This window comes from Frigoribacterium sp. Leaf164 (assembly GCF_001423665.1).
Classification (GTDB): domain Bacteria; phylum Actinomycetota; class Actinomycetes; order Actinomycetales; family Microbacteriaceae; genus Frigoribacterium; species Frigoribacterium endophyticum.
Window position 1 is genome coordinate 1,616,462 of the sequence record NZ_LMOX01000001.1, and the last position, 54,724, is coordinate 1,671,185.

43 protein-coding genes and 1 tRNA gene are annotated in these 54,724 nt (G+C 71.1%); 30 read left to right on the plus strand and 14 right to left on the minus strand.

The features are described from left to right. The first annotated feature begins 252 nt into the window (after positions 1–252). Positions 253–648 carry a hypothetical protein gene (locus ASF82_RS07300; protein ID WP_056055277.1) on the plus strand — a complete coding sequence of 132 codons (396 nt, stop codon included), beginning with the start codon at positions 253–255 and terminating at the stop codon, positions 646–648. Positions 649–679: 31 nt separating this feature from the next. On the opposite strand, the gene ASF82_RS07305 is transcribed toward ASF82_RS07300, so the two are convergent. The 3 genes from ASF82_RS07305 to ASF82_RS07315 all read right to left on the minus strand — a co-directional run bounded on the left by ASF82_RS07305 (position 680) and on the right by ASF82_RS07315 (position 2,487). Further along, positions 680–1,024 carry a hypothetical protein gene (locus ASF82_RS07305; RefSeq protein WP_056055280.1) on the minus strand — a complete coding sequence of 115 codons (345 nt, stop codon included), beginning with the start codon at positions 1,022–1,024 and terminating at the stop codon, positions 680–682. Between the two features lie 151 nt (positions 1,025–1,175). Further along, positions 1,176–2,099: an SseB family protein gene (locus tag ASF82_RS07310; protein WP_056055283.1), complete on the minus strand. Its 924-nt coding sequence runs from the start codon at positions 2,097–2,099 to the stop codon at positions 1,176–1,178. A gap of 97 nt (positions 2,100–2,196) precedes the next feature. Next, positions 2,197–2,487 carry a hypothetical protein gene (locus tag ASF82_RS07315; protein WP_056055286.1) on the minus strand — a complete coding sequence of 97 codons (291 nt, stop codon included), beginning with the start codon at positions 2,485–2,487 and terminating at the stop codon, positions 2,197–2,199. On the opposite strand from ASF82_RS07315, the gene ASF82_RS07320 reads away from it, so the two are divergent. Beyond that, complete coding sequence (locus ASF82_RS07320; RefSeq protein WP_056055289.1) at positions 2,486–2,869, plus strand: very short patch repair endonuclease; 384 nt, start codon at positions 2,486–2,488, stop codon at positions 2,867–2,869. The two genes, ASF82_RS07315 and ASF82_RS07320, sit on opposite strands and share 2 nt — an antisense overlap. Before the next feature lie 344 nt (positions 2,870–3,213). Here the strand turns inward: ASF82_RS07320 and ASF82_RS07325 are convergent, their stop codons facing one another. The 4 genes from ASF82_RS07325 to ASF82_RS07340 form a co-directional block, all read right to left on the minus strand. Beyond that, the gene (locus tag ASF82_RS07325; protein WP_235491187.1) at positions 3,214–6,516 is read right to left on the minus strand and encodes a TM0106 family RecB-like putative nuclease; all 3,303 of its coding nucleotides are present in this window, start codon (positions 6,514–6,516) and stop codon (positions 3,214–3,216) included. A 307-nt stretch (positions 6,517–6,823) separates the two neighbouring features. Next, positions 6,824–7,846, minus strand: a complete 1,023-nt coding sequence (locus tag ASF82_RS07330) for a LacI family DNA-binding transcriptional regulator (RefSeq protein WP_056055292.1) — start codon at positions 7,844–7,846, stop codon at positions 6,824–6,826. Further along, a complete protein-coding gene (locus ASF82_RS07335) occupies positions 7,843–8,598 on the minus strand; it encodes a creatininase family protein (RefSeq protein WP_156369936.1) in 756 nt (251 codons plus the stop codon). The genes ASF82_RS07330 and ASF82_RS07335 overlap by 4 nt, the downstream gene beginning before the upstream one ends. Positions 8,599–8,600: 2 nt before the next feature. Continuing rightward, positions 8,601–10,025, minus strand: coding sequence for an amidohydrolase (locus ASF82_RS07340; RefSeq protein ID WP_082514385.1), 1,425 nt, complete (start codon positions 10,023–10,025; stop codon positions 8,601–8,603). Between the two features lie 182 nt (positions 10,026–10,207). On the opposite strand from ASF82_RS07340, the gene ASF82_RS07345 reads away from it, so the two are divergent. The 5 genes from ASF82_RS07345 (at position 10,208) to ASF82_RS07365 (ending at position 16,531) form a co-directional block, all read left to right on the plus strand. After that, entirely contained in the window at positions 10,208–11,251 is a 1,044-nt protein-coding gene (locus ASF82_RS07345) for a BMP family protein (RefSeq protein ID WP_056055299.1), read from the plus strand. A 4-nt stretch (positions 11,252–11,255) separates the two neighbouring features. Next, positions 11,256–12,791: an ABC transporter ATP-binding protein gene (locus ASF82_RS07350; RefSeq protein ID WP_056055302.1), complete on the plus strand. Its 1,536-nt coding sequence runs from the start codon at positions 11,256–11,258 to the stop codon at positions 12,789–12,791. Beyond that, positions 12,791–13,894 (plus strand): ABC transporter permease, encoded by a 1,104-nt coding sequence (locus tag ASF82_RS07355; RefSeq protein ID WP_056055305.1) that lies wholly within the window; start codon positions 12,791–12,793, stop codon positions 13,892–13,894. Before ASF82_RS07350 ends, ASF82_RS07355 begins: the two co-directional genes overlap by 1 nt. Further along, positions 13,894–15,213, plus strand: coding sequence for an ABC transporter permease (locus ASF82_RS07360; RefSeq protein WP_056055308.1), 1,320 nt, complete (start codon positions 13,894–13,896; stop codon positions 15,211–15,213). The genes ASF82_RS07355 and ASF82_RS07360 overlap by 1 nt, the downstream gene beginning before the upstream one ends. A gap of 70 nt (positions 15,214–15,283) precedes the next feature. Then, entirely contained in the window at positions 15,284–16,531 is a 1,248-nt protein-coding gene (locus tag ASF82_RS07365; RefSeq protein WP_056055311.1) for an amidohydrolase family protein, read from the plus strand. Between the two features lie 43 nt (positions 16,532–16,574). On the opposite strand, the gene ASF82_RS07370 is transcribed toward ASF82_RS07365, so the two are convergent. Next, on the minus strand, positions 16,575–17,441 hold the full coding sequence (locus ASF82_RS07370) for an AraC family transcriptional regulator (protein ID WP_056055314.1): 867 nt from the start codon (positions 17,439–17,441) through the stop codon (positions 16,575–16,577). 92 nt (positions 17,442–17,533) lie between these two features. On the opposite strand from ASF82_RS07370, the gene ASF82_RS07375 reads away from it, so the two are divergent. The 10 genes from ASF82_RS07375 to ASF82_RS07420 all read left to right on the plus strand — a co-directional run bounded on the left by ASF82_RS07375 (position 17,534) and on the right by ASF82_RS07420 (position 33,993). Continuing rightward, the gene (locus ASF82_RS07375; protein ID WP_082514387.1) at positions 17,534–20,947 is read left to right on the plus strand and encodes a DUF5107 domain-containing protein; all 3,414 of its coding nucleotides are present in this window, start codon (positions 17,534–17,536) and stop codon (positions 20,945–20,947) included. 9 nt (positions 20,948–20,956) lie between these two features. Next, the gene (locus ASF82_RS07380) at positions 20,957–21,979 is read left to right on the plus strand and encodes a substrate-binding domain-containing protein (protein ID WP_082514388.1); all 1,023 of its coding nucleotides are present in this window, start codon (positions 20,957–20,959) and stop codon (positions 21,977–21,979) included. Between the two features lie 79 nt (positions 21,980–22,058). Further along, positions 22,059–23,603 (plus strand): sugar ABC transporter ATP-binding protein, encoded by a 1,545-nt coding sequence (locus ASF82_RS07385; protein ID WP_082514389.1) that lies wholly within the window; start codon positions 22,059–22,061, stop codon positions 23,601–23,603. 14 nt (positions 23,604–23,617) lie between these two features. Beyond that, on the plus strand, positions 23,618–24,664 hold the full coding sequence (locus ASF82_RS07390) for an ABC transporter permease (RefSeq protein WP_056055320.1): 1,047 nt from the start codon (positions 23,618–23,620) through the stop codon (positions 24,662–24,664). A gap of 3 nt (positions 24,665–24,667) precedes the next feature. Further along, a complete protein-coding gene (locus tag ASF82_RS07395) occupies positions 24,668–25,840 on the plus strand; it encodes a zinc-binding dehydrogenase (protein WP_056055324.1) in 1,173 nt (390 codons plus the stop codon). A 59-nt stretch (positions 25,841–25,899) separates the two neighbouring features. Beyond that, complete coding sequence (locus tag ASF82_RS07400; protein ID WP_156369937.1) at positions 25,900–26,808, plus strand: DUF4380 domain-containing protein; 909 nt, start codon at positions 25,900–25,902, stop codon at positions 26,806–26,808. Between the two features lie 346 nt (positions 26,809–27,154). After that, positions 27,155–28,831 carry a DUF3375 family protein gene (locus ASF82_RS07405; protein WP_056055333.1) on the plus strand — a complete coding sequence of 559 codons (1,677 nt, stop codon included), beginning with the start codon at positions 27,155–27,157 and terminating at the stop codon, positions 28,829–28,831. Continuing rightward, positions 28,828–29,742 carry a DUF4194 domain-containing protein gene (locus ASF82_RS07410; protein WP_056055336.1) on the plus strand — a complete coding sequence of 305 codons (915 nt, stop codon included), beginning with the start codon at positions 28,828–28,830 and terminating at the stop codon, positions 29,740–29,742. The genes ASF82_RS07405 and ASF82_RS07410 overlap by 4 nt, the downstream gene beginning before the upstream one ends. Continuing rightward, complete coding sequence (locus ASF82_RS07415; RefSeq protein WP_056055338.1) at positions 29,739–33,338, plus strand: ATP-binding protein; 3,600 nt, start codon at positions 29,739–29,741, stop codon at positions 33,336–33,338. Before ASF82_RS07410 ends, ASF82_RS07415 begins: the two co-directional genes overlap by 4 nt. Before the next feature lie 409 nt (positions 33,339–33,747). Then, positions 33,748–33,993 (plus strand): hypothetical protein, encoded by a 246-nt coding sequence (locus ASF82_RS07420; protein ID WP_056055339.1) that lies wholly within the window; start codon positions 33,748–33,750, stop codon positions 33,991–33,993. A gap of 41 nt (positions 33,994–34,034) precedes the next feature. Here ASF82_RS07420 and ASF82_RS07425 read toward each other — a convergent pair whose 3' ends face one another. The 5 genes from ASF82_RS07425 to ASF82_RS07445 all read right to left on the minus strand — a co-directional run bounded on the left by ASF82_RS07425 (position 34,035) and on the right by ASF82_RS07445 (position 36,199). Beyond that, complete coding sequence (locus tag ASF82_RS07425) at positions 34,035–34,397, minus strand: SdpI family protein (RefSeq protein ID WP_056055344.1); 363 nt, start codon at positions 34,395–34,397, stop codon at positions 34,035–34,037. Between the two features lie 83 nt (positions 34,398–34,480). Continuing rightward, on the minus strand, positions 34,481–34,717 hold the full coding sequence (locus tag ASF82_RS07430) for a hypothetical protein (RefSeq protein ID WP_056055347.1): 237 nt from the start codon (positions 34,715–34,717) through the stop codon (positions 34,481–34,483). Positions 34,718–34,727: 10 nt separating this feature from the next. Beyond that, positions 34,728–35,207: a hypothetical protein gene (locus ASF82_RS07435; RefSeq protein WP_156369938.1), complete on the minus strand. Its 480-nt coding sequence runs from the start codon at positions 35,205–35,207 to the stop codon at positions 34,728–34,730. A gap of 113 nt (positions 35,208–35,320) precedes the next feature. Further along, positions 35,321–35,737, minus strand: a complete 417-nt coding sequence (locus tag ASF82_RS07440; protein WP_156369939.1) for a G5 domain-containing protein — start codon at positions 35,735–35,737, stop codon at positions 35,321–35,323. Between the two features lie 198 nt (positions 35,738–35,935). Continuing rightward, complete coding sequence (locus ASF82_RS07445; protein ID WP_056055356.1) at positions 35,936–36,199, minus strand: TetR family transcriptional regulator C-terminal domain-containing protein; 264 nt, start codon at positions 36,197–36,199, stop codon at positions 35,936–35,938. Here ASF82_RS07445 and ASF82_RS07450 point away from each other — a divergent pair. The 12 genes from ASF82_RS07450 (at position 36,190) to ASF82_RS15530 (ending at position 53,393) form a co-directional block, all read left to right on the plus strand. After that, the gene (locus tag ASF82_RS07450; RefSeq protein ID WP_056055359.1) at positions 36,190–36,450 is read left to right on the plus strand and encodes a hypothetical protein; all 261 of its coding nucleotides are present in this window, start codon (positions 36,190–36,192) and stop codon (positions 36,448–36,450) included. The genes ASF82_RS07445 and ASF82_RS07450 overlap by 10 nt on opposite strands. Positions 36,451–36,596: 146 nt before the next feature. Further along, a complete protein-coding gene (locus ASF82_RS07455; RefSeq protein WP_056055362.1) occupies positions 36,597–37,358 on the plus strand; it encodes an inositol monophosphatase family protein in 762 nt (253 codons plus the stop codon). A 235-nt stretch (positions 37,359–37,593) separates the two neighbouring features. Further along, positions 37,594–39,420, plus strand: a complete 1,827-nt coding sequence (locus ASF82_RS07460) for a hypothetical protein (RefSeq protein ID WP_056055365.1) — start codon at positions 37,594–37,596, stop codon at positions 39,418–39,420. A 108-nt stretch (positions 39,421–39,528) separates the two neighbouring features. Next, positions 39,529–41,913 (plus strand): AAA family ATPase, encoded by a 2,385-nt coding sequence (locus ASF82_RS07465; RefSeq protein WP_056055368.1) that lies wholly within the window; start codon positions 39,529–39,531, stop codon positions 41,911–41,913. A 119-nt stretch (positions 41,914–42,032) separates the two neighbouring features. After that, a complete protein-coding gene (locus tag ASF82_RS07470) occupies positions 42,033–43,172 on the plus strand; it encodes an McrC family protein (protein ID WP_255354159.1) in 1,140 nt (379 codons plus the stop codon). An 11-nt stretch (positions 43,173–43,183) separates the two neighbouring features. After that, a complete protein-coding gene (locus ASF82_RS07475; RefSeq protein WP_156369941.1) occupies positions 43,184–44,161 on the plus strand; it encodes a hypothetical protein in 978 nt (325 codons plus the stop codon). Further along, a complete protein-coding gene (locus ASF82_RS07480) occupies positions 44,154–45,614 on the plus strand; it encodes a hypothetical protein (protein ID WP_056055998.1) in 1,461 nt (486 codons plus the stop codon). Before ASF82_RS07475 ends, ASF82_RS07480 begins: the two co-directional genes overlap by 8 nt. Positions 45,615–46,015: 401 nt before the next feature. Beyond that, entirely contained in the window at positions 46,016–48,025 is a 2,010-nt protein-coding gene (locus ASF82_RS07485) for a nuclease-related domain-containing DEAD/DEAH box helicase (protein ID WP_200931973.1), read from the plus strand. Positions 48,026–48,225: 200 nt separating this feature from the next. Then, positions 48,226–49,590, plus strand: a complete 1,365-nt coding sequence (locus ASF82_RS15225) for an N-6 DNA methylase (RefSeq protein WP_156369942.1) — start codon at positions 48,226–48,228, stop codon at positions 49,588–49,590. Continuing rightward, on the plus strand, positions 49,583–50,998 hold the full coding sequence (locus ASF82_RS15230) for a restriction endonuclease subunit S (protein ID WP_255354160.1): 1,416 nt from the start codon (positions 49,583–49,585) through the stop codon (positions 50,996–50,998). The genes ASF82_RS15225 and ASF82_RS15230 overlap by 8 nt, the downstream gene beginning before the upstream one ends. After that, a complete protein-coding gene (locus ASF82_RS15235) occupies positions 50,995–52,539 on the plus strand; it encodes an AAA family ATPase (RefSeq protein ID WP_082514393.1) in 1,545 nt (514 codons plus the stop codon). Before ASF82_RS15230 ends, ASF82_RS15235 begins: the two co-directional genes overlap by 4 nt. A gap of 5 nt (positions 52,540–52,544) precedes the next feature. After that, on the plus strand, positions 52,545–53,393 hold the full coding sequence (locus ASF82_RS15530) for an HNH endonuclease signature motif containing protein (RefSeq protein ID WP_156369943.1): 849 nt from the start codon (positions 52,545–52,547) through the stop codon (positions 53,391–53,393). A 150-nt stretch (positions 53,394–53,543) separates the two neighbouring features. Here the strand turns inward: ASF82_RS15530 and ASF82_RS07490 are convergent. Next, positions 53,544–53,620, minus strand: a tRNA-Pro gene (locus tag ASF82_RS07490). Positions 53,621–53,771: 151 nt separating this feature from the next. On the opposite strand from ASF82_RS07490, the gene ASF82_RS07495 reads away from it, so the two are divergent. Further along, the gene (locus ASF82_RS07495) at positions 53,772–54,701 is read left to right on the plus strand and encodes an HNH endonuclease (RefSeq protein ID WP_056055382.1); all 930 of its coding nucleotides are present in this window, start codon (positions 53,772–53,774) and stop codon (positions 54,699–54,701) included. Positions 54,702–54,724 lie beyond the last annotated feature (23 nt).

Consider the following 54,724-nt stretch of genomic DNA (forward strand, 5'->3'; position numbering starts at 1 on the left):
TCGGACGTCAGCAAGGAGATGCTCGACCGTCTCGTCGACACCCGCATCAGCGGCGTGCTCATCGAGATCAAGCCCGACCGCCGTGGCGGCGGCTCCGGTGCGCCCCGTCGCGACGACCGCGACGAGCGCCCCCGCAAGCCGCGCCACTCGTAGGCTCGGCTCCGCCTCCCCGGACGGCGCCCGCTCGCAGGTGACTGCGACGGGCGCCGTCCGTCGNCCGGCCGTCCGCCCGTCCGTCGCCCTGGAGTACCCGTGGTCCCCCTCCTCACTGCTGCACCGTCCGGCCCCAGCGGCACCGGTGCCCTGTTCGGCCTCGTGCAGACGACGCTCATCATCGGCAGCGTCGTGCCGCTGCTGCTCGCGGTGGTGGCCCTCGTGCTGTGGGCCAGGATGCGGCTCCGTCGCCCCGACCTGGCCGGTGACGACGACGGCGGGCAGCGACGTCACGACCTGGGGCGGGTGAGCCTGCTCGGCGCAGCCTTCGCACTGGTGCTGCTCGCGATCGGCGAGGTCGTCGTCGGCTACGGCCGACCGGGCGGCGTCGTCGGGGCGTTCGGCGACGGCGTCTCGCCGCTCGTGCCGGTCGCGGCGGCCCTCACGGTCGTCGCGGCGGTCGTCTTCGCCATCTCCCCGGCGCCGCGGCGCTGACGAGCGCCGGCCTCCGGCGTCAGCGCCGCCGTCAGCCCTGTCGGCGCCCGGTCAGCCGTCGCACGCTCTGCACGACGCCGAGCACGCACATGGCGGGCGCCAGCCAGATGAGAACGCCGCCGAGCCCGCTCTCGGTCGACCCGAGGCCGGCCGGGTCCTGCGTGAGGAGGCGCGACACGACGAGCAGGACGACCCCGGCGATCGCGGTGAGCAGCGTGCCGACGGCGGCGAGCCCGAAGACGCGCAGCCCGCGACCGCGGATCATCGCGACGACGCCGTCGATGAGGAACGACGCGACGAGCGGCACGCCGACCGCGAGGGCGACCAGCCCGGCGATCATGAGGAGGACGGCGACGAAGCTCTCGGGGTCGAGCACGGCACACCTCCTTCGTCTGCGTCGACGTTAGCGAGGGCGTGCTGGGGGAACGCCCTCGGCGAGGCGACGGGTGTCGGCGGGGCGACCCGCGACTCCCCCCGTCCGGCCGCGCCGGGGCCCGCGATCGTCCCGGACGGCCCCGGGGGCGAGGTCAGCGGTCGGCGAGGGCGCGGAGCTCGTCGGGCGTGACGGCGACGGAGCGCTCCCCCGGCTCGACGACGACGCCAGCGTGCCCCTCGGCGAGCGCCACGCCGGCCAGGTCGGCGAACGAGACCGCCCGGGCCGTGGAGCCGGGCGCCCAGGCCCAGGCGGCCGCCGGGGTGGCGTGGACGACCGACCAGGTCTCGCCCTGCTCGCCGGTGGCCGTGGCGACGACGGTCGAGGTGGCTTCGCCCTCCGCGTCGCGCTGCTCGACCTCGGCGACGTACAGCGACGGCGAGGTGCGGAGCAGCTCGAGCATGTCGGGCCAGGCGATGGTGCGCTCGGCGAGCGCCCGGGCGACCGGGACGGAGGCGGTGACGTCGTCGCCGAGGCCGCGTCGGAGCTCGTCCGAGTACGCGATGAACTGCGTCTCGGGGGTGCCGGGGTCGAGGGCGAGCCCCTCGTACTCGCGCACGGCCTGGTCGACGACGACGGCCGCGGGCTGGGCGAACGACACGGGGGTCTCCCCGTCGCGGTAGCGGGCGAGGCGGTCGGCGCTGGTGAAGGCGAGCAGGAGGCGCTTGCCGGCGTTGTCGGTCTGGTGCGCGATGGCGACGACGTCGCCGTGCTGGGGCCCGGCGGCGGGGTCGGCGAGGGTCGAGCGGGTGAGGTCGACCAGCAGCTCACCGGCGGTCAGCTCGGCCATGACGGCGCCCAGCGTGACGGAGTTCTTCTCCCGCCCCCACCCGGTCAGGGCCCGCTGCAGGGCGGTGTGGACGACGGGCCCCGAGGAGTCGCGGGTCGGCTGCCCAGCCCCGGTCACCTCGGTCTCAGCGCGGCCGGCCTGCGCGGGGCCGACCTCGTCGGCCTGCGACTCCGTGCTCGGGGGCGCCTCCGCGGGTCGGACTGACGTGCGGCGCGAGAAGAGACCCATGGAGACGAGCCTACGACGGGTGGGCGCGGGGCCCGGCCAGTCCGTGCCGGACGGCGACTCGCGGTCCTCGCCGTCGTTCGACCGGCAGCAGCCAGCATCAGTAGGTGTCGTGGACCGATTCATCGTCGCGGAGCAGGAAGCAGCGGGACGCGGACGCGACGTAGAGTTCGTCCGCGTCGCTGACCCGGGCGGCGAACGCCAGACCCTCGGGCCCGGAGACGAGGATGCGCTCGCGTTCTCCGTTGTCGTCGACCGTCGACCGGAAGCCCTCCTGGGACGTGAAGCCGGTCGCGACGGCGTCGAGGACGTCGTGCTCGGAGCGGCTGCCGTCGAGCTGGAAGGTGATGCTGCCTGCCCACTGATGCGCGTCGCCACTCCGACGCCGCATGAGCCGGATCCGCCGTCGTGACACGCGCCCCGAGCTCGCTCTGCGACGCGGGCTGCACGCGAGGGGCTGGCGGTACTTCGTGGACCGCCCCGTGGCGGGGGTCTCACGGTGTCGCCCCGACCTGCTCTTCCCGCGCCTCCGCGTCGCCGTCTTCGTCGACGGCTGCTTCTGGCACTTCTGCGTCGAGCACACGCACCTGCCGATCGCGAACGCGGCCTACTGGCACGCCAAGCTGCTCGCCAACCGGCGGCGCGACGCCGCCCACGACCACGAGCTGAGCTCGGCGGGGTGGGCGGTCGTCCGGGTGTGGGAGCACACGCCCCCGGCCGAGGCGATCGACGCCGTGGAGGCGGTGCTGCGGCGCGCGGCGGCGGACGTGTGACGCCGGTGCTCCACGACGTCCGCACCGAGAAGTGAGGATCGCAGGACCGACGGCCCTCTCGGATCGGTCTCCATGAGCTGCGAGCTCGAGGCGACGACGATGAACCACTTCTTCGCAGGGGAACTACGCCGCGGCATGGTTCGGGTGTGAGAACGTGGTGCCGCTCGGGCCGAGAGGTCGGCCGCTCGCCGAGATGAACCCTGTTCTTGCAAGGGAACCCTGCCGCGGCGGGGTTCCCGTGCGAGAACGGGGTGTCCCGCGGGCCGGAGCGGCGCGCGCCGCCCGCGGGACACCCGCAGGCCAGCACGGCGCGCGCCGCCGGGCCCACTCGCCCCGCGCGCGCGTCAGCGCCGCTCGACCAGCTCGATGAACCGCGACAGCGTGCCGAGCCCCGCGATCGACGTCGGCATCGAGCTGGCCAGCGCGGGCGAGTGCACGAGGTACGCCGCCCACTGCGCGCGGCTGATGCCGACGTTGAGCCGGTTGGGCATGAGCAGGAAGTCCAGGCCTCGCGGGATGTCGGCGGCGCTCGACGCGGCCAGCGAGAGGATCGCGACCACCGCCTCCCGCCCCTGGAAGAGGTCGACGGTGCCGACCGTCGTGCCGGTCAGGCCGGCGGCGTCGAGCGCGTCGCGGATCACGGCGCCCTGCGCGTTGTACGGCGCGACGACGATCACGTCGTCGTCCGTCAGCCGACGCGTGCCGTGCTCGTCCGACCACTCCCGACCGACGACCGACCGGGCGAGGTCGACCACGCGCTCGGCCTCCTCGACCGACGACGTCGTGTTGCCCGCGTGCTCGACCGGCACGGCGTGCAGCCCGGGCTGCACGCCCTCGAGGTGCCGCTCCGGCGCCCTCGACTCGAGCGCGCCCTCGTACGAGAGCCGCGACACCGGCGCCGTCACGGCGGGGTGCATCCGGTACGTCCGCGACAGGAAGTAGCCGAGCTCCGGCGGCAGCACGTCGTGCCCGTCGGCGAGCCAGCCGAGCGACGACGTGTCGACGGGCTCGGGGTGGGAGCCCTGGCTGACCTGCGGCAGCTGCTGCGGGTCGCCGAGCAGCAGCAGGCGCTGCGCGGCGACGGCCGACGCGATCGTCGGCGCGAGCGAGAACTGACCGGCCTCGTCGACGACGAGCAGGTCGAGCGAGTGCCGCGCGACGTAGTCCGGGTTGGCGAAGGTCCAGGCGGTGCCCCCGACGACTCCGCCGGTCTCGCCCGGGCCGGTGAGGAACTCGGCCAGGCCGGCCCCGTTCTTCACGGGCGTCCACGCGGCGGCCTCGACCGCCTCCGCACTCGCTCCGCTCTTCGGCACCTTGACGACCAGCGCGGGGTCGACGCCCTTGCCGACCACCGCCTCCAGGAAGTTCTCCACCACCGCGTGCGACTGGCCGACGACGCCCACGCGCCAGCCGTGCTCCCGCACCAGCCGCGCCACGACGGTCGACCCGACGTACGTCTTGCCCGTGCCGGGTGGGCCCTGCACCGCCAGGTACGACCGGTCGAGGCCGAGCAGCGTCGCCGTGACGGCGCCGACGGTGTCGTCGCCGACGACGGGCACGACCCCGCCCCGCGGGGGGACGCGACGCAGCAGGTCGAGCACCGCGTCGTCGACGAAGGCGGGCAGGCCGTCGAGCACCGAGCGACCCCACTCGGAGATCGCCGCGGGCTGCGGGGCCGCGCGCGGCGGCGCCGCCGGCGTGATCGCGAGCGGGAACGCCTCGTGCGGGTCGGCGCCCCCGGGCAGCGACTCCTTCACGAGCATCACGACGCCGTCGTGGTCGGCGTCGACGTCGAGCACCGCGACCCGCGACGTCGCGCCGCGCAGGCCCGGCCCCGACGCCGTGATCGAGGGAGGCAGCGGGGCGTCGTAGACGAGGTGCGGTGCTCCCCCGGGCGTCAACCGGCTGCCGGGCGCGAGCGAGCCCCTCAGCCGCAGGTCGCGCGACAGGGTGCGGGCGCGCGGCAGCTTCTCCCAGTCGCGGACCACCTCGGCCTGCTCGACGACGAACACGTCCCGCGTGTCGGCCCACTCGTCGAGCGGGTCACGGAGCCGCCCGAAGTGCTCCTGCCAGAACGTCTTCGCCTCGCGCCGGTGGTAGTCGATCGCGGCCGCCGCGAGCGCGAGGGCCGTCTGGTCGGGCGTGCGGTCGAGCGGGTCGACGTCGGCGAGCAGGGCCGACAGCTCGACGAAGACCGGGTCGGGCTCGGCGCGCACGCGCTCGTCGTCGACCAGGGCGACCGCCTCGTCGGTCGTCGACCCGGGCGGCACGAACGACAGCAGCCAGTCGCGCAGCCGGAGCGTCGACCGGCAGTCGTACTCGTTGTAGTCGGCGACCTGGTCGAGCCGCGCCTGCCCGGCCGGGTCGCCGGCCCGCACCGCCGCGATCGCCTCGACGTAGGCGGTGATGCTGTCGGCACCGTTGAGGACCCCGTCGCCGTCGCGGAGGTCGCCGCCCATGTACAGCGGCTCCAGCTTCTTGATCGAGTAGCTGCGCGAGCCGACGACGAGCGCCTTCCGCACCACCGGGTAGAGGTCGACGAGCACGCCGTCGCGCAGCAGGTCGTCGACCTCCTCCTCTCCGACGCCGTGCCGGGCGGCGAGCGAGAGCAGGTGGGTGCGCTCGTAGGAGGCGTAGTGGTACACGTGCATGCCCGGGTGCGCCGCCCGTCGCTCCCGCACGAAGGTCAGGAAGTCGACGAGCGCCTGCCGCTCGGCCCGGAGGTCGTGCGCCCAGAAGGCGGTCGACCGCGCCTCGACGTCGACCAGCCCGAAGAGGTAGTCGAGGCCCCAGGTGCCGCCGTCGCCCTCCGTGTACAGCGGGTCGCCCTCGAAGTCGAAGAACACGTCGCCGTCGTCGGGGGCGGGGATCGCCGCGAGCGCCCCGGGGTCGACGAGGCGCACCTCGGGCACGCCGCCCTCGCTCGCGACCTGCAGCTGCGCCTGGGCGCGCAGCCGCGACAGGGCGGCCCCGCCCACGCCCGGCACGCCGCCCGTGCTCCGGGCGAGCGCGTCGATGCTGTCGACGCCCGACGCGATCAGCGCGGCACGCTGCCCGAGGCTCAGCCCGGCGACGAGCACGAGGTCGCGGTGCGCCTCGACCTGCGCCGCGCACTGGGAGCACCGGCCGCAGGCCGTCACCCCGGGTGCGCCCCAGGGCAGGGCCGAGGAGGCGCGCTGCCGTCGTTCGACCGCGTCGCGCAGCCGAGACCGCTGGGCCCGGTGCACGGGGGCGATGTCGGCGAGCTGGTGCGTCGACCGCGACCCGTCGCCGAGCACGAGGTGCACCTGCGCACCGACCGGCACACCGAGCGCCTCGATCTGCTCGGCGTAGGCCGCGAGCTGGAGGAGGGCGGGGATCTTCGCGTGCCGGGCGAGCTTGGTGTCGTAGACCTCGTACTCGCCGGCGTCGTTGCGCACGAGGAAGTCGGAGAAGCCGATGAAGGTCGGGTCGTGGAACGTGGCCTGGTAGAGCACCGGCACGCCGTCGCGCATCGCCTGCTCGGCGGCGGCAGCGGCTGCCGGGTAGCCCTCGCGCGACGGGCGCTCGAACTCGACCACCTCGTGGCTCGCGCGCAGCTGCTCGAGGAAGCGCACCTCGTGGTCGTCGCCCATCCGCGCCGTCCGGTCGAGCATGGCGTCCGACACGGCGTCGATCCGGTCGATGCGCCCCAGGGCGGCGTCGAGCCGCCGGAGGAACGCCCACTCGCACGCCGCCCAGGTGGTGAGGTCGGACGGGCTGGTGACGACGAGGTCGGTGTCGGGGTCGATGTAGATGGCGGCCTCCTCGGCGGGCGGTGCGGGCGGTGCGTGGCAATGCGGCGCGTGGCAGTGCCGTGCGGTGCGGCGCTGCGCTGACCGGCAGGTCGGGCCCGGGCAGCGACCCGGCCGTGCTCGAACGTTAGCGGGCGCGACCGACAGCGGGGGCGACTCCCCCGGGCTCCCGGAGCCGCGGTCAGCGGGTCGAGCGTCCGTGCAGCAGCCGGGGCGCGAGCGTGACGCGGCGGGCGCCGCCGGAGTCGTCGCGGTCGCCGCTCGCCAGGGCGTCGAGCAGCAGCCGCACGGCCTCCCGGCCCATGGCGGGCCACGGGTGGCGGAGGGTCGTGATCTCGCGCTCGTCGTCGCCCTCGACCGACGACACGTCGAGCAGGCTCGCGACCTGCACGGCCCCCGGCACGTCGACGCCGTTGAGGCGGAGCACCGTGACCAGGCCGTGCGCCACGTCGTCGTTGGCGCAGACGATCGCGTCGAGCCGCGCGAGGTCGCCGCTCGCGACGAGCTCGTTCGCGGCGGCGACACCCCCGGCGAGCTCGGCCCCGGCCGGTCGCGCGCCGTCGAACCGCACGCCGCGCAGCTCGCACGAGGCCCGCACGGCCGCGATGCGGCGGGCGTCGGCGGGGTCGGCCGGCGACAGGCCGACGGTCACGAGCTCCGTCGCCCCGCCGTCCGCGAGGGCGCCGACGAGCAGGTCGGTCGCCCGGTTGTCGTCGAGGCCCACCGAGTCGGTGCCGTCGCCGAAGATGTGGCGGCCCACCTGCACGACGGGCACGCGGTCGGCGGCCGCGACGGCGTCACGGCTGACCTCCTCCGTCGGGGGGCAGATGACGAGGCCGTCGACGCGGCGGCTGAGGAGCGACTCGACCGTGCGGGCGTCGTGGTCGTCGCCCTCCGCGGAGTACCGCAGCACCAGCGAGAGCCCGGCGTCGTCGAGGGCCTCGCTGACCGACTCGATCAGGGCGGAGAGGAAGCCCGTCGTGTACCGGGGCAGGATGAGCCCGACGGTCTCGGTGCGCTGGCTCCGCAGGGCGCTGGCGACGGCGTTGTGCCGGTAGCCGAGCTCGGTGATGGCCTTCCGCACCGCGCGGGCCCGGGCCTCCGAGACGTGCTGGGCCCCGGAGAGCACGCGTGAGGCGGTCGCGATCGACACCCCGGCCTCCCGGGCCACGTCGACCAGGGTGGGGACGGACGTCGGGCTCACCGCGCCTCCGCCCGGCCCGCGAGCACACCGGCGACGAAGTCGTCGAGCACGGCGAGGCACCCCTCCACGGTGGCCGCGAGCAGCCGCTCGCCCTTCTCGGCGGTCGCGAGGGCGGGGTCGCCGAACACGCCGCTGGGCGAGAACGGGTGCAGCGGCATCGGCGCGGTGCCGAAGTGCGACGGGAACACCGGGTAGCAGGCCTCGTACCGGTCGGGGTGGACGTCACCCGGCGCGAGGCGCAGCATGATCGAGGTCTCGACCTCCTCCGCGTGGGCCAGGCCGGGCGCCGCGGGGGCGCTCTCGCGCACCTCGTCGATCGCCTCGGCCATGCCGGGGTGGTCGAGCGTGACGACGGGCAGCACGCCCTCCTCCGTGAGCTGCTGGGCCGCGACGAGCAGCGGCGCCCGGTTGCCCCAGTCGCCGTTCACGACGACGAGGCCGCCCGCGCCCGACGCGGCGAGCGCCCGCCCCAGGTCGACGACGATCGCGGTGACCGTCGCGGCCGAGAGCGAGAGCGTGCCCGGCCAGCCCGAGGTGCCCCAGGTCGCGCCGTAGTGCACCGGGGGCAGCAGCACGGCGTCGAGGCGCTCGGCCAGGCGGCGGGCGACCTCGACGGCGGTGGCCGTGTCGGTGCCGAGGGGCAGGTGCGGCCCGTGCTGCTCGTGCGCGCCGACGGGCAGCACGGCGAGGCCGGCTCCGCGGCGGTGGGCGGCGGCCACGTCGGGCCAGGGCGTGTGGTCGGCGTCGATCATCACTAGGGAGCGTACGTCTGCACGGTGCGGCCGTGCGACCGGTCGGTGAGCCCGGGCAGGCGCTCGTTCATCTCGGTCATCAGCGGCCCGAGGTCGACGTCGACGAGGCGGCCGAGCTCGACGACGACCCGGCCGGCGACGATCACCGTCTCGACGTCGCTCGCCCGCACGCTGAGCACGAGGGCGGCGGCGAGGTCGTTCATCGGCTGGAGGTGCGGCTTCCAGGGGTCGATCAGCACTATGTCCGCGGCGAACCCGGGCGCGAGCGACCCGAGGTCGTGCTCGCGCCCGATGACGGCGGCGCCCTGGCGGGTCATGAGGTCGAGGGCGTGGGCGCTCGTCATCCAGGTGGCGTCGCCCGTGTGGGCCTTCTGCACGAGGGCCATGGTGCGGGTGCTCTCGAGCACGTCGAGGGTGTTGCCCGACGCGCAGCCGTCCGTGCCGATCCCCACCGGCACGCCCGCGTCGTGCAGCAGGCGGATCGGAGTGGGCCCGTGCGTGTGCTTCTGGTAGACCTTCGCGCAGCACGCGACGCCGACCCGGTCGGCGACGGGCGTCAGCCACTCCAGGTCGCTCTCGACGATGCCCGTCCCGTGCGCGATCAAGGCTCCCGCGTCGAGCACGCCGGTGTCGTGCAGCACCTGGATCGGCGTCGCCCCGCGCCGGGCGAGCGACGACTCCGTCTGGTGCATCGTCTCCGACGCGTGGATGTGCGTCCGCACCCCGATAGCCCGCGCGGCCTCGGCCGTGCGGGCCAGGTCGGCGTCGTCGACGGTGTAGACGGCGTGCGGCCCGAGCATCGTGGTGATGCGCCCGCCGGCCGCGCCGTCCCACTCGGCCGCGAAGGAGGCGCTCCGGTCGAGGCCCTCCGCGCCCTGCGACGAGAAGAAGGTGCGGGCGAGCACGGCCCGCATGCCGCCCTCGTCGACCGCCGTGGCGATCTGCTCGGTCGAGAAGTAGTGGTCGGCGACCGTGGTCACGCCCGCGAGCAGCATCTCGGCGACCGCGAGGCGCGCGCCGAGCAGCACGTCGCGGTCGGTGAGGTTGACCTCCATCGGCCAGATGTGGTCGTTGAACCAGGAGGCGGTGGGCACGTCCTCCGCGGAGCCCCGGAAGAAGGTCATCGACGAGTGGCTGTGGGCGTTGACCAGGCCGGGGATCGCGACGCGGCCCGGCGCGTCGACCACCCGGGCGCCGGCGAGGTCGGCCGGGCCGAGGTCGGCGTCGGGCACGATCCAGGCGATGACGCCGCCCGCGACGCCGATCGCCTGGTCGGCCACGAACACGGCCGGGGCCGGTCGCCCGGGGTCGCCGGGGTCGAGGTCGGGGTACCCGACCGGCGGCCGGACGGTCGGCGCGAGCACGGTCACGCGACGGACGACGAGGTCGACGGGCACCGGAGCGGCGCCGGGAGCTGCGGGGGTCATGTCGCCAGCGTGCCACGGACGCGGGAGTCGCTGAGAACGTTTACCCGACTCCTTACGTCCCCGAAACACGTCGGTAACACGAGCCGGTCTACGGTTGCAGCACCCCTGCACCCCCTCGGAGCCGATCCTGCGAGCGCCCGAGGCCACCTGCCGTGAAAACGTTCACAGAACCGGAGCACCCCATGCCCCTGCGTCGCCCCCGTCGCCTCCTGATCGTCTCGGGAGCCGCGCTCAGCGCCACGCTCCTCCTCGCCTCCTGCTCCGGCCAGACGGCCGCGACGGCCCCCTCGGCCGACCCCGACGCCGCGACGGTCGCGCTGCTCTACGGCACGACGGGCGACTACTCCATCATGGACGGCGGCTACGCCGGCTTCACCGCGGCGCAGGAGGACCTGGGCTTCAACCCCCTCGAGCTGTCGAGCCCGAACACCGACGACTACCAGGACCGCCTCGACCTCGCCGTCTCGCAGGGCGCCGACCTCGCCGTCGGCATCGGCTTCCAGTTCGCCCAGCCGATGGGCGACACCGAGCACCCCGACACGGCGTTCGTCGACGTCGACACCGACATCGGCACCGAGATCGACGGCGTGACGACCATCTCGTTCGCCGCGAACGAGTCGTCGTACCTCGTCGGGGTGGCCGCCGCGCTGACCTCGACCACCGGCCACATCGGCTTCGTGGGCGGCGTCGACCAGCCGTCGATCCAGAACTTCTTCGTCGGCTACGAGGCCGGGGCGAAGAGCGTCGACCCCGACGTCGTCGTCGACTCCACCTACCTCTCGCCGCTCGGCGACTTCACCGGGTTCTCCGACCCGACCAAGGGCAAGGAGGCCGCCGCCTCGATGTACGCCGGCGGCGCCGACGTCGTCTACGCGGCCGCCGGCGGCTCCGGCCAGGGCGTCTACGAGCAGGCTGCGGCCGCGAGCACCGACTCCGCCAAGGTCTGGGCGATCGGCGTCGACGGCGACGCGTACGCGCAGGTCGACGACGACATCAAGCCGTTCATCCTCACCTCGGCGCTGAAGAACGTCGACGTGGCGGTCAAGGACGTCATCACCTCCTTCGACGAGGGCAGCCTCGAGCCCGGCGAGCAGGTCTTCGACCTGGAGACCGGCGGCGTCGGCTACTCGACGAGCGGCGGCTTCGTCGACGGCATCGCCGACCAGCTCGAGGCGGCGAAGACGGCCGTCGTCGACGGCGACGTCACCGTCCCGACGGCGCTCTGAGACCGTGGGGGCGCAGGAGGCGGCGGTCCGGCTGACCGGGATCGTCAAGCGCTTCGGGACGTTCACCGCGAACGACCGGATCGACGTCCTCGTGCGCCCCGGCACGGTGCACGCCGTCGTCGGCGAGAACGGGGCCGGCAAGTCGACCCTGATGAAGGTGCTCGCCGGCGAGGAGCGCCCCGACGAGGGCACGATCGAGGTCGAGGGAGTCGCGCACGACTTCCGCTCGCCGCGCCAGGCCCAGCAGGCCGGCGTGGGCATCGTCCACCAGCACTTCCTGCTCGCGGGCGCCCTCCGCGTGTGGGAGAACGTCGTCCTCGCCGACGAGCCCGGCTCGACCTGGCGCATCGACGCGGCGGCGGCCCGCCGACGCGTCGGCGAGCTCGCCTCGGCCAACGGCTTCGACGTCGACCCCGATGCGTTCGTGTCCGACCTCGGCGTCGGCGACCGGCAGCGGGTCGAGATCCTCAAGGTGCTCTGGCGCGAGGCCCGCGTCATCATCCTCGACGAGCCCACGGCGGTGCTCGTGCCGTCGGAGGCGACCGCCCTCTTCGCGTCCATCCGGGCGCTCACCGCGAGGGGCGCCTCCGTCGTCTTCATCTCGCACAAGCTCGACGAGGTGCTCGCCTTCGCCGACGACATCACGGTCATCCGGGCAGGGCGCGTGGTGGGGCGGACGACCGCGGCCGAGACCACGCCGCGCGAGCTGGCCGGGCTGATGGTCGAGGTCGCGATGCCGACGGTGGAGCCGCGCAGCACGCCGCCGGGCGACGACGTCGTGCTCGCCGTCGAGGGGATCACCGTCGGCCGACCCGGCGAGCGCCCCCTGGTCGACGACCTGTCGCTCACCGTGCGCCGGGGCGAGGTCGTCGGCGTCGCGGGCGTCGAGGGCAACGGCCAGTCGGAGCTGCTGGCCGCGCTGCTCGGCCGGGTCGAGCACACGGGCAGCGTGTCGCTCGGCGGGCGCGTCATCGACGACCTGCCCACCCGCGAGCGCCGCGCGCTCGGGCTCGCGTACATCCCGGAGGACCGCCACCGCGACGGGGTCGTGCTCGACCTGAGCCTCGCCGAGAACGCCGCGCTCGGCTACCAGGGCCGGGCACCGATCCGTCGGGGCTGGTGGTTCAGCCGCTCGGCCGCCACGGCCGCGGCCGCCGAGATCATCCGGCGCTTCGACGTGCGCGGCGGCACCCCGTCGACCCGCGCCCGGGCGCTCTCCGGCGGCAACCAGCAGAAGTTCATCATCGGCCGCGAGCTCGGCTCCGACCCGACCGTGCTCGTGGCGGCGCACCCGACCCGCGGCGTCGACGTCGGCGCGCAGAGCGCCGTCTGGCGCGAGCTCGTCGAGGCCCGCGACGCCGGTCTCGGCACGCTGCTCGTCTCGGCCGACCTCGACGAGCTGCTCGCCCTCAGCGACCGGCTGCTCGTCATGTACGGCGGCCGCGTCGTCGCCGAGCTCGACCCCCGACACGTCACCGCCCTCGACCTGGGAGAACACATGACCGGCGCCCACGCCCCCGCGACGGGAGGGGCCAGCTGATGCGCCGCGTCGTCGTCACCGCGGCCGGGCCCGTCGTCTCGGTGCTGCTGGCCCTCGCCGTCACCGCCCTCTTCCTCACCGTCGGCGGCTACAGCGCGTCGAGCGCCTTCTCGGTGATGTGGTCGTACGGCACGCAGCCGGCCTCGCTCGTCGCGAGCCTCGACTCGGCCGTGCCGCTCTACCTCGCCGCGGTCGCGGGCGCCTTCGCGGTGCGGATGGGCCTCTTCAACATCGGCGTCGACGGGCAGTACCGCATGGCGGCCCTGGCCGGCGCGGTCGCCGCCGCGTCGCTGCCCTTCCCGCTGGCGGTGCGCCTGCCCCTGACCCTGCTGATCTCGTGCGCCGTGGGCGCCGGCTGGGCCCTCATCCCCGCCCTGCTCAAGATCCACCGTGGGGTCAACGAGGTCATCACGTCCATCCTCCTCAACGCGGTCGCGACCACCGTCGTCGCCGTGCTGCTCAGCGGCGTCTTCCGGTCGGGCGGCGGGCAGAACACCGGCACGGCCATGATCGACGCCGGCGGGCTGATGCCCGCCCTGCCCGGCACGGGCAGCGGGCAGGGAGCGGTCTCGAGCTTCGTCGTCGTCGCCGTGCTGGTCGGCGTCGTGTACCACCTCGTCGTCGACCGCAGCCTCTTCGGCTACGGCCTCCGGGTCGCGGCCCGGTCGCCCGAGGCGGCGGAGTCGGCCGGCATCCGGGTCGACCGCAAGATCGTCCAGGCGATGCTCGTCAGCGGCGCCGTCGCCGGGCTCGTCGGGCTGCCCCACGTGCTCTCGGTCGCCGGCCGCTTCGACGGCACGCTGCCGACCGACCTCATGTTCACCGGGCTGGCCGCGACCCTCCTCGGCCGTCAGCACCCGATCGGCATGGCGCTCGGCGCGTTCGTGCTCGCCTTCGTCGAGCGCAGCAGCCAGGTGCTCGGCCTCGTGCAGCTGCCGACCGAGGTGGGCCAGGTCTTCCTCGCGGTCGTCCTGCTCTCGTCGGCCGTCGGGTACTGGCTCACCGAGCGCGTCGACCAGCGCGTCGCCCTCGCCGCCGCCGTGCGCCGCCGCCTCCGGGCCGCCCGCACCCCCGACGCCGCCCCGACCGGAGGAGCCTCCTGATGAGCACCGGCACCGATCCCCTCGCCGCGGTGACCCCCTCGGGGGCCGGGCCCGCCCGCGCCTCCGTCGACCGCCTCCGCCCGTCCGCGCGCCACGTGCGCGCAGCACTCCGCTGGACCCTGCTCGGCCTCGGCCTGCTCATCCTCGCCCGCTACCTGGCCGACGCCCCCGGCATCACGGCGTCGGCGACCTGGGGCTCGGCCCTGCGGCTGACGGTGCCGATCGCCGTCGTCGCGATGGGCGGCCTCCTCTCCGAGCGCTCGGGCGTCATCAACGTCGGCCTCGAGGGCATGATGATCGGCGGCACGTGGACGGCCGGCCTGCTCGGCGCCGTCGCGGGCCCCTGGGCCGCCCTGGTCGGCGGCGTCGCCGGCGGGCTCGTCTTCGGGGTGCTGATGGCGGTGCTCTGCATCGAGATGGGCATCAACCAGCTGATCGTCGGCGTCTCGATCAACGTCATCGCGGCGGCCGTCGCGCGCTTCGCCTCCGACATCGTCTTCAGCGGGATGGACGGCGGCACCATCGCGCGGTCGCCCCGCATCGGCGCGGACGTGCCGCACCTGTCGCTGCCGTTCGTCAGCGGCGGCCTCGGCACGCCCGACCTCAGCCGCACGATGGAGGCCTCGGAGCTGCCCGTCGTCGCCCAGGTCGGCGGCCTCGTCGGGGGACTGACCCGCGACGTCTCGCTCGAAGCGGTGATCGGCCTGCTGATCATCCCCGTCGTCGCCTGGGTGCTCTGGAAGACGCCGTTCGGCCTCCGCTGGCGCGCCGCCGGCGAGGAGCCCGCAGCCCTGCAGGCGCTCGGCGGCAGCGTGCACCGCACGCGCTGGATCGCGGTGCTCGTCGGCTCGGGGCTCGCGGGCTTCGCGGGCGGCTACCTCACCCTCATCTCGCAGGGGTACATCGAGAACCAGACCGCCGGCCGCGGCTTCATCGGCCTCGCGACGCTGATCTTCGGCAACTGGACGCCGTCGGGCGTGTTCTTCGGCGCCGCCCTCTTCGGCGTCAGCGACGCCGTCGGCATCGGCCGGCCGGAGACGCTGCGGGCGCTCGTGGTCGTGCTCGCCGTCGTCTTCACCGCCCTCGGGCTGCTGCGGCTGCGCCGCACCGTGCCCGGCCGCAAGCTGCGCGAGGGCCTGCCGCCCCTGGTCGTGGGCATCGTGCTGCTCGTCGTGTTCGTCGCCGTGCCGCTGCCCGCCGCGGTCTCCAGCGCCACCCCGTACGTCGTGACGCTGGCGGTGCTGGTCGTCGCGGGCACCCGCATGCGGCCCCCGGCGGCGCTCGGGCGGCTGGTGCCGCGACGTACGCGCCGCAGCTGACCCCGTCCTGCCCCGTCCTGCCCCTGCCCCTGCTCCTGCTCCTGCTCCCCCGACCTCTCGAGGACCCACCGTGCTCCACCATGCCTCCCCCACCTCCCTCGCCGGCGTCGACGTCTGGGACGGCCACGGCGCCCTCGGCTCGAGCACCGTCAGCTGGGGCCCCGCGCGGCCCGGCATCGCGACGGACGCCGTGGTCACCGCGGTGGAGCCGGCAGAGCCGTCGGCCCGCTTCGAGGGGCTGTCGCTCGTGCCCGGCCTCGTCGACACCCACGTCCACCTGATCGGGAACGCGGGAGGCGCCTCCTCGGGGTTCCTGACCTGGCCGCTCGTGACGCCCCCCACCGAGCAGGTGCTGCACGGCCTGGCCCACGCCCGGCGTGCCCTGGCCGGCGGGGTCACGACCCTGCGCGACCTGTCGGCCGACGAGGTGCAGTTCTCGCTGGCGCGCGCCGTGGAGGAGGGGCTCGTCGAGGCGCCGCGGATCCTCGCGCACGGCATGGTGAGCATGACGGGAGGGCACGGCGACATGTTCGTGCCCCCGGGCGTCGACCCGCGCCTCCGGAAGCCCACCGCCGACGGCGTCGACGCCTGCCGCGCCCTGGTGCGGACGCACGCGCGCGCGGGGGCGACGGGCATCAAGATCGCGACGAGCGGCGGGCTGCTCTCCGAGGGCGACGCCCCCTCCTGGCGCAACCACACGAGCGCCGAGATCGACGCGATCGTCGACGAGGCGCACGCGCTCGGCCTGCTCGTCGCGGCCCACGCCCACACCGCCGAGGGCATCCGCGTGGCCCTCCGCGCGGGTGTCGACTCGATCGAGCACGCCACGCAGCTCGACGGCGACCTCGCCCGGCAGGTCGTGGCGGCCGGGCTGCCCGTCGCCCCCACGCTGCTGATCAACGACGCCATCGCCGACGGCTCGGTGCCCGTCTCGGCCGAGCAGCGCGAGACGGCGGCCGCGCTCGTCGCGACCCGCGACCCCGCGTTCCGCGCCGCCGCCGACGCCGGCGTCGACTTCGTGCTCGGCACCGACGCCAACGGGTTCCACGTCGCGTTCGGCGACCAGATGCGCGAGCTGCGGCGGATGGGCGACGTCTTCGGCTGGTCGCCCGAGCGGGTGCTCCGGGCGGGCACGTCGCGCGCGGCGGCGGCGATCGGCCGGTCGACGCAGCTCGGCCGCGTGGCCGTCGGGGCCGCCGCCGACTTCGTGCTGCTGCGCGGGCGCCCGTGGGAGGACGCGGCGGCGCTCGATCCTGACGCGATCGTCGCGGTCGTGGCCCGCGGGCGGGTGGTCGCGGGGGCGCTGCCCGCGGCCTGAGGACGGCGCTGCCCACCCCGTGCGGGCCGGCCCCGCCCTGACCTCAGCCCTTCCGCTGCGCCCGGTACCCCACCGGCGTCGACCCGTGCACCGCCTTGAACTGGCGCGAGAAGTAGAAGGGGTCGACGTAGCCCACCCGCTCCGCCACCAGCCCGACCGGCAGGTCGGTGGTGTCGAGCAGCTCCCGGGCCCGCGCCATGCGCAGCTGCGTCTGGTACCGCAGCGGGGTCGACCCGGTCTCCGCCTTGAAGCGCGCCGCGAAGTGCGACGGGCTGAGCCGGGCGAGGGCCGCGAGCTCCTCGACCGAGACGCGCTCGGTGACGTGCTTCCGCAGGTAGTCCTGCGCCTGCTCGACCGCCGACTCCCGCGGGCTGCCGACCCGCCGCTCCGAGCAGAGCAGGGCCATGAGGTGCCACGCGGCGCCCGACGCGGCGAGCACGCTGGCGAAGGTCTGGTCGCGCTCCATCGCCTGCACGACCTCCTCGATCAGCGCGACGACGCGGTAGACGTCGGTGAGCTGCCGCACCGGCGCCGACGCGGTCAGGCCGGCGACGCGGAGGAACTCGGCGAGGTCGCGCCCGTCGAGGTGCAGCCACCAGAGCGTCCAGGGCGCCGCGTCGTCCGAGCCGTACTCGTGCGCCGTCTCGGGCGGCACGACGACGACCTGCCCGGCGCTGACGACGTGCCGCACACCGCCGACCTCGCACCAGCCGCCGCCGCGCACGCAGACGAGCACGACGCTCTGCGGCACCCCGGCGGGGCGGGCCATGCCGTGCGCCCGGGCCTCGGGGAAGTACCCCGCGTCGGTCACGACCAGGTGCGACGTGCCCGGCTGCGTGAGGGCGGTGCGCACCGCCTGGCGGGGCATGACGAGCAGCCGCTGCCCGGGGAAGCCGTCCTCGATGGTCATGGGTCGATGATGGCGGGCGATCGTCGTTTCGTCCAGGGACGCCGGTGGATCGGGCGTTCCGGAGGCGCGGGTCGGCTCCGTACGCTGGCCCCATGCTCACCGCCGAGTCGAGGTTGACTCTTCCCCCCGTGCCCGCTGACCAGGCCTCGGCAGGCGTCGCCGCCTGGTCGGAGCCCCTCGTCGTCGACACCTACCTGCCGGGCGAGCCCGACAGGTACCCGGCCTTCCTCGACTCCCGGGTCTACCAAGGATCGTCCGGGCGGGTCTTCCCGCTGCCGTTCCACGAACGCATCGAGGCCGAGAAGCGGCCCCACGCGTGGGACGCCGTGCACCTCGAGAACGAGTGGCTGCGCCTCGTCGTCCTGCCGCAGCTCGGCGGCCGCATCCACGTGGCCTACGACAAGTCGGCCGACTACGACATCTTCTACCGCAACAACGTCGTCAAGCCCGCGCTCGTCGGCCTCGCCGGGCCCTGGATCTCCGGCGGCGTCGAGTTCAACTGGCCCCAGCACCACCGCCCCGCGACGTTCCTCCCCACCGACGTGTCGATCGAGCGCGAGGCCGACGGGGCCGTCACCGTGTGGTGCTCCGACCACGACCCCTTCGCGCGGATGAAGGGCATGCACGGCATCCGCCTGCGGCCCGGCTCCTCGCTGATCGAGGCCCGCGTGCGGCTCTTCAACCGCAGCGACGAGACGCAGACCTTCCTCTGGTGGGCGAACGTCGCCGCTGCGGTCAACGACGACTACCAGTCGTTCTTCCCGACCGACGTCCGCCACGTGGCCGACCACGCGAAGCGCGCCGTCGTCGACTTCCCGCGGGTCGCCGGCGAGTACTACGGCGTCGACTACCCCGCGCGCGTCGACGCCGACCACCCCGACGGCGACCGGCTCGACTGGTACCGCAACATCCCGGTGCCGACCTCGTACATGGTCACGCACACCGACGACGACTTCTTCGGCGGCTACGACCACGGCCGTCGGGCGGGCTTCGTCCACTGGGCCGACCGGGCGATCTCCCCCGGCAAGAAGCAGTGGACGTGGGGTGATGCTCCCTTCGGCTGGGCCTGGGACGACAACCTCACCGACGGCGACGGCCCCTACGTCGAGCTCATGGCCGGCGTGTACACCGACAACCAGCCCGACTTCTCCTTCCTCACGCCCGGCGAGACGAAGACCTTCAGCCAGTTCTGGTACCCGATCACCGAGATCGGCCCGGCCCACCAGGCGACGCGCGACGCCGCGCTCCGCGTCGACCTGCCCGAGGAGGGGCCCGCGGTGCTGCGCGTCGGCCTCGCCGTGACGCACGCCCACCCCGCGGTCGACGTCGTCGTCCGGGGCCGCGACGGCCGGGTGCTCGACCAGCACCGCGTCGCCGTCGCACCCGGCTCGCCCGCGGTGCTCGACCGCCCGCTGCCCGAGGGCACGGTGCTCGACGACGTCCTGGTGGAGGCGCGGGCCGAGGGGCGCGTGCTCGTCGCGGTCGACGGCCGCAGCGTGGCCGCCCAGCTCGACGCCGAGGCCGGCGCGGACGGCACCGACGGCACGGGCACCGTCGACGCCCCGGCCGCCGCGGTCGCTCCGCCGGCCCCCGCCGACGTCGCCACCGTCGACGAGCTCTTCCTCGTCGGCCAGTACCTGCAGCAGTACCGCCACGCGACCCGGTCGCCCGAGCCGTACTGGCGGGAGGCGCTCCGTCGCGACCCCGGAGACGTGCGGGTCAACGTCGCGCTGGCGACGCTCCTGCACGACTCCGCCCGCTGGGGCGAGGCGCTCGACCTGCTGCGCACGGCCGTGACGCGCCAGCTGGCCTGGGCGCCGAACCCCGCCGACGGCGAGCCGCTCTACCGGCTCGGCCTCGCCCTCACCCGTCTCGGCCGCGGGGCGGAGGCGCAGGAGGCGCTGGCGAAGTCCGCCTGGAACGCCGCCTGGGCCGGGCCCGCCTCGCTGGCCCGTGCGCGCCTCCTCGGCCGCTCCGACCCCGCCGCCGCGGAGCAGCTGCTCCGCGCTGTGCTGCGCCGCGACGCCGACAACCTGCAGGCCCGCGACCTCCTCGTCCTGACCCTCCGCGACCTCGACCGACGCGAGGAGGCCGACGACCTGCTGCACGAGACGCTCGCGCTCGACCCGCTCGACCAGTGGGCCCGCCACCTCGCCGGCCGGGTCCTCTCCGACGACTCCCCCACCCTCCTCGACGTCGCCCTCGAGTACGGCTCGGCCGGGTACCTCGACGAGGCCCTCTCGGTGCTCGACCTCGCCCAGGCGCAGCTCCCCCGCGCCGCGCAGGGCCAGGTGAACGTGGGCCCCCTGCTCGGCTACCACCGCGCCTCCCTGCTGGCCCGGGCCGGCCGCACGGCCGAGGCCCGCCGCGCCCTCGTCTCGCTGCACGCCGTCGACGCCACCCGCTGCCTGCCGTCGCGGCTCGACGACGTCACCGTGCTGCTCGAGGCCGTGCGGGTGGTGCCGGCCGACGGCCTCGCCTGGTCGCTTCTCGGCAGCTGGTACTACGCCCACGGCCGCGGCGCCGACGCCGCCGACGCGTGGCGTCGGGCTCTCCAGGGCGACCTCGACGACGCCCAGGCCGCGGTCGTCGAGCGCAACCTCGGCGTGGCCGCCTACAACGTCGCCCACGACCCCGAGGCGGCGGCCGAGCACTACGCCGCGGCCCGCCAGCTCCGGCCCGACGACTCACGCCTGCTCTTCGAGAGCGACCAGCTCGCCGAGCGCCGTGGCGTGCCCGCGGCCGAGCGACTCGACGCCCTCGAACGGCAGTCGGCCCTCGTGCTCGAGCGCGACGACCTCAGCGTCGTCCGCGCCCGGCTGCTCACCGCCGTCGGCCGTCACGACGACGCCCTCGCCGCGGTGCGGGCTCGTCGGTTCCAGCCCTGGGAGGGCGGCGAGGGCCAGGTGCTCGGCGCCTGGGAGGCCGCCTCGCTGGCGGCCGCCCGCGAGGCGCTCGCCGCGGGCGACGCCGACACGGCGCACGACCACGTCGTCGCCGCGCTCGAGCCCCCGACGACCCTGGGCGAGGCCCGCCACCCCCTGCAGACGACGGCGGAGCTCCACCTCGCCCTCGGCGACGCCCTCGCCGCCCGCGGCGACGACGACGCCGCCCGGTGGGCCTGGCGGCAGGCGGCGGACGCCACGGGCGACTTCGCCGGCATGGCCGCCCAGGCCTTCACCGAGCGGAGCGCCGCGTCGGTCACCGCCCTGACCAGGCTCGGCGCCGACGACGAGGCGCGGGCCCTGCTCCGCCGGTTCGACGCGTTCGTCGACGAGCTGGCCGCCACCCCGGCCGAGGTCGACTACTTCGCCACCTCGCTGCCCACGATGCTGCTCTTCCAGGACGACCCGCAGCAGGGGCGCGACGCCGAGGTCACCCGGCTGCGCCACGTGGTCGCCGAGCTGTGGACGGGGCTGGGCCACGAGCCCTCCCCCGTCGACCCCACCACCCCCGACCCGACCGCCCCCGCGGTCACGTCCGGCGACGACGCCGGGCGCCCCTAGGAAGGAACCATGACCACCATGTCGACACCGATCAGGCCGAGGGCGCGACGCCGCGTCCTCTCCGCCGCCGCGCTCCTCGCGGCGGCCGCCGCCCTCACGGGCTGCTCCATCCCCAGCGCCGACGGCGGCGAGGGCGGCGCCGAGCGCATCGGCGCCCTCTACCTCGACTCGCAGGGCTTCTACGGCGGCGTCAAGAAGGGCGTCCAGGACGCGGCGGACGCCGACTCGAAGAAGGTCGACTTCCTCGAGTCGACCTCGGCGGGCGACGTCTCGAAAGAGAGCTCGTTCATGAACACGCTCACCTCCTCCGGCGTCAGCGCGATCATCATGTCCGCGGTCTCGACCGACGGCAGCGTGCCCGCGGTGCGCCAGGCCAGCGAGGCCGGGATCCCGGTCATCTGCTACAACACCTGCGTCAGCGACGACGCCGTCGACCAGTACGTCACGGCCTGGGTGCTCGGCGACCCGCTGAAGTTCGGCGGCGACCTCGGCACGCAGGCGGCGGCGTACTTCACCGAGGCCGGCATCACGGCCCCGAAGATGGGCGTCATCAACTGCGAGCAGTACGAGGTCTGCCAGCAGCGCTTCAAGGGCTTCTCCGAGGCCCTGACCGCAGCGCTGCCCGGCACGGTCTTCGTCGCGAACCAGGAGGGCGCCGAGGTCGACCAGGCGGTCTCGACCGCCGAGCAGATGCTCAGCGCGAACCCCGACCTCGACGGGCTCTACGGCGAGGCCGGCGGCGCGACCGTCGGGGCCTACAAGGCCGTCCAGACCCGCGGCCTCACCGGTCAGGTCGCCGTCTTCGGCTCCGACATGACGTCCGACATCGCGGCCGAGCTCGCCGACGGCTCCGTGCTCAAGGCCGTCGTCGACATCAGCGGCATCGAGGCGGGCAAGCTCGCCTTCGCCGCCGCGCAGGACGCCATCGACGGGAAGACCCCCGACGAGAAGGTCGTCGCGGCGCCGATCGACCTCTACCTGCCCGCCGACGCGGCCGGGTGGACCGAGACCCACCCCGACGGTCTCCCGTGATCGGCACGGTGAGCCCGGCCCCCGCCGGGCTCACCGTCGCCCCTCTCATCCACCACCACCCGATCCCCGGAGGATCCCCTTGTCAGAGTCGACAGCCGACACCCCGATCGCGCCGCTCGATCCCGCCCGCGACCGCGGCGCCCCCATCGCCGAGGCCCGCGGCGTCAGCCAGGTCTACCCCGGCGTCACCGCCCTCGACGGGGTCGACTTCGCCGTCCACGCCGGCGAGGTCCGCGCCCTGCTCGGCCAGAACGGCGCCGGCAAGTCGACGCTGATCCGCCTGCTCAGCGGCGTCGAGACCCCCAGCGCCGGTGAGGTCCTGCTCGGCGGGCAGCCGCTCGGCGACGGCGGCGTCACCGCCGCCTCCGCCGCGGGCGTCGCCACGTGCTACCAGGAGCTCAGCCTCGTGCCCGGCGTCACCGTCGCCGAGAACCTCGCCATGGGCCGCTGGCCCCGCGGCCGGTTCGGCATCGACACCCGCGCGATGGTCGAGCGGGCCCGCGCGACCTTCGAGCGCCTCGGGGCCGACATCGACGTGCACGCCGAGGTCGCCGGGCTCACGCTCGCCCAGCAGCAGATCGTCGAGATCGGCCGTGCCCTGCAGGACGACCCGCGCCTGCTCATCCTCGACGAGCCGACGAGCGCGCTCGCGGCGGCGGAGGTCGACCTCGTGCTCGACACCGTCAAGCGGCTCGCCGCCCAGGGCGTCGCGGTGCTCTACGTCAGCCACCGGATGGACGAGATCCGTCAGATCGCCGACACCGCGACCGTGATGCGCAACGGCAAGGTCGTCGAGACCGTCTCCATCGCGGGCAGCGACACCGCCCACATCATCGAGCTGATGATCGGCGCCGACCCCGAACAGCGGGCCGTCGCGACGCGACCGGTCACCTCGGGCGAGGTGCTCCTCCGCGTCGACGACCTCGACGTGGCCCCGAAGCTCCGGGGCGTCAGCTTCGAGGGCCGGGCCGGCGAGGTGCTCGGCATCGCGGGGCTCCTCGGCTCCGGGCGCACCGAGCTGCTCCAGGCGATCGCGGGCTTCCGGCCGGCGACGGGCGGCACCGTCTCGATCGCGGGCTCCGTCGTCGACCGGCCCACCGCCTCCCGCATGCTGGCCCTCGGGGTCGGCATGACCCCGGAGGACCGCAAGGGCCGCGGCGTCGTGCCCGGCCTCGGCATCGACGAGAACATCGTCATGAGCGACTTCGGCCGGGTCACCCGGGGAGGCGCGCTGTCGGCCGGTGCGATCGCCACCGCCACGAAGGCGCTCGCCGACCGGCTCAGCATCAAGGCGCACGACCTCTCGCGCCCGATCAGCACCCTCAGCGGCGGCAACCAGCAGAAGGCGGTCATCGCCCGCTGGCTGCACGCCGACAGCCGGGTGCTCCTCCTCGACGAGCCCACCCGCGGCGTCGACGTCGAGGCGAAGGCGCAGATCTACGAGATCATGCGCGCCGTCGCCGACACCGGCAAGCTCGTCGTCTTCGTCTCGAGCGAGATCGAGGAGCTGCCCCTGGCCTGCGACCGCGTGCTCGTCCTCCGAGACGGCGGCCTCCGCGAGGAGTACCGCGCCCCCGACATCTCCCTGCCCGTGCTGCTCCAGGCCTCCATGGTCTCGAGCTGAAGAAGGACGACCCGATGACCTCCACGCTCGACCCCACCACCACCTCGGCCACGCCCGGCGGCCGCCCCCGCGGCGGCGCCGTCGGCCGCGTCCGCGACGCGTTCCGTCGCAACACGACCCTCGTCAACATCGTCGGCCTGCTGGTCGCGATCGTCGTGCTGTACCTCTACCTGATGTTCAACGCGGTGGGCTTCTTCACCGTCGCCAACCAGAGCGGGCTGCTCCGCGACGCCGCGCTGATCGGCATCGCCGCGACGGGCATGACCCTCGTGATCATCGCCGGCGAGATCGACGTGAGCACCGGCCCGGCCGTCGCCCTGTCGTCGGTCATCGTCGCCGTGGCGATGACGCAATGGGGGCTGCCCGCGCTGCTCGCCATCCTGATCACGCTCGTGGTCGGGGCGGGCTGGGGCGCCCTCGCCGGCGTGCTGCGAGCCCGCTTCCTCGTGCCGTCGTTCATCGCGACGCTCGGGCTCTGGAGCGTGCTGCGCGGCCTCGGCCAGTTCAGCACCGACGCGCTGCCCGTGCCGCTGCCCCTCGACGAGCCGGTCATGCCGTTCCTCACCGGCACCGTGCTCGGCGTGCCGACCCCGGCCGTCATCATGATCGTCGCCTTCCTGGTCTTCGCCTTCGTCGCCCGCAAGACGGCCTTCGGCCGCTCGGTGTTCGCCATCGGCGGCAACGCCGCGGCGGCGAGGCTCGCGGGCATCAAGGTCGCCCGGGTGCGCGTCCTGCTCTTCGCGATCATGGGCATGCTCGGCGCCCTGAGCGGCGTGCTGCTCGCCGCCCGCCTCGGCTCGGGCAACGCCGGTGCGGCCAACGGCCTCGAGTTCGACGTCATCGCCGCGGTCGTGATCGGCGGCACCGCGATGTCGGGAGGGCGCGGCAGCCTCGTCGGCACCTTCCTCGGCGTGATCTTCATCACGCTGATCGGCAACGGGCTCGTGCTGCTCGGCGTCGACTCCTTCCTCCAGAGCGTCGTGCGCGGTGTGATCATCGTGCTCGCCGTCCTGCTCAACGTCACCCTCTCCCGCAAGCGCGGGTCGATCGAAGAGAGCTAGGCCATGACCACCACCGTCCCCTCCCCCGAGGCCGCGACCCGCGCCTCCTCGCCCACCGGCACCATGCAGGGTGTGTTCCTGCCCGGCGACGGCACCGCCGAGCTGCGCACGCACGACGTGCCGACGCCCGGCCCCGGGCAGGTGCTCGTGCAGGTCGGCGCTAGCGGCATCTGCGGCAGCGACATCGGCTTCATCTACAACGGCTACAAGACGCACAAGGGCCTCGACGGCGCGCCGGCCTACAAGGGCGTCGTCGCGGGCCACGAGCCGTGCGGGCGCATCGTGTCGGCGGGGCCCGGGGTCACCCGTTTCGGCGTCGGCGACGACGTCATCGTCTACCACATCCAGGGCTGCGGCCGGTGCCGCAACTGCCGCGCGGGCTACTTCATCAGCTGCACCGACCAGCCGCACAAGGCGTCGTACGGCTGGCAGCGCGACGGCGGCCACGCGGAGTACGTGCTGGTCGACGAGTCGACCTGCGTGCCCCTGCCCGACGGACTCTCGTACGTCGACGGCGCGCTGATCGCCTGCGGCTTCGGCACGGCCTACGAGGGCCTCCGCCGCACGGGCGTCCACGGCGGAGAAGACCTGCTCGTCGTCGGCCTGGGCCCGGTCGGCCTCGCCGCCGCCATGCTCGGGCGGATGCTCGGCGCTCGCCGCGTCATCGGGGTCGAGCGGTCGGCCGAGCGCATCGAGTTCGTCCGCGCGACCGGACTCGTCGACGACGTCGTGCTGGCCGACGCCGACGCCGTCGAGAACGTGCTCGCGCTCACCGACGGCGTGGGCTGCCAGGTCACGGTCGACTGCTCGGGCAGCACGCCGGGTCGCCTCACCGCGGTCGAGGCCGCGGCGGAGTGGGGCCGGGTGGGGCTGCTCGGCGAGGGCGGCCGGCTCGAGACCGAGGTCTCGGACACCCTCCTGCACAAGCAGCTCACGATCACCGCGTCGTGGGTGACGTCGCTGCAGGGCATGGAGGACGTCGCGCGCATGATCGCCGAGGGCGGCCTCAGCCCCCAGATCGTCGTCTCGCACACCCTGCCGCTCACCGACGCCGACGAGGCCTACCGGATCGCCGCGGCCGGCGCGACCGGCAAGGTCGTCCTCGTGCCGGCCGGCGCCCCGGTGCGCGAGGAGCCCGCCGCCCGAGCCACGACGATCGGTCACCCCGCCTCGTGACGGTGCGGGTCGAGTCGGTCGGTGCCGGGGAGGCCGACGGCCTCCCACTGATCAGGGTCGTGACCGGCGAGCTGGCGCTCGCGTTCGCACCGACCCGCGGGGGGCGCCTCCTCTCGCTCGTGCACGGCGGCCGGGAGCTGCTCTGGCGTAACCCCGCCCTGCTCGACGACGCGCTGCGGCCGGTCGTGCCGGTGTCGACCTGGCCGGCCGGAGACGGCGGCATGTCGACCTGGGCGAACGTCGGCGGGTCGAAGACCTGGCCCGCCCCCCAGGGCTGGTCAGGCCCCGACGAATGGGCCGGGCCGCCCGACCCCGTGCTCGACTCGGGCACCTGGTCGGCATCGTGGACGGTCGACGAGTCCGTCGTCGTGGTCACGCTCACCAGCCCCGACGACCCGCGCTCGGGCCTGCGGGTGACGCGTCGGTTCACGGTGCGTGACGGGTCGACTCGCCTCGACCAGCACGTCACCTTCGAGAACGTGTCGTCGACGACCCGGCGATGGGCGATCTGGGAGGTCTGCCAGGCCGATACGGCCGCCGGCGCCGTCTCCCCGTCCGCCGGGTCGTCGGTGGTCGTGCCCCACGACCGGGCCGCCGACGAGCTCGACCTCGGCACCTACGAGGGCGAGCTGCCCAGCGGACGACGCGGCCACGACGTCGTCCTGCCCCTCGGCACCGGCGTCGCCAAGCGGGGCTACCCCGGAGCCTCGGGGTCGGTCGCCCTGCACGACGAGGGCGGCCCCGTGCTCGCGCTGTCGACGACGCCCGCGACGACGGGCACCTGGCCCGACGGCGGCGCGAAGGTCGAGGTCTGGCTCCAGCGCCCGACGGCCGAGCCGATCGCGTCGCTGGAGGGGCTCCACCCGTCGGCGCACCTCGTCGAGCTGGAGGTGCTCGGGCCGCTCGAGACCCTGCAGCCGGGCGACGCGTCGACGCTCGAGATCGAGTGGCGGGTCGGGCCGGCGTAGCCGGCCGATCCGGGCCGAGGTGCGACGACGTCGCCGAGGTGCTCCGCTCGGGGCCCGACGCGGCGAGCGCGTGCGCCCGCCCCGACGATCCGTGCGGGCGGGTCAGCGTCCCCCCGGGCGGGTCAGCGCCCCTCCGGGCGGGTCAGCGTCAGCGACGCCGAGCAGTGGGGCGGGTCCACGTCCCTCTGGGCGGGTCGGCGCCGACCCGCCCATGAGGACACCGACCCGCCGCACCCCACCACGAGCCACCCGACGGCCCCGTGACGGCACCGACCGGGCCGCCTGCGTCCGACGCCCCTCCGCCCCCGCGGTATCGTCGTCCGTCGACGATCAGGGAGGCTGGGCAGTGGAAGAACCGTCGGGGCACGACGCCCTCAGCCGCGACGGCGTGCGCGAGGTGTTCGGCACCGACCCCACCTGGGCGCTGCTGCGCAGCTCGAACAGCCGCTGGATCCTCCCCCTCTTCTCCCGCCACCTCGAGCGCGCCGAGGGCCCCGTCTCGGCCGACTGGTTCCACCAGGCCGTCGCGGAGGCGCTGGCCGAGAACGCCGCGGAGACCGCGGAGGCCGCGGCCGGCGAGACGGCGAACGTCAGCGACACCACCCCCGGGGAGGCGCCCGCCGGCCCCGCAGAGACGGCCGACCTCCCCGAGGCCAAGACCCCGGCGGACTACTGCCGCGGCTGGGTCGACAGCCGGTGGCTGATCCGCACCCGCGCCTCCGGCGAGGAGGACGGCCAGGCCGCCCGGGCCCGCTACCGCCTCTCGCCGCACGCCCTCAAGGCGCTGCGCATCGTCCGCGAGCTGGCCGAGGCCGACAACGCCGTCTCCGAGGCCCGCTTCGGCAGCATCGCGCACGCCGTCCGCCAGCTCGCCGGCCTCGCCGACCCCGACCCCGCGTCGCAGGTCGCCCGGATCGACGAGCAGATCGCCGAGCTGCAGCGCCGCCGCGACGAGGTCGAGCGGCACGGCCCCGTCCCCGCGACCGCCGACGTCGTGTCGCGCCAGGTGCGCGAGGTCGTGCGGCTGACCGCGTCGCTGCCCGAGGACTTCCGCCAGCTCAGCGCCATGGTCGAGCAGCGCCACCGCGAGGTCGCCCGCCGCGCGACCCACGAGCACGTCGGCAAGGGCGCGCTCGTCGAGCAGTACCTCCGCGAGAACGACCTGCTCGAGCAGACCCCCGAGGGCCGCGCCTACCGCGGCTTCGCCCAGATGCTCTCGTCACGCGAGATCGACGTGATGCGCGCCGACATCGACAAGGTGCTGTCGCAGCCCGGCGCCGCCGAGCACCTCACCGAGCGGCAGCGTGAGCAGCTCGAGCAGCTGATCTCGTCGCTGCTCGCCGAGGAGCAGTCCGTGCAGGAGACCTACGGGCGTTGGACGTCGTCGCTCCGCCGCTTCCTCAGCCGGTCGGGCGCCGAGAAGCACCAGCGCCTCCTGACCCTCGCCGAGCGCGCCCTCCACGCCGGCGCCGCCTGGGCCGAGCGTCGCCCCGGCGCCGCCGTGCTGCCCGAGGACGTGCTCGGCCTCGGCCCGGTCGACGTCGTCGACGTCAGCCAGGTGCAGCTCTGGAGCGAGCGCGGCCGCCCCACCGTCGAGGTGCGCGTGGCCGAGGGCGACGCCGCCCTGCCCGCCGCCGACCGCGCCGCGCTCCGCCTCACCGCGGGCACCAGCCCGGCGGCCGTCGCCGCGACGATCGACCGCCTGCTCGACGAGGGCGACGGCCGCGACGAGGTCACGAGCGCCGACGTCTACCGCGCCACCGAGCCCGAGTTCCGCCGTCTCGCGCTCGTGCTGAGCATGCTCGACCTCGCCGTCGAGCGCGGCGTCGTCACCGACGAGACCGAGTCGGTCGTGCTGACGCCCGACGACCCGTCCGGCACCGGGGCCGGAGCACCCCGGGGAGGCGCCCCCCGCGAGGTCACGCTGCCCCGGTTGGTCTTCACCCGGGACGCACCCCCGCCCGGCGCCGACGCCCCCGCCCCCGACGACACCGCCCGCACCCTCCAGGGAGACCCCGCATGACCGCCGCCCCGACCGACGACCTCCGCCCGGCCGACGCGACGCCCGGCGCGGCGGCCGACGCGACGCTCGACGTGGCGCCCGACTCCGACGACGCCCCCGCCCGCCCCGTCTCCGACGAGCTCCCCCTCGCCGGCCGCAAGGCCCTGGTCACGCTGATGACGCACCGCTTCATCAGCCGCGCGACGCAGAAGGAGGCGTGGGCCGGCCTCCTGGCGCACGAGCCGGAGGTCCGTGCCCGCCTGGCCGAGATGTTCCTCGAGCTCGAGGTCGACCGCGGCTACGAGGTCGCCTTCAAGCGCCAGGTCGGCGGCGACGACGCCCCCGTGCTGCTGCGGCGCGAGAAGCCGCTGTCCCGTGACGCGTCGTTCCTGCTGATCTTCCTGCGCCGCGAGCACGCCTACGCCGACGGCGACGACGACGCGGTCGTGGTGTCGCGCGACCAGGTCGCCGAGTTCCTCGGCCGGTTCCACGACGACACCGCCCACGACGAGGTGCGGGCCCTGCGCCGCGTCGACGCCGCGATCGCCGCGATGGTCGCCCGCGACCTGCTCGAGCCCGAGCCCGACGACCCGTCGCTCTTCGTCGTCGCCCCCGCGATCGTGCCGCTCGTCCGCCCCGAGCAGCTGCGGCACTTCGAGCGCGTGTACCTCGAGGCCGCGGGCGCCGAGCCGGAGGCCGGTGCGCCCGCGGCGAGCGCCGCCGCTCCGGGCGAGCTGGACGAGCCCGACGAGCTGACCGACCCCGACCCCGACCCCGAGCTCGACGCGGGTGACGACCTGACCGAGCTCGACCCCGACGCCGCGCACGACGCCGGTGACACGCCCGCCCCCGACGACGCGCCCCGCGCCTCCGACACGGCCCTCGACCTGCCGCTCGACCTCCCCCTCGACCCGGAAGCAGACCAGGCATGACCCCCGCCTCCCCCGCCGACGCGCCCCGCGCCTCCCGCACGCCCGTCGAGGCCGGCACCGCCCCTGCCGCCGACGCGACCGCCGCCACCACGCCCGCGCCGCCCGTCACCCCCGCGCTCGACGTCGACGTCGAGCCCGACGCCGCGCCCGACCTCGGCATGTTCCACTCGGGCCAGTACCGCATCGAGCTCGTGCAGCTGCTCAACTGGGGCAGCTACGCGGGCCTGCACCGCATGCCCGTGGGGCGGGGCGGCATCGCCATCCTCGGCCCGACCGGGCGGGGCAAGTCGACGGTGCTCGACGCGATGGCCGCGGTCATCATGCCGAACCCGCAGGAGTTCAACCGGGCCGCCCGCGACGACTCGCGCCAGCGCTCCGAGCGCACCGTCTACAGCTACGCGCGGGGCAAGACCGACGAGGTGCGCGACGCCGACTCCGACCGCACGACGACGCGGTTCCTCCGCCCGCTGGGCGAGTCGTTCGCGAGCGGCGCCGCGATCACCTGGAGCACCGAGCTCGGCGAGACCCTCACCGCCGTGCGCCTCGCCTGGATCGGCCCCGACACCGCCAGCCAGGACGACGTCACGCAGGCGAGCGTCTACCTGCTCGTGCGCGGGCGCTTCGACCTCAGCCGGCTGACCGACGTCCGCCGCGACGAGACGAGCACCTCGCCGCTGACGAAGAGCTCGCTGACGCGCCTCGTCGACCCGGCGCACGACCTCGTCACCTACTCGCAGCCCGAGCTCCGCGTGCAGCTCTGCGCGCGGCTCGGCATCGGCGGCAGCGACGAGTCGCAGCTGAAGGCGCTGACGCTGCTGCGGCGGGCGCAGGCGTCGAAGGGCGTCTTCTCGATCGACGAGCTGTTCAAGCAGTTCGTGCTGACGCAGCCGAAGGCGCTCTCGCGGTGGGAGACGACGCTGGCGACCTACCGCGAGGCGTCGCAGCTCTACGACGTGTTCGAGACGACGCGGCGGAAGCTGGACGTGCTCGAGCCGGTGCCGGGCCTCGCCGAGCGCTGGCGCACCGCGGGCGACGACGCGACCGCCAAGCGCCGTCTGCTGGCCGGCGGCGACGACGAACCGCGCCGGCTCGACGTCTGGCTGGCCGAGGCGGTCGGCAGCTGGGTCGGCGGCGAGGTCGACCGGGTGCAGACCGAGAAGCGCGGCCACGTCGAGACGAGGAGGCGCGCCGCCGAGGCCGCGGAGGCCGCCCTCCGTGCCCGCGAGCAGGCCCTGGCGCAGATCGCCGACCTCGGCGGCGACCCCTCGCACTCGCTCCGTGAGCAGGTGCGCTGGGCCGGGGAGGCGCTCGGTCGCGTCGAGAAGGAGCACCGCCGCTTCGCAGCCCCGCTCGAGGGCGTCGGCGAGCCGGTGCCCACGACCGCGGACGAGCTGGAGTCGCTGCGCACGCGGGCGACGGAGCTCGCGGCCGAGGAGGCGGCGGCCCGCCGGGAGCACGACGAGCTGCGCGGCGACCTCGCGGCCCGGATCGCCGAGACGCGGCGGTCGGTCGGCGAGCGCCAGCGCGAGAAGGAGTCGTTCGAGCGGCGCCGCAGCAACGTGCCCGACGACGCGGTCGAGCGACGTCGGCGCATCGCCGACGGCACGGGCGTGCCGGTCGCCCGGCTGCCCTACGCGGGCGAGCTGTTCGAGGTCGCCACGGAGCACCGCGACTGGACGACCGCGATCGAGAGGGTGCTCGGCGACCTGGCCACGCACCTCCTCGTCGACCCCGACGACTTCGACGCCGTGCGCCGCTTCGTCGACCGGGAGGACATGCGCGGCCGCGTCACCCTCGTGCCCGCGACGCCGGGCCTGACGCCGACGCGCACGCCGCTCGCGCGCACCGTGCCGTCGATGCTCGTGTTCGACGAGGCGAGCCCGTTCGTGGGCTGGCTGCGCGACGAGGTCGTCGACGACCGCAGCGTGCTCTGCGTCGACGACGCGTCGGCGCTCGACGACCCGCTGCCCGTCGGGGCGAAGGGCGCCGTGACGCGCTCGGGCCTCCGCACCGGCTCGCGCCGTCGGGTGACGAAGGACGACCGGCGGGTCCGCTCCTGGATCGGCCTCGACAACGCCGGCCGGGTCGCCGAGCTGACGGCCGAGATCACCGTGCTGACGGAGTCGCTCGACGCGGCGCGCGCGGAGTGGGACGCCGCCGAGACGGTCGCCACCGCCCGCCGCACGGTCGTCGAGACCGTGGCGCGCGCCGCCGCCGTGGAGTGGTCGGACGTCGACCCCGCGCCGGCGCGGGCCCGTCTCGCCGACCTGCAGGCGCAGCTCGAGCGGGTCGCGGTCGAGCGCCCCGAGGTGACGGCGCTGCAGGCCGAGGCCGCGGCGCAGGACGAGGCGCGGCTCGAGGCCGTGCGTCGCGGGGCCGAGGTTCAGCAGGTGCTCGACCAGCTCGAGGCGACGCACGCGACGCTGGTCGACATCGAGGACGCGTTCAGCGACGCCTCGGGCGCCGACCCGCTGACCGACGACGAGCGCGTGCTGCTCGCGCCGCTGCCGTTCGCGGCGCCGCGCGAGGTGGCCGACGTCGAGCGCACGCGCCGTGAGGCGGCCGCGCAGCTGCGGGCGCAGGTCGACGCGCACGACCGCGAGCGGACGCAGCACGAGCTCACGCTCGAGCTCGTCTTCACGCGCTACCTCGAGCTCGACCCGAACGCGGGGTTCGACGCGTCGATCGAGAGCCTGCCGGCCGTGCTGGCGATCCACCGCACGCTGGTCGACGACGACCTGCCCCACGCGAAGCAGCGCTGGCTGGCGAAGGCCGGGGCGAGCGTGGGCGACAGCCTGCGGGCGCTGCTCGTGCAGATCGAGGAGGACGGGCACGTCATCCGTCGTGGCGTCCGGCCGATCTCGCAGGCGCTGGCCGCGATCGAGTTCCGGCAGGGGTCGACGCTCGACATCGAGCCGCGGCCGGTGTCGAACAGCGACCTGGCGGAGTTCAAGCGGACGCTGCGCGAGCACACGGGCGGCGGGGGCGGCGGTTCTGCGGTCGGCGGCGGCTCTGCTGCCGGCGGCTCTGCTGCCTCGGCCGTCGATCTGCGTGACCCCGCCGAGATCGAGCGCCGCTTCCTGCGCCTGCGTCGCGACCTGGCCAGCCTCGAGGAGCGCTCGAAGTCGGGCGAGGCCTGGCGTCGCCGGGTGCTCGACGCGCGCGAGCACTACCAGTTCCGGGCGATCGAGACGAGGCGAGACGGCACGCAGATCGTGCACGAGGGAGTCGCGGGCAAGTCGGGAGGTGAGGGCCAGGAGCTGATCGCGTTCGTGCTCGGCGCCGCGCTGCGCTTCCGGCTCGGCGACGGCACCGACCGCGTGCCGACCTACGCGCCGATCGTGCTCGACGAGGGCTTCGTGAAGGCCGACACCGAGTACACCGGCCGGGCGCTCTCGGCGCTGCGGTCGCTGGGCTTCCAGCTGGTGGTCGGAGCCCCGCGAGACAAGGTGAACGCCTTCGAGCAGCACGTCGAGAGCGTCGCCTACATCTCGAGCGACCCGGTGAACCCCGAGCTGTCGCGCATCTACCCCCTCACGATCCGCGAGGCGATGGAGGTCGAGCGCCACGGCCTCGACCCCGCCGCGCTCGGCTAGCCCGCCGAGTGGTCGCGATCTGCGCCTCCCGCCCCTCGGGAGCAGCAGTTCGCGCCCACTCGCCCCGCGCCTCCCCCTCACCCCCTCCCAATTTGAGAGGGATCTGTCCCCGCCGAGTGAACAGGCGTCCCGTCCCCTCCGAATCTGAGAGGGATCGGAGCCTGACGTGCCGGTGAGCCCGAAGGAGTCGCGGGTCGGCACCCGGATCCCTCTCGCTCTCCGCAGACCCTAGGCTCGGCCCGTGCTCTTCTCCCCGCCGCCGGAACCGCCGCCGTCCGACCCGGCGCTGGTGGCGCCCACCCTGTACCGGATGTCGCTGTCGGGCGAACCCGGAGTCGTGCGTGGCTGGTTGTCCGTCACGAGGGCGTGGACCTGGGACGTGGAGGGCCCCTGGTGGAGGCGGCGGCGCGTGAGGCCGCACCTCTACGGCGAGTGGGCCCTGAACTGGAACGAGGACCTGGACTACTCCGTGTTCTACGCACACCCCGACTACTGGAACCCGCACTCCTGCGGCCTGCCGCTCGACGCCCCGGACCTCGCGGAGATCGACCGTGGCGAGTTCACCTTCAGCGACCGTGTCCTGGCGCTGGAGCCCGTCGACCCCCACGACGAGCCCGACGTCTGGCGGGCCCGCTGGGACTCCTGCGCGGGCTGACCCGAGTGCGGCCCGGCTGGCGGACAGTGCCGCCCGTCAGCTCACCGCCCGGCGACCTCGGCGTCCCGCTCGACGCGCCCCGCCGCCCGGTGCGCGGCGACCCCGCCCACGGCTGTCCCGGCGAGCAGCGCTCCGCACGCGGCGAGGATGCTCGCCGCCGCCTCCCCGTCGGTCCACCCCGTGACGAGCGGCAGCACCGAGGCGACCGTCGCGACGGCGCACCCGACGACGACCGCCGGCACGGCGGCGCGGTGCCCGGCCCGCCAGGTGGCCGCGGACTCCATGACGGACGGGATGCGCAGACCTGCCAGGGCGTTCGGGGCGAGGCGTCCGCGGGCCGCGGCGACGACGACCGCCACGACGAGCGCGTTGCTGAGGACGAGGATGACGACGGCGACCAGCATCGCTCCAGGCTAGGACCGGGCGCCTCCGCGGCGCCTCCCCCGTGCGATCGACCGGCAGGCCGGTGGCTGCCGAGCGGCAGGAGTCAGCAGGTCGGCATCGGCTCGGCCGCGGCGGACGCGATGCGCTCCTCGGTCCAGTAGGTCGGGCCGTTGACCGGGGCGGCCGTGGCGACGACGGGCCCGGCTTCGCCGTCGCTGACAGAATCCGTCGAGCCCCCGCCGCACGACGACCCGCCGAAGACGACCACCAGCACGACGAGCACGACGGCGACGACGAGCACGCCTGCGACCACCCCGGTCACCACGCGCTGCAGCTGCATGACGCTGAGCCTAGGCGGCGGGAGCGGCGCCGTCGCCTGTCGTGCGGGTCGAAGGTGTCGTCGCGGGCTTCCCCTGTGACATCCACACCGCCCAGAAGGCGCCCGCTGCTCCCCCGACGACGCCGACGACCACGCCGGCAACCGCTTCGCCAGGGTGGTACGACCAGAACTCGAACGCCCGGAGCAGGCAGGCGATGGACGCGCCCCCGAGCACGCTGGCGACCGTGACCGTCACGACCGCCCGGCCCCGCGACTCCGGCCGGCCGATCGTCACGAGACAACCTGCTCCCCACGAGGCGAGTGCGGCGACGACCCCGACGAGGGTGCCCGCCACGAGGAACCAGAACGAGAAGTAGCTGAGCATGAGCGCGTCACCGCCGAGCGGATCGTCGGCGACGAGCAGCGACACGACGACGCCGGATGCTGCGCCCCCGAGCACCCCGCCCCACACGACGTGGCGCATCCGCAGCGGTCTCAGTCTCGTGCTCATGTCACCCCCGACATCAGATCGTGACCGCGACGACCACGGCCCCCACTCGACGTCCATGGTCACAGTCTCGACCACACGACGTCCTGTCGTGGACGCCGCGGCGAGACCGGTGCTCAGCGTCCGCCGACGCTGACCTCCTGGGCGACGGGCGCGACGACGGTCAGCTCGCTGCGGAGCACGCGGCGCAGCTCCACCCCGTCGGCGGTGACGACGTCGTAGCTGCGGACGACGCTGCCCATGTGGCCTTCGTGGGTGACGACGGAGGTGCCCGAGTCGAGCTCCGGGTCGGTGTAGGTCGTGGTGGTGAAGGCGACGGGCTCGGTGACGTCGACGCGGGTCGTGCTGATGACGGCCCCGGGAGGCGCGGTGGGCGCAGCCGTGGAGGTCGCCTCCGGTGCCGTGGGGGCCGTCTCGGCCTCAGCGCTGGTCTGCGCTCCCATCGTCTCCGCGGTCGCGCTGACCCCGCCGCCGATGACGATGCACGCCGCCAGCACGCCGGCGCTGCGCAGCACACGGCTCTTGGTCGTCATGTCGTTCCACCACTGCATCACTGTCGTTCTCCGAGTATCTGACGACTGTCGGGTAGCCGTCCTCTCGATGCTGGCCGGTATGCGCGGCGGGCGGCACACCCCGTTCGGGTCGGGAGGCCGCGGGGCTGGCCCCAGTCCGGGGCAGCGCCGCCCGCGCCCGCGGCCGCACTGCGGCTCCGGCTAGCGAGGAGGCGTCGCTCACCGCCGGAACCGTGCCCCCGTCTCCTGCTCCAGGAACACCCACATCCACTCCAGTGCCCGCCTCGGCGTCAGCCCCGGCGCCTTCTGCGCGAGCTGCGTCGCGACGCCGTCGCTGTAGGCGGCGAGCTTCAGCGCCAGCTCGGACGCGTCGTCGACGGCGAACGTGCCCGCCTCGGCACCGCGCCGGAGCGTCCGCGTGAGGCACGCCTCCCACACCCGGATGCGGTCGACGTACTCGGCCGCGACGGCGGGTGTCGGCACTCGTCGGCGCCCTTCTCTTCACCGTGGCCGTCATGTTCTTGCTGATGCTCGTCGCGTTCGCGATCGGCCTCGTCGCGGGCACGCCGCTGTCGATCCCGGGGGTCGCGTCGTGGTCCGCGGCCTTCCCCGGCGGAGCCCCCGTGTTCGGGTTCTCGGCCGGGGGGCCCGTGCTTCCCGGCGCGGCGGTGGCGCTCGCGGCCGTCACGGTGTTCGTGATGCTGCGGGATCGTGTTCGCAGGCGCGTGGCGTGACGCTAACAGCCGCTGTGACCGACGCGTGATGAATGCGCCCCTCAGGCCGCGGTCGGCGCGGCCGAGCAGCCGATCCGTGCCGGACCACTGAACGAATGGTCACCGTGCTCACTCCGAGCGAAGACCCTGCCTCCCCAAGAGCCGTCGTGGACGACATCGATCTGGCGGAGCAGCTCGTGACGCGAGCGGCGTCACTGGCGAGCGAGCTGCGCCGCGAGGGGCTCACGAGCGAACGGAAAACGTCGAACGCCGACCTCGTCAGCGCCGCCGACCGTGGGGCCGAAGACCTTGTCCGGCGCACGCTCGCGCGCGAGCGTGTCGGCGACGGCCTGCTCGGCGAAGAGGGCACCTCGTCCGCCTCCCGGAACCGACGCCTCTGGATCGTCGACCCCGTCGACGGCACCTTCAACTTCCTGTCGGGCCTGGCCTCGTGGTGCAGCGCGGTGGCGCTGCAGGTGGACGACGAGCTCGTCATCGGCGCTGTGCACCGCCCGGAGCTCGGTGAGACCTGGCTGGCTGATGCCCAAGGCACGCGTGTCAACGGCGAGCGCGTCGCTCCCCTGGCCGATTGTCCGCTGGCGGACACCAGTGTCGCCACCTACGTCAACCCCGCCGACATGGTCGACCCCACAGTGGTCGCCGTCATGACGGGCCTGCTGGACTCGGCGGCGACCGTGCGCATCAGCGGGTCGGGAACGTGCGACCTGGCGGACGTCGCCGCCGGGCGCATCGGACTGCGGGTGCAGTGGGACTGCGACGACTGGGACTGGCTGCCGGGGCGCGCCCTCGTCGAGGGAGCGGGTGGACGCACCGAGGCGATCGAGCATCTCGGGCGGCGCTGGCACCTTGCAGGGTCCGCTCGGGCGGTAGGCGAGGCCTCGGAGGTGCTGCGCGCGGTCACCTGCTGAGCACACCGCGGCGGAAGTGTCGCTGCGGCCTACGTCCCGCCGCCCGCTCGATGGCTAGCAGTCATGGCGGTGCGAATGGACATGGGCGGCGTCTCGAGCTCGGGCGTGAAGGTCATGTCGATCCAACGGGCGGGGCGTCGGCCCTCTCATCTGTGACGTGGACGGACACCCCTGACCTATAGCCTGACCATCAATCACGTTCAAGAACAAAGCACGTCAACCGGGGGCATCATCCATGAGCAGTCAACCGCATCTTCTCTTCCTGCACGGTGTCGGGACAGGAGATCCGGATGACCGATGGATGGTGGCTCTGTCGGGCTCACTGGTCAGTCTCGGCTACCCCTCGTTGGACACTGACCACCTCATTGCGCCGAAGTACGCACACGCTCTGAAGGGGTGGGACACCAAGCAGAAGATGCCCCCCACCGGGGTCAAGTCACCTGCTCGGGAAGACGCCCGACGCAACCGGCGCGAATTCGAGCTCCGCACCGGCGCCCTCGAGTACCGGCTCGGGCGCACCGCGGCGGGTCGCGTCGTGCCGGGCTCAGACACCGTTGTCGATGTCGCGTTCACGATGCCTCCCTTCAGGCAGGCGCACAACTACCTCCACGATCCAGCCGTCCGGGCCCAGGTCCTGAACCTCGTCCTGGCAGCGCTCCCGTCCGAGGGCGAGATCGTCATCGTCGGCCACAGCCTCGGATCCGTCATCGCTGCCGACCTCCTGCGTCGTCTTCCCGAGCGGATCCGCGTGGTCGGCATGGTCACGATCGGGAGCCCTCTCGCCAACGGAGGCGTCGACGTCGACGACCTCCGGTCGATCCTGGCCGAGCCCCCGGTCAACCTCGACTGGTGGGTGAACTTCTGGAACGGGTGGGATCCCGTCGCGGCGCATCGCGGCCTCTCATCCGTGTTCCCCTGGATGCTCGACTTCCGCGTCCCGTCTATTCCCCACGTTCATGTCCATGATGCTGTGCAGTACCTGGTCGATCCGATCGTGGCGAAGGCCGTCGGCTTCGCGATGTTCGGTTCGCTGTCTCGCGAAGTCGTCCTCACCCACAACGACGTCGACGTCCCGCTGGATGAGACCGAGAAGATCGTGTTGCTCGCCCTGCGGTACTCGCACCTGGTCCTCGCGCAGCTCAAGGGCGACGTCCGCTCGCGCTACGCGGGCGCCCTCCGGCAGGTCCAAGCGAAGGTCGTCGACGACCTGATCGAGCAGAGGCAGGTCGTCGGGGCGCTCCTGCCGAGCCGACTCGTCGAGCTGACCTTCGACCCCGCTGACGCCGATGCCGCTGCTCCTCTGCCGTCTCCTGTCAGTCACCTCGACAAGGAGCAGGCTGTGGTCTCGATGACCGTGCTCGCGTCGGAGAACGTGATCCGCCCGTTCGAGATCACCGTTCCCCGAGAAGCGTCGAGAGCGGCCCTCATGGAGTTGAGCGCGGAGTCGGGCCTCACGAGCGCCTTCGGCGGGGATGTCTTTCGAGCCACCCAGGAGGCACAGAACGCCCTCAGCGCGAGCAAGGGCGCCAACTGGCTGAAGATCGGTGCTCTCGGAGCCGGTGCTGCAGCCATCGTCGTGGCCACGGGCGGCCTCGCACTCGCGGCTGGGGCGGGGCTCGCCGGCGCCGCCGCCGTGACGAGCGCGCTCGCCGCCTTCGGCCCTGGCGGAATGATCGGCGGACTCATCACTGCAGGCAGCCTCGTCGGTGCCGGCGGTGGCGGGATCGCCTTCGGACTCGCAGGCTCCGGGACCACATCAGAGGTGGTGGAGGCCGTCGTCATGCGACAGCTCGCAGCCGCGAAGCTGCGTCAGTCGCACGGGCTGGACCAGGACCCGGGTGTGTGGCGCGGCCTCGTCGAGATGGAGCGGCTCGTCCGCCGAGAGCACGAACGGCTCGACGAGTTCTCGGACCCGACCTCGCCGAGCCTCAAGGACCTCGACGAGAAGATCCAGATCCTTGCTCGTGCACTGAAGTACCTGCGTGACCACGGCCTGGAGCCGGGAGCCGACGTTCGCCTCGACGGTGCCAGAAGCTCGGACGGTCGAAATTCCACCGTCTGACAAGTTGTCGGTCGGTCGGCAGTCTGCCTTGACCAGGCAGCACCGAGCTGAGGGCGGCACGGCCACCTCGGCATCCAGTAACCCCGAGAAGAGGATCGAAGGAGCTCCATGAAGGTCACCATCAACGGGTCGGTGTTCGACATCACGCCCGAGGACGTCGAGATGGCCGTCGCAGGACGCCCACCGGACGCCATCTCCACGTACTGGACCGTGATCGGCGGCCGCCGCTTCCCCGTCAAACAGGTGCTCTCGCTCGTGACAGGTCTCACCCACGCGGAGTTCGACTCAGGACGGGCGCAGCAGGTCCTGCGACGACTCGGCTTCGACGTGTTGTCCGAGGGGGCGACCGACGGCGCTTCACCCGCGAGGACGGGTCGCGCGGAACGCTCTGCGATCTCGCTCGCCGCACGGGTCGTTCTGGATCCAGGCCTTCGCGGACAGGCGTCACCGCTCGACGGCAAGACGGTGACCTGGACGTCGGTAACGGCGGAGGCCCTGCGAGAGGCCATGGAGTCCGACGTAGGATCAGGCACCTTCGCTGATCGATTGACTCGACAGCTGGCCGATCAACCGCGCGCCGTCGTCCTCCTCGCCGCCGAGCTCTGCTTCATCCAGAGGCTGCCCCTGGTCAACGTCCGGGCGGACACGAAGCGTGCTCTCGTCGAGACCATCCTCGGCGTTCTCGACGAGCGGCCTCAGCTTCCCGACGAAGTCCTGGACGCGCTGAGCACACCAGGAACTTTCCACGGCGGTCAAGGCTTCAACCAGCAGCTCCCGCAGCACATCCAGTGGCTTTGCCGTTTCATCGCCCACTGGGTCGACCTTGAGGAGCCCGTGAAGGAGGCGGCGCTCACGGACGCATGGGAGTTCCGTTCTCAGGCGCAGGCCGCTGGAGAGGATGGCGCCCCCATCAGGAACTCCTTGCTGGCGCTCATGTGGCCCGCGTACTTCGAACGGATCGTCTCGGTCGCCGACAAACGCTCGATCTGTGACGCGTTCGCTGCAGTACTGGACGGAGTGACTGGCGACGTCGACCGTGACCTCCTTCGTCTCCGGGCCCGTGTCGACCCGGACGGCAGCCTCGACCCGGATTGGTACGCCCCGCCGTGGCGGAACGAATGGAGGGATGCCCAGCCCGAGGTCCATCGTCGCGGTTGGGCCGCTGCGTCTGTGACCCCAGGCGAGTCCCTCCTTCCTCCGGTCGCGGACTTCCACGCGGAGCCAGGCTGGGATCGCTCACGCATCCGCGACGAGGCCTTCCGCTCCTGGGACGGTCAGCGTGACGTGGTCGACCTCCTCGGGCAGATCGAGTCCGTCACGGCACATGTGTCGATCATGTCGCCAGGTGACCAGATCCTGACGACACGCGACGGCGACGTGCACGTGGGTGTGGTCGGCGAACTCGGCGACGGGCTCACCCGCAGCGTCGACTGGTGGCCGAGGACGGCTGCCACCACGGTTCCTCAGGCCGTCCTTGATCGCCTGTCCTCGGGGGCTATCTACGTGGATCTCGACTACGTCGTTCCTGACGACCTGCAACCGACGCCGGTTCCGCCAAGACCAATCCATCAGGTAGTGCGACTCCCGCGAGCGACGCCTGAGCTGGCCGCGCGCCTGCACTACGACGCCCCGTGGCTCGACGACGTGGTCGACCTCCTCGAAGAGCGCCGACAGTTGATCTTCTTCGGCCCTCCCGGTACCGGCAAGACCTACCTCGCCCGGGCTCTCGCTGACTTCATCGCCCCGGAAGGCGCGATGAGCATCGTCCAGTTCCATCCCTCCTACGCCTACGAGGACTTCTTCGAGGGCTTCCGCCCGACCGTCGACGAGAACGGCACGGCGACGTTCCGACTCGCTCCGGGCCCCGTGCGACTCCTGGCCGCAGCCGCGGCAGCCAATCCGACGGTCCCGCACGTACTCATCATCGACGAGATCAACCGCGCGAACATCGCCAAGGTCTTCGGCGAGCTCTACCTCCTCCTCGAGTACCGCGATGCGCGGGTCTCGCTGCAGTACTCACCCGAGGAAGACTTCCGCCTGCCGGAGAACCTCTTCGTGATCGGCACGATGAACACCGCCGACCGATCGATCTCACTCGTCGACGCCGCCATCCGTCGTCGCTTCTCGTTCGTCGAACTCCACCCCGCCGAGGAGCCGGTTCGCGGACTCGTCGACCGGTGGTCCGCCGCACAAGGTCACGACATCGCCCGCGGGGCCCTCCTGCACGAGCTGAACGGCAGGATCGGCGAGGTCGACCGCGACTTCCAGATCGGCCCGTCGTACCTGATGGGCGCCAGCGCCCGGACTGAGACGGGCCTCTCGCGCATCTGGGAGCACGACATCCTGCCGCTGCTCGACGAGCACTACTACGGGCGGTTCTCCCGGGTCGAGGTGCGGGAACGCTTCGGGCTGGCGGCGCTGCGACCGGTCATCGATCTCGTGGTCGAGCGGGCCCCCGGAAGTGCGGACTTCGAGGGGTCGACGGAGGCGTGACCCGCCTGGAGCTCCGCGAGAACAGTGAGTGGACCCCGGCGCCCTTCCCGGCTGACGTCATCGAGCGCGCATGCCTCACGGGCCTGTTCGAGTCGCGGCTGACGGCCGCGGGCGCTCAGGTGAGACCACAGCTCAACCGGGTCGGTTCCGTGGCGGTGGGCGAGCACGAGCTCGTGGTCCAGCCCAAGGCGCCCTTCGCCTCCGTCCTGTTCATGCTCGGCTACGCGGCCGACCCAGGATTCCGGCCTGACGAGGTCTCGGGTGCCGGCGACTCCCTCGTCCCCGCCGTCGCCGAGACGTACGCGCGCCTGCTGGAGCGGGCGCTCGGGCGAGGCCTCCTCCAGGGGTACCGGCGGTCCGACGAGAGCGCGGTCACGGTGAGGGGCCGCATCCGCTTCTCCGACCAGATGTCGCGGCACGGTGGGCAGCTCCTCCCGGTCGAGCTCACCGTCGACGACTACACCGTGGACATAGCTGAGAACCAGATCCTGAGGGCGGCCGTCCGGGTCCTGCTGGCCCTCTCGCGCATCTCAGCTGCTGCCCGGCGCCGCCTCGCTCACCTCGACGGCCAGCTGGCAGCGGTCTCGTCGCTGCCCGCCGGGCGAGAGCTGCCTCGCTGGCGACCATCGCGTCTCAACGAGCGGTACCACTCGTCACTTCGCTTCGCGGAACTCGTCCTGGCGAGGCTCGCCCCGACGCAGACCGATGGTGGCGTACCTGTCGCGTCGTTCGTCGTGAACATGGCCGAGGCCTTCGAGGGTTTTGTGACCGCAGCTCTCACGGCGGCGTTCGCCGAGATCTCGCCCGGCGTCAGCGTCGGCCAGTTTCCGACCCACTTGGACGAGGAGCGTCACCAGCCCATCCGTCCCGACTTCGTCCACACGGTAGGAGGAGCCCCCACCGTCGTGATGGACGCCAAGTACAAGACGGGCTCACCACGCGTCGAGGACAGTTACCAGATGCTCGCGTACTGCACGGTGCTCGGCCTCGCCGAGGGCACATTGGTCTACGTCGCGGACCGAACACGTGACCACGAGAAGATGGCCACCATCCGCCGGTCGGGCATCACCATACGGACGTGGCGACTGGACGTGGGCGCCGCGCCTGCTCGGATGCTGGCCCAGCTCCACGGGTTGGTCGCCGACCGCGTCGCCGCGGTTCGGCCCCTGCAACGCTCCGGCCTCGCATCGCCTGTGTCGGGCCCCCTCGATACGCTCGGGCCAACGATCGACGTCGACACGACCCGGGGGCTGAAATGACCGAATCGAGCATGCCTGAGAAGGCGAGAGACAACGTGGTGAAGACGGTGGGTGACATCGGACAGTTCGTCCGCACCACGTCCGCGAAGGTCGTCGAGCAAGCGGGCGACGTCCGGGAGGCCGCCGTCGACACCATCGAGAAGTTCGCCACGAAGAAGGCTGATCCGTACGCGGAGGCGATAGCCCACTACAACGATGCCTTCACCCTGATGAACGACAAGGGCCTCGCCCTCCTCGGACAGCGCGACAGGTCGACAGATCTCATCGGGTTCGTCGAGCTCCTGGTGAACAGCGTGGCGAACACGCCGAAGTCCTTCGACGCTGACTTCGAGCAGATCGCCGTCGACAGTGCAGAGTTCCTCGACGCCGAGGAGTTCGCGCGGCGGGATCTCGACGCAGCCCGCACATCGGCCCTGGGTGTCGGCGCCGGGTTCACCACCGGTGCAGCTGTCGCGAGCCTCGCCCCGACGGCAGCGCTCTGGGTCGCCACTACCTTCGGCGCCGCGTCGACCGGGACCGCGATCTCCACCCTCTCCGGCGTAGCCGCGACGAACGCTGCCCTCACCTGGTTGGGGGGAGGAACCCTCGCCGCCGGAGGTGGCGGGGCGGCCGCGGGCGGCGCCCTGCTCGCGCTGGCAGGGCCGGTCGGCTGGACGATCGCAGGAGCAGGCCTCCTTGCGTCGATCGCGCTCTTCACGAAGAAGAAACTCGAGAACCGGGAAGCACACGAAGAAGCCCTGAGTGCCGTGAAGCGGAACACCGCGATCGTGAAGGGCATGGACGCCGAGATCGGCGATCTCCTCACCAGAACGACGGTGATCCGCGAATCGCTCGCGAAGGCCTACGGCGAGAGCCTGTCCGCATTCGGCTCCGACTATCTCTCCCTGACTCCTTCTCGACAGAGTCAGCTCGTCGCCCTGGTGAACAACACCAGGAGCTGTGCGGCCCTCCTGGGTCGACGCCTCGCGGAGAGCGTTGACGGTGAGTAAGGCATCCGAGCTCGCCAAGAGCAACCAGGAGCAGGCGATCGCCGCCTGGATCGGCCATCTCAACCAGCTGAGGCTCGACACGCTGCTCCGTCGCTTGGCGGAGCAGGACACGAACATCGTGGACGCTCTCTCGAGCATCGACTCCGCGATCAAGAAGATCGATCTGGAGGTCGTGGCCACGAACCGTGGCGGGGTGAAGGGCATGCACGGCTTCATCGCCGAGGTCGCCGAGGTCGGTGTCGGGAATGCGCGACGTCAGGTCGTCGGTGACGGTGCTGTCTACCAGTGGGTCAACGACAACGGTCCGGTCGATCTGCTGCGAGAGGGGATAGCGATCCAGCAGAAGTTCGTCGCCGCCGGCGGTCGTCTCGGGCTCGGAGCCATCACCGATCACCTGAGCAAGTACCCGGACTTTATCAAGAACGGCGGTCGGTACCAGATTCCCGCAGACCACTTCGACGTGATCCGGGAGCTTTACTCGATGAGCCCGGAGGACACGGCGACGCACCTGTCCCGGAGCGGCGACGGCCCTTCGCTGACGGACTGGAGGCGAGTGCAGGCGTTCTTCGCGACTGGAACCGTCGACATCAACTCGCTGGAACCATCCCGTCTCGACTATCACGAGGTCCAGAGGGGCGCCTACGGAGAGACCCTGCGGGGCGAGAAGGACGCCTTGGCCTCGACCGATGAGACACGCCGTTACGAGATGCGCCAGGACAGTCGACCAGGATTCCAGGAGGGCATGGAAGCCACCCTTCTCAGCGCAGCCGTCGAAGGTGGCGCCGCCTTCGTGATGGCCGTCGTGGAGAAACGGCGTGGCGGCAAGAAGCTCCAGGAGTTCACGAGCGATGACTGGGCGGACGTCGCAGGTACAGCGGGTCGTGGTGTCGCCAAGGGAGGCCTCCGAGGAATCACGATCTACTCACTCACGAACTTCACCGCGACGTCCGCAGCTGTCGCCAGCTCCGTCGTCACGAGTGCGGTCGGCATCGCCGAGCAAGCGAACAAGCTCCGTCGCAGCGAGATCACCGAGACGGAATTCATCGAGAATGCGGAGCTGATCTGCCTGGACACGGCAGTGAGTGCTCTGTCGTCCCTGATCGGTCAGATGCTGATCCCCGTGCCTGTCCTGGGTGCCGTGATCGGGAACACCGTCGGCACTGTCATGTACCAGGCGACCCGCTCGTCCCTGTCTCAACGGGAGACCGCTCTCATCGAGCGCTATCTGGCCGCGCAGGCACATCTGGATGATGAACTCAAGGCCGAGCACGAGGAGTTGATCGAAAAGCTCAACCTCACCATCACTGACTACTTCGCGGTCCTGCAACGGGCGTTCGCCCCCGACGTCGTGGTCGCCGCCCTCGGTTCCGTCGAGCTGGCGCTGAAGATCGGAGTCGACGAAGCCGACGTCCTGGACTCGGAGGCGAAAGCCCTCAGTTTCTTCCTCGACTGACGGAACGGCCGGAACCGTGGGCTATCTGCACAGGCCCGCCGTCAAATCTGGCCCTTGGTGATCTGGACAATATCCCACCGCCTTCCGACGGCGATGCGGCTCGTCCTGCGGCCCCCAGAACTGGGTACCCTTGCCGCCCGTCTCGACCTGGGGAGCATGTCAGCATGGCTGAGGGACCTGCGGTCAGGCAGGACGCAATACGGGGGAACACCATGATTCGCAAAAACCACGTCATTCAACGCGCCACTCAGCGCCCGCTACTCGAGACGGCGTAGCCGACCGTGGCAGCAGCAGGCGCGTCCGCCACCAACGAGGCCCACCGACAGCAGGCTCTTGCCGAGGCCCACGAGCGCGAGGCTGCGCTCGCCCACGACAGAGCGGCCCGGTTCGGGCTCGCCGGAGTGACCGAGAAACGTGTGGCCAGCGAGCTCGCGCCACTCAGCGCACTCGGCTACCACCTCCTTCCCGACCGTGCGTGGCCGGGAAGCCGCAGCGCGCAGGTCGACCTGATCGTCGTCGGCCCGTCGGGGGTGCACATCGTCGACACGAAGGCGTGGAGGGAAGTGTCGATCCACGACGGCCGCATCTTCCGCGGACAGGCTGACGTCACAGAAGACCTAGCGTCGCTCGCCGACCTCGCCTACAACACGGAGGGCATCCTCGTCGAGGTGGGCCTCGCACCGACCGAGGTGCACGCAGTCGCCGTTCTCGCCGGGCAGAAGGGCGTCAGGGAAACTGTCGGTCCGGTGGCCGTGGTGGGCGAGCGCGACGTGCTCCGTCACATCGCCTCCCCCGGGGCTCGGCTCACGTCGAGCCAAGTCGACACCGTCCTTCACCGTGTGCTCGACCACTTCCCCGTCCTGCACGCCACGGCGAACATCGACGTCACCGTGCCCGAGCCGGTCCTGTCGCGTCCGATCGATTCCGTGGCCGAGACGCTCGCGGACGTCGTGTCTGCGGACGAGGTCGACGCGGCTCTGCTCGACAGCATCCTCGCCGCTCCGATCGAGGAGTGGATGTCGTACCTGGACCCTGCCCAGGCGAAACTGGTGCGGCGGAGCTTCAACGGCCCCGCGCGCATCCGTGGCTCCGCGGGCACGGGCAAAACGGTCGTCGGACTCCACCGGGCTGCCTACCTGGCCCGCAACGGCAGCACGCGAGTCTTGTTCACGACCTTCGTGCGCACGCTCCCTCAGGTGCTCAGCAACCTCCTTGCACGTCTCGCGCCCGACACGGTCGACGCGGTGGACTTCCATGGGATCTACGGCTTCGCCCTCGACCTCTTGGCAGAGCGCGGCTGCACCGTCCGTCTGAACAGGAAAGCAGCCGACAGCGCCTTCGACGAGGCGTGGGCGGGCCGCACCCGAGGAGGCGCTCTCGACTCGTCCGGGACCACCTCCCGCTACTGGCGCGACGAGATCGACCACGTCATCAAGGGCCGCGGCATCCGGACCTTCGAGCAGTATGCCGACCTCGCCCGTGTCGGCAGGCGCTACCGTCTGACCGTCGTCCAGCGCCGCGACGTCTGGTCGCTCTTCGAGCGCTATGAACGGGGCCTCCGCCGCCGTGACGCGCACGACTTCGCGGACGTCATCCTCCTGGCCCGCGACAGCCTCCGCGCGACGCCGCTGGAACGCTACGGAGCCGTCATCGTCGACGAGGCGCAGGACCTCACCTGCGCCATGGTGTCCCTCCTCCACTCGCTCGTCGGCGACCGCTCCGACGGCTTGACGCTCATCGGCGACGGCCAGCAGACGATCTACCCGGGCGGCTACACGCTGTCCGAGGTCGGGATCTCGCTCAGCGGCCGCGGCGTCGTCCTCGACGTCAACCATCGCAACACAGCGGAGATCCTCGCCTTCGCGAACGCCGTCGTCGCGGGCGACCAGTACACCGACATCGAGGGCACTGGGCAGCTCATGGACAGGGTCGACACCGTGACCCGGAGCGGCCCTGTACCCATCCATAGCCGACACCGTTCGTGGCCCGATCACGACGCCGCTCTCGTCGACCGCGTGCGCGGAGTCACTCGGCTCGTGGGTACGTCGTGGGGCGACGTCGGAGTTCTCTCCACCACGCACTGGCAGGTGACGAAGACGAAGGAGGCGCTGGTCGCGGCCGGCATCCCCGTCATCGCCCTCGACCGGTACGACGGCCGCCCCGTGGACGCCGTCAAGGTGGGCACCGTCAAGCGCGCCAAGGGTCTCGAGTTCAAGCAGGTGCTTCTTGCCCGGGTCGAGCCTGCTCTGCTGGCTACAGGTGCGGAGCCCACCTCGGAGACGGACCGCGAGCGCCGCGACCTCGACCGCCGTGAGCTCTACGTGGCCATGACCCGGGCCCGCGACGGACTGTGGGTCGGCGTCCGTTCTCTCACCTCTCAGCCAGCGGGAACCCAAGATGCTGCATCGTGATGGCGGAAGCTGATGCCACCGGGATACCAGCACCCGGGGCAAGAGACGAGCGCAGACATGCCGAGCACCCCGGCCGCTCTCTGCGCGCGCAAGATGGCCACTAACCTTGGGCAAACAAGGCGAAACTTTCGTCCCGTGGCAGGAAGACCGATGACTGCTCGGCTCAAGGACGAACATGCCTCATGTAGCTTGAAGGGCTAGTGCACTTGAATACTATTGGGCCGAAACTCTGGAAATACTGCAATGTTCTTCGAAATGATGGCATGGACTATGGCCAATACCTGGACCAAATTACCTACCTATTATTTCTAAAGATGGCCTCGACAAAAGCTGGCGGTAAAGCTGGCTCGGCCTGGTCCCTTCTGGAAGAACAACCCGTCGCAGGGTTGACATCCGTCTACGAAACTCTCCTTGGCGAACTAGGCTCCGCGGAGAGCGAGGTGTCGGCCATCTTCGCGGGCGCTCGTTCGGAGTTCGCCTCCGACGCAAGCCTAAGAACCCTCATGACAGAACTCAATTCATTGGAATGGGAAAGTTTAGAACGAGACGTTCAAGCGGACGCTTTTGAATATCTCCTCGACCAGGCGGCGTCTGAGGGAAAAAAAGGGGCTGGCCAGTATTTCACGCCCCGAGTTCTGACGAAAGCTATTGTGGCGTGCCTGAAGCCTGGCTACTTTGAAGGCGACAGCGAGGTCCTCGATCCGGCGGCTGGAACGGGGGGATTTTTAATCGCGGCTCATGAGTGGCTTGTTAGGCAATCCGGCACGAGCACAAAGATCAAGTACCGCGGGAATGAACTCGTCCAAAGGCCACGTCGGCTGGCGCTCATGAATGGCCAATTGCATGACATTAGGGATTTTGCAGTCACATTGGGGGACGCACTGCAGTCGCCCGCCAGTGATGCGTCACGAATAATTTTGGCCAACCCACCTTTTGGAAGCCAGGGGCATCAGATTCCCGACCGGAAAGATTTCTGGTTTCGGACAACGAATAAGCAAGCTAACTTTGTCCAGCATATTGTGCAGTCTCTCGGACAAGGCGGGAGGGCGGCGATTGTGGTGCCTGACAGTAGCCTATTTGGTGAGACAGCGAGGGGCCTGCTGCCGGAGATGTTGCGGCGATGCAAACTTCATACGGTACTTCGCCTTCCAGATGGCACATTCGCGCCTTACACCGCTGGGACCAAGACCAACGTTCTATTCCTAAGCAACGAAAACCCAAGTAGCGACGTTTGGATATACGACGCACGGTCGAGGGAGAGTGCTGGTCGTAAGCCTCTAGGCGCTACGGAACTGGCGGAATTCGTCGACGTGTACGGACCGGATGCGCACGGGAGATCTCCTCGCTCCGAGAGCCAGTCGCCAAGCAAGCGCTGGACCAAATTCACTGCGGGTGATGTCGAGCAGGTTCAATACGAACTCGACCGTCTCGAGTGGAGGTCGACCGCCGAAGATGTAAGCGTGCCCGAGTCCGAAGAACTCCTTCGTGAAGCACGCGACCAACTAGATGTCGCTCTTCGCAGCCTCGAACGGCTGCAGTCAATTTTGGTTGACAATGATGCGTAGCGTCCCTCTTTCCGAAGTGGCGGACATTTCGGGTGGGTGGACGTCCCCTGCCGCGGCGGAGGGAGACGTGCGTCTGGTCCGAACTAGTGATATTCCCACAGGGGAAGTTGATTGGGCGGAGGTCCCTTATGCGGCCAAGAAGCCAAATAGTGTTGGGCATTATCTTGAGGATGGCGACATTGTGGTCGCTCGGACTGGCGCTGGCTCTGTGGGCAACGTCGCCATCGTTAGGAAGCCGCCCCGGGCAGTGGCAGCTAGTTACCTCATACGAATTCGAGTAACAACTGATATTAAAGCGGAATACCTCCTTTGGTTTTTGCGCACTCCAGCCGGCCAGGAGCAGTTGGCTCAGCGTGCCGTTGGTTCTGTGGTCCCAAATCTCAGCAGTCAACGACTAGCGACTGTCGTCATTCCGTTGCCTACGCCCGCCGAACAACAAATGATTGCCGACCGTATCGTAAGAGCTAAGGGCTACTTGGACTTAAGTTCGAGCGCCCTGAACCGGGCACGACGCCTCTTGGCGCGGGCGCCCTCCAGCATGTGGAGGGATCTTGTGGACGCGTCCCAGGCCCGTGGTGAAGCTTGGGTAACGAAAGAGCTAGACGACATCGTTTCAGTCCACGACAGGAAGAGAGTCCCCCTCAATAGAAACGAACGCGCCCGTCGCCCCGGGGGCACGCCATACTTTGGGGCATCCGGAATCATCGACTACATCGACGGGCACACTCACGAAGGCAATTTCCTCCTGCTAAGCGAGGACGGTCAAAACCTAGAGTCTCGCCGGCAAAGTATCGCCTTTCAAGCTACGGGTCGCTTCTGGGCCAACAACCATGTGCACGTCCTAGGCGTTATCGATTCGGTCAATACTGCTTTCTTGGCACAGGCTCTCAATGAGAGCGACCTGCAAGCCTTCCTAACAGGTTCGACGCAACCAAAACTGCCCCTCAATCGCCTGCGGGGCATCAACGTGGCTCTACCTGACCGAGAATTCCAGGACACCATAATGAAGTCGTTCGCAACGACTGCGTCTTTGATAGCCCAAGCAAAGGCCGCCGTAGACTCCGCGGACGACAAGCTTGCGTCAGGATGGACCGCATTTCTTGCCCATTGCTTCTCGAGTTCGCCAGTAACACCCACTGCGCCGCCCCAGGTAACGGAAGTAGCGAGGAATTCCATGAACAACCGACGAGCGCCGGGCCGGAATACTTTTAAATCCGTACTTGCCGCCCTTGACCAGTACCCGCAAGGCCTGACACCCGAAGAGCTTTTCAGCAGTTTGGATAGGCCGAGGTCCTCGGTGGACCAAGACGTCGACGCTTTTTATTTCGAGTTACGCCGACTTGTCGAATATAAGGACGTGGAGGAAGTCCGGACAGACGGCGCCTCGCTCATTAGGAGAATCAAGTGAGACTTAAGTCGGTTCATATTCGTAAGTTTAAGAACTTGAGTGATTTCGACGCTAACTTCGATGCTGCCTCGCCGGTTTCTGTCCTAGTAGGCCGAAACGGAACAGGCAAATCAAACTTGCTTGAGGCTCTTACTATTATTTTTCGCGACTTAGACCTGGGACGCGTGCCTTCAATACCGTTTCGAATCCGATACGAATGTCGTGGTCTCGATATCCAGATGGATAACTACGTCCAAGGCGACAAATTGAGTGTCCTCGTCGATGGAAAGAAAACGCCGAAAAGCCGTCTCGGAGGCAGTTCCGCTAGCCCCAGGCTCCTGCCGGATTTCGTCTTCGGCTATTACTCAGGTCCATCGGATCGGCTACGAGAGCACTACAACCATCACCAGGAGGCTTTTAGCAAAGAACTTCGCGACGGTGTCGAAGCACCGTTGCGTCGGCTTTTTTATGCACAACCAATCCACAGTCAATTTGTACTTCTTGCGTTCTTCTTGTCTGACACTTTGGAACCCGTCTTACGGGACTATCTGGGAATCGATTCTTTCGATTCGGCTCTCTTTGTACTGAAGGAACCCTACTGGGCCCATCGTAAGGTGACTGGAAGCTCGGGTAACGACAGATTCTGGAATGCACGAGGCACCGTGGCTTCTCTGTTGGACGAGTTGTGGGACCTTTCCCTAGCCCCTCTCCGGCACAAGGTGGCCAGTTCGGGTCGAGAGCGCGGGCGGGAACAAATCTTTCTCTACCTCAAGGATCGAATGAGTTTGCAAAAGCTCGCTGAATCTCGATACGCCGGTAGTCCGCAACAGCTCTTTAAGGCCTTTGAAAGCATCCTTTCAGCGGATCTGTTGGCCGAAGTTCGTGTACGAGTTCGGATGCGAGGTGGCGAACACTCTCTTGTTTTCCGCGAGCTCAGCGAGGGCGAACAGCAGCTCTTGATGGTGTTGGGGCTACTTCGCTTTACGGCGGAAGCTGAATCGCTGTTCCTGCTCGATGAGCCTGACACTCACCTTAACGCTGCTTGGAGTCTGGATTACGTTCGAATGTTGGAAAGCGGGACTGGAACGTCAGACGCAACAAGTCAGCTCTTGATGGCGACCCACGATCCGTTGGTTATATCTGGTCTGCTGAAGGAGCAGGTACTGCTGCTTCAAAAGGATGCAGGTAAGAGCTACGCGCGTCACCCGGAGGTCGACCCGCGGGGGCTAGGGGTTGCTGGTTTGCTCACAAGTGAGATATATGGACTCGCTAGCGACCTCGACGCCATAACACTTGCCAAAGTTGAGCGACATCGCAGACTCGCTGCGGAGACGTCGCTGAGTTCGTCGGAGAAACAAGAATTAGGCGAGCTGTCGAACGAACTTCGTGACCTCGGGTTCACGTTCATGACGCATGACCGGCTCTATAACGAGTTCGAGAAAGCGATGCTGGACCGCGCGGTGCCCGTGACACTAGTTCGATCGCGTGAAGAGCAACTCGAAGAAGCCCAGCTGGCTCGTCAGGTATTGAATGAGCTCCTAAATGGAAGCGCTGAAGTTTGATTTTTGTGGATACGGACTTAGTAGATGTTCCAACAGATTGGCTGGAAAGGGCCGCACTACTAAAGCTGGAGATTACGGAAAAGTACAAGCTGGAAGACAAAGAGCCATTTAAAAAAACCATGGCCAAAGCAGCTAAGTTGTGGTCTGAGCTCAAGATGCCCTTGGCATTTGCCAGCCACGGCAAATGCTGGTATTGCGAATGTCGGCAGATAAGGTCCGACCTCCAAGTCGATCACTTTCGACCTAAAGGTCGTGTAGCCGAGGATGCTGCCCACAGTGGATATTGGTGGCTCGCGCTCGAACCCGACAATTTTCGCCTCGCATGCCAGTACTGCAATCAGTACCGACGGGGGGTTAAAACTTCAAAAGGAGGTGGAAAAGCTGATCGCTTTCCGTTGAGGGATGGTAGTGCGCGTGCAACAAATGCCTCTGACGCCATTAGCGCCGAAAGCGCGACTCTACTTGATCCGACGTCCGCTCAGGATGTTCACCTCCTGACCTTCGGTCTCGATGGGCGTCCGAGCAGCAACACGCTCTGGTGCACCCCGGACTCCTGGGCTGAAAGTAGGGCGACAAGCAGTATTGAGATCTATCACTTAGATCACCCCGGCATTGTCGACCAACGAAAAAAGCTGAACCGCACTCTTGGGCGCACGTTCGACGACACGCTGAGCGCACTAATCGGCGGCGGGGGGGATGCCCAGGCCAGGGCAATCCTCAAAAGGAACTTTGATGCCCTTGCGCGAGCTATTCGACCTCAGTCAGAGCACTCTTCGGCAGCTCGGGCGTACTTGAGGAGCCGCCGGGCCGATAGTCCGGCAGCAGAGCAACTTGTCGAGACGATCCTCGGGTAGGAGTTTTTACGGGGGCTACCCGCCGCCGCCGTCTGGATTGAGCTCACCATGCCAAAACGCGCTAAAGAGTGACGAATGCGCTTTTCGAGCAGCGCATCTTTGTACCTATGTCGCCGGCTCTTCACTCATGCGACCAGTCACTAAATCGTTTGGTCGGGCTGACAGGATTTGAACCTGCGACCCCTTGACCCCCAGTCAAGTGCGCTACCAAGCTGCGCCACAGCCCGAGAATTCGTTCCGGAGAAACGATTTCTTGGTGTTGCCCCGACCGAGGCAACCCGACAAGCATAGCGGATCGCGAGGGGTGCTGAGTGCACCCCCAGCCTGACCCACGAGCTGGGGACGTGAGTGATGCGCGAGATCCCGCATACGTGAGTCATGATCTTCTTCGTGGGGATCGCCGAGTGGACTCAGGGCGAGCATCAGCGACGCCTGACCCTGTGGAGCCAGCTCTCCGAGACAGGCACCGCCACCGGCCTCGAACCGTCCGCAGTCCGTGCCCTCGGGCTCTACGCCGGCCAAGCGGGCATCTTCTTCGATGGCAGCGGCGACTGGACCATCGGCGGGCCGGGCCGCGTGGCCCTGACTCTGAAACACACCGGCCGCACGTACGCCGACGATCTCAGCGACGAACATCTCGACTACCACTATCCGAGCACCCAACGGCCTGCCTCCTTCGACCGCAACGAGATCGAATCCGTCAAGCGCACCCAGTCGCTCGGCCTGCCCCTCTTCGTCGTGACGCCTAACGCCCTCCGTGAGCGACTCAAAGATGTCCGCCTCGGCTACGTCAAGGGATTCAACGACGACGAGGCCGTCTTCTTCGTCACCTTCGTCGAAGGGGTCCTGCCCCTCGCCCCAGCCCACGAGCTGCCCGACTCGGAAGACGACGTAAATCTCTTCGACGGACTGCCGATGCAAATTCTTCGCCTCGTTCAGCAGCGGACCCAGCAACGACGCTTCAAGATCGACGTGCTCAACCGCTACGGCACGACCTGCGCCCTCTGCGACATCGCCGTTCCTCGACTCATCCAGGGTGCGCACCTCATCCCCAAGAGCATCGGCGGCCCCGACGAAGCCGTCAACGGGCTCCCTCTTTGCCTCAACCACCACGTCGCCTTCGACGCCTTCCTCCTGCGGATCGAGCCGGACGGCAGCCGGATCACCTATGCGCCGACCGTGTCGAAGGAGGCCCTCCAGGTCACCCGCGACGACCTCGCGCACCTCCCCGCCGCTCCCTCCCCCGCGGCCCTGAGGAAGTTCTACCGAACGGATGCGGCCCGGGCAGCCTTTGCCGAGTGGCCCTGATCAGGGACGCATGTTGCGGCGGG

Bases quoted from the DNA above. Each gene is read 5' to 3' on its own strand.
- ASF82_RS07320 (WP_056055289.1), top strand. From the start codon at position 2,486: ATGAGCCGGATCCGCCGTCGTGACACGCGCCCCGAGCTCGCTCTGCGA.
- ASF82_RS07345 (WP_056055299.1), top strand. From the start codon at position 10,208: ATGCCCCTGCGTCGCCCCCGTCGCCTCCTGATCGTCTCGGGAGCCGCG.
- ASF82_RS07310 (WP_056055283.1), bottom strand. From the start codon at position 2,099: ATGGGTCTCTTCTCGCGCCGCACGTCAGTCCGACCCGCGGAGGCGCCC.
- ASF82_RS07440 (WP_156369939.1), bottom strand. From the start codon at position 35,737: ATGACGACCAAGAGCCGTGTGCTGCGCAGCGCCGGCGTGCTGGCGGCG.
- ASF82_RS07435 (WP_156369938.1), bottom strand. From the start codon at position 35,207: ATGAGCACGAGACTGAGACCGCTGCGGATGCGCCACGTCGTGTGGGGC.
- ASF82_RS07360 (WP_056055308.1), top strand. From the start codon at position 13,894: ATGAGCACCGGCACCGATCCCCTCGCCGCGGTGACCCCCTCGGGGGCC.
- ASF82_RS07410 (WP_056055336.1), top strand. From the start codon at position 28,828: ATGACCGCCGCCCCGACCGACGACCTCCGCCCGGCCGACGCGACGCCC.
- ASF82_RS15230 (WP_255354160.1), top strand. From the start codon at position 49,583: ATGCGTAGCGTCCCTCTTTCCGAAGTGGCGGACATTTCGGGTGGGTGG.
- ASF82_RS07415 (WP_056055338.1), top strand. From the start codon at position 29,739: ATGACCCCCGCCTCCCCCGCCGACGCGCCCCGCGCCTCCCGCACGCCC.
- ASF82_RS07460 (WP_056055365.1), top strand. From the start codon at position 37,594: ATGAGCAGTCAACCGCATCTTCTCTTCCTGCACGGTGTCGGGACAGGA.
- ASF82_RS07395 (WP_056055324.1), top strand. From the start codon at position 24,668: ATGACCACCACCGTCCCCTCCCCCGAGGCCGCGACCCGCGCCTCCTCG.
- ASF82_RS07375 (WP_082514387.1), top strand. From the start codon at position 17,534: ATGCTCACCGCCGAGTCGAGGTTGACTCTTCCCCCCGTGCCCGCTGAC.
- ASF82_RS07425 (WP_056055344.1), bottom strand. From the start codon at position 34,397: ATGCTGGTCGCCGTCGTCATCCTCGTCCTCAGCAACGCGCTCGTCGTG.
- ASF82_RS07475 (WP_156369941.1), top strand. From the start codon at position 43,184: ATGCCTGAGAAGGCGAGAGACAACGTGGTGAAGACGGTGGGTGACATC.
- ASF82_RS07335 (WP_156369936.1), bottom strand. From the start codon at position 8,598: ATGATCGACGCCGACCACACGCCCTGGCCCGACGTGGCCGCCGCCCAC.
- ASF82_RS07495 (WP_056055382.1), top strand. From the start codon at position 53,772: ATGATCTTCTTCGTGGGGATCGCCGAGTGGACTCAGGGCGAGCATCAG.
- ASF82_RS07430 (WP_056055347.1), bottom strand. From the start codon at position 34,717: ATGCAGCTGCAGCGCGTGGTGACCGGGGTGGTCGCAGGCGTGCTCGTC.
- ASF82_RS07380 (WP_082514388.1), top strand. From the start codon at position 20,957: ATGACCACCATGTCGACACCGATCAGGCCGAGGGCGCGACGCCGCGTC.
- ASF82_RS07315 (WP_056055286.1), bottom strand. From the start codon at position 2,487: ATGCGGCGTCGGAGTGGCGACGCGCATCAGTGGGCAGGCAGCATCACC.
- ASF82_RS07390 (WP_056055320.1), top strand. From the start codon at position 23,618: ATGACCTCCACGCTCGACCCCACCACCACCTCGGCCACGCCCGGCGGC.
- ASF82_RS07370 (WP_056055314.1), bottom strand. From the start codon at position 17,441: ATGACCATCGAGGACGGCTTCCCCGGGCAGCGGCTGCTCGTCATGCCC.
- ASF82_RS07465 (WP_056055368.1), top strand. From the start codon at position 39,529: ATGAAGGTCACCATCAACGGGTCGGTGTTCGACATCACGCCCGAGGAC.
- ASF82_RS07355 (WP_056055305.1), top strand. From the start codon at position 12,791: ATGCGCCGCGTCGTCGTCACCGCGGCCGGGCCCGTCGTCTCGGTGCTG.
- ASF82_RS07340 (WP_082514385.1), bottom strand. From the start codon at position 10,025: ATGACCCCCGCAGCTCCCGGCGCCGCTCCGGTGCCCGTCGACCTCGTC.